Origin of the sequence: Vibrio rotiferianus (genome assembly GCF_002214395.1) — a bacterium.
Taxonomy (GTDB): Bacteria; Pseudomonadota; Gammaproteobacteria; order Enterobacterales; family Vibrionaceae; genus Vibrio; species Vibrio rotiferianus.
Genome location: NZ_CP018311.1, coordinates 400,985 through 456,932, shown reverse-complemented (window position 1 = coordinate 456,932; position 55,948 = coordinate 400,985). Strand labels below are relative to the sequence as shown.

At 44.5% G+C, this 55,948-nt stretch carries 61 protein-coding genes and 1 riboswitch (2 of these 62 cut by a window edge); of the genes, 28 read left to right on the top strand and 33 right to left on the bottom strand.

Going from position 1 to position 55,948, the window contains the following annotated elements; translation table 11 throughout:
* Nucleotides 1–306 carry the end of a mechanosensitive ion channel family protein gene (locus tag BSZ04_RS02245; RefSeq protein ID WP_038884694.1) on the top strand. It extends 543 nt beyond the left edge of the window, so the window shows 306 of its 849 coding nt (coding positions 544–849); the start codon falls outside the window, past its left edge; it ends in the stop codon at nt 304–306.
* Between the two features lie 322 nt (nt 307–628).
* Nucleotides 629–2,635 (top strand): EAL domain-containing protein, encoded by a 2,007-nt coding sequence (locus tag BSZ04_RS02240; protein WP_231896296.1) that lies wholly within the window; start codon nt 629–631, stop codon nt 2,633–2,635.
* A 42-nt stretch (nt 2,636–2,677) separates the two neighbouring features.
* On the opposite strand, the gene azu is transcribed toward BSZ04_RS02240, so the two are convergent.
* The gene (gene azu / locus BSZ04_RS02235) at nt 2,678–3,130 is read right to left on the bottom strand and encodes an azurin (RefSeq protein WP_088879380.1); all 453 of its coding nucleotides are present in this window, start codon (nt 3,128–3,130) and stop codon (nt 2,678–2,680) included.
* Between the two features lie 611 nt (nt 3,131–3,741).
* On the opposite strand from azu, the gene BSZ04_RS02230 reads away from it, so the two are divergent.
* The 3 genes from BSZ04_RS02230 to BSZ04_RS02220 all read left to right on the top strand — a co-directional run bounded on the left by BSZ04_RS02230 (nt 3,742) and on the right by BSZ04_RS02220 (nt 10,220).
* Nucleotides 3,742–7,365 carry an Ig-like domain-containing protein gene (locus BSZ04_RS02230; protein ID WP_088879379.1) on the top strand — a complete coding sequence of 1,208 codons (3,624 nt, stop codon included), beginning with the start codon at nt 3,742–3,744 and terminating at the stop codon, nt 7,363–7,365.
* Nucleotides 7,366–7,596: 231 nt separating this feature from the next.
* Nucleotides 7,597–8,826 (top strand): NAD(P)/FAD-dependent oxidoreductase, encoded by a 1,230-nt coding sequence (locus BSZ04_RS02225; RefSeq protein ID WP_088879378.1) that lies wholly within the window; start codon nt 7,597–7,599, stop codon nt 8,824–8,826.
* A gap of 83 nt (nt 8,827–8,909) precedes the next feature.
* Nucleotides 8,910–10,220, top strand: coding sequence for a dicarboxylate/amino acid:cation symporter (locus BSZ04_RS02220; protein ID WP_088879377.1), 1,311 nt, complete (start codon nt 8,910–8,912; stop codon nt 10,218–10,220).
* Nucleotides 10,221–10,312: 92 nt separating this feature from the next.
* Here the strand turns inward: BSZ04_RS02220 and BSZ04_RS02215 are convergent, their stop codons facing one another.
* On the bottom strand, nt 10,313–11,104 hold the full coding sequence (locus BSZ04_RS02215) for a PhzF family phenazine biosynthesis protein (RefSeq protein WP_088879376.1): 792 nt from the start codon (nt 11,102–11,104) through the stop codon (nt 10,313–10,315).
* A 189-nt stretch (nt 11,105–11,293) separates the two neighbouring features.
* Between BSZ04_RS02215 and BSZ04_RS02210 the strand changes: the two genes are divergently transcribed.
* Nucleotides 11,294–11,827, top strand: coding sequence for a YbhB/YbcL family Raf kinase inhibitor-like protein (locus BSZ04_RS02210; protein ID WP_088879375.1), 534 nt, complete (start codon nt 11,294–11,296; stop codon nt 11,825–11,827).
* 27 nt (nt 11,828–11,854) lie between these two features.
* On the top strand, nt 11,855–12,637 hold the full coding sequence (locus tag BSZ04_RS02205; protein ID WP_029561061.1) for a helix-turn-helix transcriptional regulator: 783 nt from the start codon (nt 11,855–11,857) through the stop codon (nt 12,635–12,637).
* Between the two features lie 48 nt (nt 12,638–12,685).
* Here the strand turns inward: BSZ04_RS02205 and arsB are convergent, their stop codons facing one another.
* Nucleotides 12,686–13,741: an ACR3 family arsenite efflux transporter gene (gene arsB, locus BSZ04_RS02200; protein WP_088879374.1), complete on the bottom strand. Its 1,056-nt coding sequence runs from the start codon at nt 13,739–13,741 to the stop codon at nt 12,686–12,688.
* An 85-nt stretch (nt 13,742–13,826) separates the two neighbouring features.
* On the bottom strand, nt 13,827–14,168 hold the full coding sequence (locus tag BSZ04_RS02195) for an ArsR/SmtB family transcription factor (protein ID WP_005425131.1): 342 nt from the start codon (nt 14,166–14,168) through the stop codon (nt 13,827–13,829).
* Nucleotides 14,169–14,438: 270 nt separating this feature from the next.
* On the opposite strand from BSZ04_RS02195, the gene BSZ04_RS02190 reads away from it, so the two are divergent.
* Both BSZ04_RS02190 and BSZ04_RS02185 read left to right on the top strand, forming a co-directional pair.
* Nucleotides 14,439–15,023 (top strand): NAD(P)H-dependent oxidoreductase, encoded by a 585-nt coding sequence (locus tag BSZ04_RS02190; protein ID WP_010451130.1) that lies wholly within the window; start codon nt 14,439–14,441, stop codon nt 15,021–15,023.
* A gap of 167 nt (nt 15,024–15,190) precedes the next feature.
* Nucleotides 15,191–15,559 carry a winged helix-turn-helix transcriptional regulator gene (locus tag BSZ04_RS02185; protein ID WP_010451131.1) on the top strand — a complete coding sequence of 123 codons (369 nt, stop codon included), beginning with the start codon at nt 15,191–15,193 and terminating at the stop codon, nt 15,557–15,559.
* A gap of 114 nt (nt 15,560–15,673) precedes the next feature.
* On the opposite strand, the gene BSZ04_RS02180 is transcribed toward BSZ04_RS02185, so the two are convergent.
* A complete protein-coding gene (locus tag BSZ04_RS02180; protein WP_088879373.1) occupies nt 15,674–16,213 on the bottom strand; it encodes a redoxin domain-containing protein in 540 nt (179 codons plus the stop codon).
* Nucleotides 16,214–16,448: 235 nt separating this feature from the next.
* A complete protein-coding gene (locus BSZ04_RS25335; RefSeq protein WP_009706196.1) occupies nt 16,449–16,580 on the bottom strand; it encodes a hypothetical protein in 132 nt (43 codons plus the stop codon).
* A gap of 227 nt (nt 16,581–16,807) precedes the next feature.
* Between BSZ04_RS25335 and BSZ04_RS02175 the strand changes: the two genes are divergently transcribed.
* The 7 genes from BSZ04_RS02175 to BSZ04_RS02145 all read left to right on the top strand — a co-directional run bounded on the left by BSZ04_RS02175 (nt 16,808) and on the right by BSZ04_RS02145 (nt 24,301).
* Nucleotides 16,808–18,556: an SgrR family transcriptional regulator gene (locus BSZ04_RS02175; RefSeq protein WP_088879372.1), complete on the top strand. Its 1,749-nt coding sequence runs from the start codon at nt 16,808–16,810 to the stop codon at nt 18,554–18,556.
* 453 nt (nt 18,557–19,009) lie between these two features.
* Nucleotides 19,010–19,453 (top strand): PTS sugar transporter subunit IIA, encoded by a 444-nt coding sequence (locus BSZ04_RS02170; RefSeq protein WP_005425097.1) that lies wholly within the window; start codon nt 19,010–19,012, stop codon nt 19,451–19,453.
* Nucleotides 19,454–19,465: 12 nt separating this feature from the next.
* On the top strand, nt 19,466–20,887 hold the full coding sequence (locus BSZ04_RS02165; RefSeq protein ID WP_088879371.1) for a PTS mannitol transporter subunit IIBC: 1,422 nt from the start codon (nt 19,466–19,468) through the stop codon (nt 20,885–20,887).
* A gap of 47 nt (nt 20,888–20,934) precedes the next feature.
* Nucleotides 20,935–22,206: a zinc-binding dehydrogenase gene (locus tag BSZ04_RS02160; protein ID WP_088879370.1), complete on the top strand. Its 1,272-nt coding sequence runs from the start codon at nt 20,935–20,937 to the stop codon at nt 22,204–22,206.
* A 59-nt stretch (nt 22,207–22,265) separates the two neighbouring features.
* Nucleotides 22,266–22,784 (top strand): MltR family transcriptional regulator, encoded by a 519-nt coding sequence (locus tag BSZ04_RS02155; protein WP_005435522.1) that lies wholly within the window; start codon nt 22,266–22,268, stop codon nt 22,782–22,784.
* Nucleotides 22,785–22,793: 9 nt separating this feature from the next.
* Entirely contained in the window at nt 22,794–23,528 is a 735-nt protein-coding gene (locus BSZ04_RS02150; RefSeq protein ID WP_088879369.1) for a nucleoside/nucleotide kinase family protein, read from the top strand.
* Nucleotides 23,529–23,554: 26 nt separating this feature from the next.
* Nucleotides 23,555–24,301 (top strand): phosphatase, encoded by a 747-nt coding sequence (locus BSZ04_RS02145; protein ID WP_088879368.1) that lies wholly within the window; start codon nt 23,555–23,557, stop codon nt 24,299–24,301.
* Between the two features lie 115 nt (nt 24,302–24,416).
* Here the strand turns inward: BSZ04_RS02145 and BSZ04_RS02140 are convergent, their stop codons facing one another.
* Complete coding sequence (locus tag BSZ04_RS02140; RefSeq protein ID WP_088879367.1) at nt 24,417–24,743, bottom strand: helix-turn-helix domain-containing protein; 327 nt, start codon at nt 24,741–24,743, stop codon at nt 24,417–24,419.
* A gap of 194 nt (nt 24,744–24,937) precedes the next feature.
* Between BSZ04_RS02140 and BSZ04_RS02135 the strand changes: the two genes are divergently transcribed.
* Nucleotides 24,938–25,195 carry a hypothetical protein gene (locus BSZ04_RS02135; protein ID WP_010451142.1) on the top strand — a complete coding sequence of 86 codons (258 nt, stop codon included), beginning with the start codon at nt 24,938–24,940 and terminating at the stop codon, nt 25,193–25,195.
* A gap of 44 nt (nt 25,196–25,239) precedes the next feature.
* Here BSZ04_RS02135 and BSZ04_RS02130 read toward each other — a convergent pair whose 3' ends face one another.
* Nucleotides 25,240–26,355: a linear amide C-N hydrolase gene (locus tag BSZ04_RS02130; RefSeq protein ID WP_088879366.1), complete on the bottom strand. Its 1,116-nt coding sequence runs from the start codon at nt 26,353–26,355 to the stop codon at nt 25,240–25,242.
* An 85-nt stretch (nt 26,356–26,440) separates the two neighbouring features.
* On the opposite strand from BSZ04_RS02130, the gene BSZ04_RS02125 reads away from it, so the two are divergent.
* Nucleotides 26,441–27,334 carry a LysR family transcriptional regulator gene (locus tag BSZ04_RS02125; RefSeq protein ID WP_088879365.1) on the top strand — a complete coding sequence of 298 codons (894 nt, stop codon included), beginning with the start codon at nt 26,441–26,443 and terminating at the stop codon, nt 27,332–27,334.
* 34 nt (nt 27,335–27,368) lie between these two features.
* Here BSZ04_RS02125 and BSZ04_RS02120 read toward each other — a convergent pair whose 3' ends face one another.
* The 3 genes from BSZ04_RS02120 to BSZ04_RS02110 all read right to left on the bottom strand — a co-directional run bounded on the left by BSZ04_RS02120 (nt 27,369) and on the right by BSZ04_RS02110 (nt 28,828).
* The gene (locus BSZ04_RS02120; RefSeq protein ID WP_088879364.1) at nt 27,369–27,812 is read right to left on the bottom strand and encodes a GNAT family N-acetyltransferase; all 444 of its coding nucleotides are present in this window, start codon (nt 27,810–27,812) and stop codon (nt 27,369–27,371) included.
* Between the two features lie 175 nt (nt 27,813–27,987).
* The gene (gene sigZ / locus BSZ04_RS02115; protein WP_088879363.1) at nt 27,988–28,548 is read right to left on the bottom strand and encodes an RNA polymerase sigma factor SigZ; all 561 of its coding nucleotides are present in this window, start codon (nt 28,546–28,548) and stop codon (nt 27,988–27,990) included.
* Entirely contained in the window at nt 28,535–28,828 is a 294-nt protein-coding gene (locus BSZ04_RS02110) for an ArsR/SmtB family transcription factor (RefSeq protein ID WP_088879362.1), read from the bottom strand. Before BSZ04_RS02110 ends, sigZ begins: the two co-directional genes overlap by 14 nt.
* A 251-nt stretch (nt 28,829–29,079) precedes the next feature.
* On the opposite strand from BSZ04_RS02110, the gene BSZ04_RS02105 reads away from it, so the two are divergent.
* Entirely contained in the window at nt 29,080–30,177 is a 1,098-nt protein-coding gene (locus BSZ04_RS02105) for a permease (protein WP_088879361.1), read from the top strand.
* 74 nt (nt 30,178–30,251) lie between these two features.
* Here the strand turns inward: BSZ04_RS02105 and BSZ04_RS02100 are convergent, their stop codons facing one another.
* Nucleotides 30,252–30,623 (bottom strand): YybH family protein, encoded by a 372-nt coding sequence (locus tag BSZ04_RS02100; protein WP_088879360.1) that lies wholly within the window; start codon nt 30,621–30,623, stop codon nt 30,252–30,254.
* Nucleotides 30,624–30,740: 117 nt separating this feature from the next.
* On the opposite strand from BSZ04_RS02100, the gene BSZ04_RS02095 reads away from it, so the two are divergent.
* The gene (locus BSZ04_RS02095; protein ID WP_088879359.1) at nt 30,741–31,607 is read left to right on the top strand and encodes a LysR family transcriptional regulator; all 867 of its coding nucleotides are present in this window, start codon (nt 30,741–30,743) and stop codon (nt 31,605–31,607) included.
* A gap of 148 nt (nt 31,608–31,755) precedes the next feature.
* A complete protein-coding gene (locus tag BSZ04_RS02090) occupies nt 31,756–32,049 on the top strand; it encodes a hypothetical protein (RefSeq protein ID WP_010451159.1) in 294 nt (97 codons plus the stop codon).
* 51 nt (nt 32,050–32,100) lie between these two features.
* On the opposite strand, the gene BSZ04_RS02085 is transcribed toward BSZ04_RS02090, so the two are convergent.
* Both BSZ04_RS02085 and BSZ04_RS02080 read right to left on the bottom strand, forming a co-directional pair.
* On the bottom strand, nt 32,101–34,059 hold the full coding sequence (locus BSZ04_RS02085; protein WP_010451161.1) for a monovalent cation:proton antiporter-2 (CPA2) family protein: 1,959 nt from the start codon (nt 34,057–34,059) through the stop codon (nt 32,101–32,103).
* Entirely contained in the window at nt 34,056–34,673 is a 618-nt protein-coding gene (locus BSZ04_RS02080; RefSeq protein ID WP_010451162.1) for an NAD(P)H-dependent oxidoreductase, read from the bottom strand. The genes BSZ04_RS02085 and BSZ04_RS02080 overlap by 4 nt, the downstream gene beginning before the upstream one ends.
* A 322-nt stretch (nt 34,674–34,995) precedes the next feature.
* On the opposite strand from BSZ04_RS02080, the gene BSZ04_RS02075 reads away from it, so the two are divergent.
* The 3 genes from BSZ04_RS02075 (at nt 34,996) to BSZ04_RS02065 (ending at nt 37,806) form a co-directional block, all read left to right on the top strand.
* On the top strand, nt 34,996–35,937 hold the full coding sequence (locus BSZ04_RS02075; protein WP_029561064.1) for a LysR family transcriptional regulator: 942 nt from the start codon (nt 34,996–34,998) through the stop codon (nt 35,935–35,937).
* A gap of 178 nt (nt 35,938–36,115) precedes the next feature.
* Nucleotides 36,116–37,069: a hypothetical protein gene (locus tag BSZ04_RS02070; protein ID WP_088879358.1), complete on the top strand. Its 954-nt coding sequence runs from the start codon at nt 36,116–36,118 to the stop codon at nt 37,067–37,069.
* A gap of 86 nt (nt 37,070–37,155) precedes the next feature.
* Complete coding sequence (locus BSZ04_RS02065; protein WP_088879357.1) at nt 37,156–37,806, top strand: hypothetical protein; 651 nt, start codon at nt 37,156–37,158, stop codon at nt 37,804–37,806.
* Between the two features lie 109 nt (nt 37,807–37,915).
* On the opposite strand, the gene BSZ04_RS02060 is transcribed toward BSZ04_RS02065, so the two are convergent.
* From BSZ04_RS02060 to BSZ04_RS02040, 5 genes are all read right to left on the bottom strand, one after another.
* Entirely contained in the window at nt 37,916–38,347 is a 432-nt protein-coding gene (locus tag BSZ04_RS02060) for a YccF domain-containing protein (protein WP_010451166.1), read from the bottom strand.
* A 187-nt stretch (nt 38,348–38,534) separates the two neighbouring features.
* Entirely contained in the window at nt 38,535–39,749 is a 1,215-nt protein-coding gene (locus BSZ04_RS02055; RefSeq protein WP_010451177.1) for an MFS transporter, read from the bottom strand.
* A gap of 12 nt (nt 39,750–39,761) precedes the next feature.
* Nucleotides 39,762–39,911 (bottom strand): hypothetical protein, encoded by a 150-nt coding sequence (locus tag BSZ04_RS24995; protein ID WP_167381297.1) that lies wholly within the window; start codon nt 39,909–39,911, stop codon nt 39,762–39,764.
* A 270-nt stretch (nt 39,912–40,181) separates the two neighbouring features.
* Nucleotides 40,182–40,715, bottom strand: a complete 534-nt coding sequence (locus BSZ04_RS02045) for a DUF3332 domain-containing protein (RefSeq protein ID WP_010451178.1) — start codon at nt 40,713–40,715, stop codon at nt 40,182–40,184.
* A 260-nt stretch (nt 40,716–40,975) separates the two neighbouring features.
* On the bottom strand, nt 40,976–41,494 hold the full coding sequence (locus BSZ04_RS02040; protein WP_088879356.1) for a cysteine hydrolase family protein: 519 nt from the start codon (nt 41,492–41,494) through the stop codon (nt 40,976–40,978).
* A 120-nt stretch (nt 41,495–41,614) separates the two neighbouring features.
* Here BSZ04_RS02040 and BSZ04_RS02035 point away from each other — a divergent pair, with 120 nt between their 5' ends.
* Nucleotides 41,615–42,538 carry a GlxA family transcriptional regulator gene (locus tag BSZ04_RS02035; RefSeq protein WP_088879355.1) on the top strand — a complete coding sequence of 308 codons (924 nt, stop codon included), beginning with the start codon at nt 41,615–41,617 and terminating at the stop codon, nt 42,536–42,538.
* Here the strand turns inward: BSZ04_RS02035 and BSZ04_RS02030 are convergent, their stop codons facing one another.
* The 6 genes from BSZ04_RS02030 to BSZ04_RS02005 form a co-directional block, all read right to left on the bottom strand.
* Entirely contained in the window at nt 42,539–43,471 is a 933-nt protein-coding gene (locus BSZ04_RS02030) for a Gfo/Idh/MocA family protein (protein WP_088879354.1), read from the bottom strand.
* A 259-nt stretch (nt 43,472–43,730) separates the two neighbouring features.
* Entirely contained in the window at nt 43,731–45,383 is a 1,653-nt protein-coding gene (locus BSZ04_RS02025) for a phosphoethanolamine transferase (RefSeq protein WP_071234224.1), read from the bottom strand.
* Nucleotides 45,384–45,405: 22 nt separating this feature from the next.
* A complete protein-coding gene (locus tag BSZ04_RS02020; protein WP_010451187.1) occupies nt 45,406–45,762 on the bottom strand; it encodes a diacylglycerol kinase in 357 nt (118 codons plus the stop codon).
* Nucleotides 45,763–45,923: 161 nt separating this feature from the next.
* Nucleotides 45,924–46,316, bottom strand: coding sequence for a glycine zipper family protein (locus BSZ04_RS02015; RefSeq protein ID WP_045391219.1), 393 nt, complete (start codon nt 46,314–46,316; stop codon nt 45,924–45,926).
* A gap of 133 nt (nt 46,317–46,449) precedes the next feature.
* A complete protein-coding gene (locus tag BSZ04_RS02010) occupies nt 46,450–47,736 on the bottom strand; it encodes an ATP-binding protein (RefSeq protein ID WP_088879353.1) in 1,287 nt (428 codons plus the stop codon).
* The gene (locus tag BSZ04_RS02005) at nt 47,736–48,449 is read right to left on the bottom strand and encodes a response regulator (RefSeq protein WP_071234228.1); all 714 of its coding nucleotides are present in this window, start codon (nt 48,447–48,449) and stop codon (nt 47,736–47,738) included. The genes BSZ04_RS02010 and BSZ04_RS02005 overlap by 1 nt, the downstream gene beginning before the upstream one ends.
* Before the next feature lie 248 nt (nt 48,450–48,697).
* Between BSZ04_RS02005 and BSZ04_RS02000 the strand changes: the two genes are divergently transcribed.
* On the top strand, nt 48,698–49,153 hold the full coding sequence (locus BSZ04_RS02000; RefSeq protein ID WP_038884635.1) for a prepilin-type N-terminal cleavage/methylation domain-containing protein: 456 nt from the start codon (nt 48,698–48,700) through the stop codon (nt 49,151–49,153).
* Nucleotides 49,154–49,218: 65 nt separating this feature from the next.
* On the opposite strand, the gene BSZ04_RS01995 is transcribed toward BSZ04_RS02000, so the two are convergent.
* Nucleotides 49,219–49,938 (bottom strand): SDR family oxidoreductase, encoded by a 720-nt coding sequence (locus BSZ04_RS01995; RefSeq protein WP_045391231.1) that lies wholly within the window; start codon nt 49,936–49,938, stop codon nt 49,219–49,221.
* Between the two features lie 213 nt (nt 49,939–50,151).
* A complete protein-coding gene (locus BSZ04_RS01990; RefSeq protein WP_010451201.1) occupies nt 50,152–50,457 on the bottom strand; it encodes an isoamylase early set domain-containing protein in 306 nt (101 codons plus the stop codon).
* 193 nt (nt 50,458–50,650) lie between these two features.
* Here BSZ04_RS01990 and BSZ04_RS01985 point away from each other — a divergent pair, with 193 nt between their 5' ends.
* On the top strand, nt 50,651–51,028 hold the full coding sequence (locus BSZ04_RS01985; RefSeq protein ID WP_010451202.1) for a hypothetical protein: 378 nt from the start codon (nt 50,651–50,653) through the stop codon (nt 51,026–51,028).
* Between the two features lie 85 nt (nt 51,029–51,113).
* Nucleotides 51,114–51,713: a thiol:disulfide interchange protein DsbA/DsbL gene (locus BSZ04_RS01980; protein WP_010451207.1), complete on the top strand. Its 600-nt coding sequence runs from the start codon at nt 51,114–51,116 to the stop codon at nt 51,711–51,713.
* Between the two features lie 39 nt (nt 51,714–51,752).
* Here BSZ04_RS01980 and BSZ04_RS01975 read toward each other — a convergent pair whose 3' ends face one another.
* From BSZ04_RS01975 to BSZ04_RS01950, 6 genes are all read right to left on the bottom strand, one after another.
* Nucleotides 51,753–51,998 carry a hypothetical protein gene (locus tag BSZ04_RS01975; RefSeq protein WP_010451208.1) on the bottom strand — a complete coding sequence of 82 codons (246 nt, stop codon included), beginning with the start codon at nt 51,996–51,998 and terminating at the stop codon, nt 51,753–51,755.
* A 153-nt stretch (nt 51,999–52,151) separates the two neighbouring features.
* Nucleotides 52,152–52,598, bottom strand: coding sequence for a DUF3429 domain-containing protein (locus BSZ04_RS01970; protein ID WP_010451210.1), 447 nt, complete (start codon nt 52,596–52,598; stop codon nt 52,152–52,154).
* Nucleotides 52,599–52,609: 11 nt separating this feature from the next.
* Complete coding sequence (locus BSZ04_RS01965) at nt 52,610–53,155, bottom strand: glutathione peroxidase (protein ID WP_010451212.1); 546 nt, start codon at nt 53,153–53,155, stop codon at nt 52,610–52,612.
* 108 nt (nt 53,156–53,263) lie between these two features.
* On the bottom strand, nt 53,264–53,920 hold the full coding sequence (ribB, locus tag BSZ04_RS01960) for a 3,4-dihydroxy-2-butanone-4-phosphate synthase (protein ID WP_038884631.1): 657 nt from the start codon (nt 53,918–53,920) through the stop codon (nt 53,264–53,266).
* A 175-nt stretch (nt 53,921–54,095) separates the two neighbouring features.
* Nucleotides 54,096–54,236: riboswitch (FMN riboswitch) on the bottom strand.
* A gap of 122 nt (nt 54,237–54,358) precedes the next feature.
* The gene (locus BSZ04_RS01955; protein WP_038884629.1) at nt 54,359–54,976 is read right to left on the bottom strand and encodes an esterase/lipase family protein; all 618 of its coding nucleotides are present in this window, start codon (nt 54,974–54,976) and stop codon (nt 54,359–54,361) included.
* A gap of 59 nt (nt 54,977–55,035) precedes the next feature.
* Nucleotides 55,036–55,948, bottom strand: the 3' end of a protein-coding gene (locus tag BSZ04_RS01950; RefSeq protein WP_088879352.1) for an MFS transporter. 944 nt of this gene lie beyond the right edge of the window; 913 of the gene's 1,857 nt are visible here — the last part of the coding sequence; its start codon lies beyond the right edge, outside the window — the gene reads right to left on this strand; its stop codon occupies nt 55,036–55,038.

The following is a 55,948-nucleotide window of genomic DNA, read 5'->3' as shown; positions in this document are numbered from 1 at the left end:
GTAGTGGTAAAAGACTTTGTTAACTTATACCCGATTTTACCGCTACTAACCGATAAAATTGATGAACATTGTAGCTACTTCGCTGACGTTGCGCACCGCTATAATGCGATGATAGAAAAGCATGCAGGTGTCGACTTGCCGGGATCAGAGCCACATGTTCATATCGCCAGCAATATTAATGGTGAGCAAATCGTACATATCATGATTTTCTGCCCTACAGATAAAGCAAACCATCTAGAGCACTTGATTCGTAAAGACTTTATGGAGCTATATGAGCAGCACTTCCCCGTCCCGCTCTCTGGCTAAATGTTGATACGGAATAACAGCAACCCCGCTATAAATGCGGGGTTTCTTTTTATTTGTCGTTACGACAAATAATCTTAATGGATCAAGGCGCATATTATCGCTAAATTACGCACGAGATTCGCTTTACTTATTAAGTCAATAATTACTAATTGATATTTTGATCTTAATCTCACTTTGGCTTTAGGTGGGAGCGATGCTTATCAGCTTAAGTAAATGCGCTTCAATTGGTCGAATCTTATTTTGACTTGTCATTTGGTCCTATCAGTAAAAGAACTCGTTAATGCTAAAAAGTACAAAGACGTGTACGCGATTAATTCAACGTATGTCGGTTATCTCTACCTCTTGGAGTTCCGAATTTAAGTCCTACTTAACGGACTTAGCTTCGATTGCGCTACTGCTTCTCCCTTTGATTTTGTCTAATGCATTGGCGATATTTCTAGGACACGCTTTCCGTCTTAGCGGATGGGGAGAACTGTCTCAACTACTTTTCCATGTCTCCGATATTCTGATAAATCTATATCCCAGTGCTTTTTGTGTTGTTGCCGGCTACTACCTTTCGCATAAAACCAATGTCTCTAGTGCGGTATTCATCATCTATTCGCTGATCATGTTTTACTTGATTTCGCTAGAAAACGGGAGCTTATCAGCAACATATATGTTGCCTAACAACCCATTACTCGCTCTGCTGAGTGCAACGATTACTTATCTATACTGCATTGCTTTTAAGATACGTTTGCTGGAGCCGCAAGCGCTAGATTTTTCGTCTCGTTTGCTCAAGCACGTAGTACATTTCTTCCTATTTGTATTGATTGCGTTAGTTGTGTCCAACTTGACGGCAATCGTTATGTCAATGTTTGGTAGTGCTATTCGTGAGATTGGAGTCGATCCGCTGACGTTACAAGGCGGCCTGATTTATCAAACTGTTTTGGGGTTACTGGGTTCCATTGGCATTAATGGGCACAATCTATTGTTCGCCATTAAGCAGCAGATATTTGCAGCGACTGAAGCGAATATGATTGCTTGGAAAGGTGGAGAGGCGTCACTAAATGTGATTAGCCAAGGTTTCTACGACGCGTTTATGTCTATGGGTGGTTCGGGTAACAGCATTAGCCTACTTATATGTGTATTGATGTTTGCCAGAGAGCGCAATCATCTGATGCTCGCACTAGCTGCAACGCCTTTGGTTATATTTAATATCAACGAAGTGTTGCTATTTGGGTTACCTATTATTTTTAACCCGCTGCTGATCATCCCTTTTGTAACGGTTCCATTGGTGAGCTTTGTCATCACATATTCATGTATAGCCTCTGGCATTGTGCCTCCAGTTGAGAACATCGTAAACTGGATGACGCCTCCTCTGTTCAGCGGTTATATGGCGATGGGAAATCAACTTGAAGGGTCGATTCTGCAGGCGGTTGTCATTCTTGTTGGCGTCTTCATTTATCGGCCATTTTACTTGGCGTATGCAGGAAAGTATTCAGCTCAGTTTCGCGCAAATGCGACGTATACTGGTATTGAACGCTCGATTTTTAAAACGCTGCTAAACAATGTCAAGGATTCCAATAAGACAAGTATCAGTAAATCTACCGCTCAGAAGCGTTTAACAACCATTTTACGTGAAGGCGAACTGGTCATGTTTTACCAGAAACTGCAGTCTACAAAAGATGTGAACGTATTCTCTTATGAAGCGCTACTACGTTATATCGATAAAGATGGGAAGTTGTGCCCACCAACGTTTGTTAGTGATTTTCAAATGCTTAATTCTATGCCATTGCTCGACAAGTTAGTGATAGAGAGAGTACTGGCTGACATGCAGAAAATGTCATTATCAAAAGAACGTCGCATCGCGATAAATATCGCAGTGGCGACTATTGAACAAGAAGAGTTTGTACCACATCTACTCTCTCGCTTAACTCACTATGAAATCGAACCAGAATGGCTAGAAATTGAGATTACTGAAGAAGCGATTTTGAGTAATAAAGTATTCCTAATTAGAACGATGGAAGCGCTGCAGGCAAAAGGTATTAGGATTGCTATGGATGACTTTGGCACTGGTTACGCATCGTTTCCTCATTTGCTGAAGTATCCTTTCGACAAGATTAAACTTGATCGCTCATTATTGTTAGATGCAACTGACCAAAAAGGTCGAGATCTTTATGAGTTAGTTGCCAAGCTTGGACGCATTACTCATTGTGAGGTGGTCGCTGAGGGGGTAGAAACCCAGCAAGAGTACGATTTTGTCAAGGGATGTGGAGTGGACAAGGTCCAAGGTTATTTTTTTGCTCGCCCTGCGCCGTTGAAAGATATTATTGCTGAACAATCTATTTAAAATAAAAGGAAGCGTATTGCTTCCTTTTTGCATTTTGTACTGTTATTTGAACTCAAACTTACCCTGCATGATTGCCCAGTGACCAGGGAAAGAACAGAAGAATGAGTAATCACCTCCCGGAGTCATCTTCTCTGTGCTGAATGTGATAGAAGTGCTTTCGCCACCACCAATCACCTTGGTAAACGCGTAAACACGGTCATCGTTAGGTTTTACGTAGCTGTTCTCAAGACCTGCAGACATACCTTCCGTACCTATTGCCTGAAGGTTTGCTGTATCAGCTATCACCACGTTATGACCCATTGATTGTGCTGGCATTTTACCAGTGTGGTTCAGCGTCAGTTTCACTTCTTTACACGTCGCTGGCACGCTCAGTGTTTTGGTTGAAAACTGCATCATATCGTTAGCATCGATGGACACTTCACACTCTGCGCTTGCTTGCGCGCCAAAGCTTAATCCAACTAGTGCAAAGGTTGCTGCTACTAAACGTAAAGACATATAACACTCTCCATATTTTATTTTTGGGCTGACTTGGATTCAAACCGATCCAATGCATCTCATTATCATCGAATATTCCAATTGAAACCGTGCTTCAATCCGGATATTGACGTTTTGTTGCAAAGTTATACTTATCGTTTTTATGGTGTGATCATTCATGTGCCGTATTTTCCTCTCTCGATTTCATAAATGTGAAGGGGATCTTTTGGGCCAAGAACTACCAATCTTTTCGGGTATGAGGTCAGCTTTTATTGGCGCTTTTTTCGCTAACATGTAACTAAGTGTTTCAAGTGTTTTTATTCTGTAACTTATTGATTTTCAGATGCATAAAAGCAAAGTAAAGACAAATTCTTATCTCGATTGTCACCAGAAAATAGATTTGTTTTATCCTGTGCACACTTTCTGAATTTTGAACTAGAGTCCCAGTTTTTTGTTTGCTTACCGATTGCGTACGAAATGTCGTCAAATTGACGCGAAAAGACGCTTTATTTTTGGCACTTTTACATCTGTAAGTTGGGTTACATTTAGTTACATCTGTCCGCTGCGACGCGAAAAAAGTCCCCCTCTATAATGCCTTTCCTTTTTATTGTTGTTTGTATAAGTCCTTAATTATGAAAAAGAATACGCTAGCGATCATGCCAAGTGTTTTAGCACTGGCGATCGGTATGGGGTTGCCTGCTGCACACGCAGGAGTGATCACAGACGCAACTATCGTCGGCTCAGAAAGCCAGTGGTGGAACACTTACAAAGTGATCCTAACGAACGACGGTTCAAAGCCAGTTGAACTTCGTGATGCGAAAGTGACGTTTGATTCAAACCTATCAATGTCGACACCCTCTTGGTCTGCGACTGGCATCAGCTACCCGGGCATGAAGTTCACCAGCGACGCACAAGGCAACGTCTTCAAGAACACGCTCGCGTTGGCTTTTGATAGCGGTAGCTGGGTGAAATCACAACTTCCGGCAGGTGAGCGTATTGAGCTAACTCTGGGTGTGAGTGGTGTATTGGATCTGACTCTTCTTCAAAATACCATTCGTCTGATCGCTGATGACGAAGGTGAAGTAGGTGAACCAGAAATTTCTCTTCAATTAGCTTCGCCAGTGAACGGTGCTGAGTTTGAAGAAGGTCAAGCGGTTGCCATGCTAGCGAACGTTACGGCAACCAACACCAGCGTTAAAGCTGTGACTTTCTTTGTCGACAACAAACAAGTGGCTCGTGTAACGCAAGCCCCATTCCAAGCAACTTGGACTTCTGTTGGCGCAGGCACTCACACGATCAAAGCTGTAGTAGAAGACACCTCTGGTTTAACCCAGCAACAAGCGGTCAGCATTTCGGTAAAAGAGAAGCCAGTTGAGCCACCAGTGGTACCTGAAGTGCATGAGCTGACATTCGTCGCGCCTACACAGGGTCAAGCATTGATGGTGGGTCAGGCAACGACGATCAAAGCCCGTGTTGATGGTGAATTGATCTCTAAACTGGAGTTTTGGGCGAATGACCGCAAGTTAGGTCAACGTAACATCGCTGCAGGTCAAACGACGTATTCTCAATCTTGGACGCCAAATGAAGTGGGCAATGCGACACTTAAAGTGGTGGTTCTCGATCAGAACAACCAAATGGTTGAACAACGCAGCATCGCAGTTGCAGTTGAATCAGCCCCAAGCTTTGTTGAGCCAGAAGTGAGCTTCTCTTCACCTGCAAACGGTTCTAAGTTTGAAAAAGGCGAGGCGGTGTCGATTTCTGTTCGTGCAACGGATGCTGATGACGATTTGTCTCGCATTATCGTGAAAGCAAACAACAAGCAAATCTGTGATTTCAACGCATCAGCAACCAACCAGTTCTCTTGTAACTGGACGGCGTCAGAAGTAGGTGCAGTTGAACTAGAAGCGGTTGCGACAGATGCTGAGAACCTAACGGCGACAGCACGTGTGAGCATCACAGTTGAAAAAGTAGAAACACCGACACCTCCGCCAACAGGTGGACTGTGCGCTGACTTTAATGTGTACCCAGATTGGACTCGTGGTGATCACGCGACAGGCGGTGACATTATGGTTCACAAGAACATTGCTTACTCAGCGGTGTACTGGACTCAATCTGTTCCTGGCAGCGATAGCTCATGGTCATTACATCTAAACTGTGATGGTACTGAGCCGGGTACAGCGCCAGCGCTATCATTGCGCAACCCAATGGACCCTGTGCGTCTAGAAGTGGCAGGTTGGCCAAATACATTCGTAGTCGCTAGCCCATCCACTCAAGCACCAAGCACGCTAACTATTGCAGCAAGCAGCAGTGATGCGCTAACAGACCTAGAGCAACTGACACGTTCGTTTGTGTCGGCTATCGAACAAGCAGAGAACGCGGGTACAGCATCAATCGTGATTCAATCGGATGTTCTGGATCTGGCTACGCAAGACAAAGGTGCATCGTTTGGTACCGTTGCGGTTAAACAAGCACTGACGAATGCTATTGATATCACGGGTAGCCGTATTGATATTGATACGATCAACGCACTGAGCGATGACGTGAAAGGCTGGGCACATGCTTACAACTTGATCTTCACAACCCTTGCGCCACAAGCGACATTTGGTTGGTCATTAAGCATTGGCGAGTTTGCTTACGATACCCACTCTGGTCGTCAGTCTGTATGGGATGAAGCGTCCGTTTTCACGGCCGATCTACTTGATAGCTTCCAGCTTTACAAAGCAGATGCTTCGAACAAAGCTGACTTTGTGGCGTTTACTAAATCGAATGCAACAACTGCACTAACCAGCGAGCAGTGGCACCACGCACTTGAGTACGTAAAACAGGTAACAGATTACGTTGATGCGCCTGCGATGCTAGCGAACATGCCGACAGAGCAAACTGCAAACTACTTCATGGGCAACACGCAAACTGATCAGCAAATCCGTAAAGCGGCGTACAGCAACGTATTTGCATTGATGTTTGATCAAGACTCTCAAGCCCTAACCAGCAAAATTGAGCTTTACCAAACGGCGAAAGTGCCACTGTACTACGTAGGTGAAGAGTTAGAGAAAGGTTCATTGACTCGCATTGAAGCGCTAAACCAAGAGTTAGCAAATGCTGAAAGCGTGATGGATAACGAAGCCTTCCTATACGAAACACCACAATCTCAGTGGGTTCCGTCAACGGTTTACAAGTGGAACGACTTCCTAGATGGCTTGAACGCAATGCACAACATTGGTGTAGCGGGCAACAAGTTCTGGTTGATGAACGATGAAGTTGATGACGCAACCAACATCAAATACGCGAAGGTCGCGATTGCTGCGTTCCTTGCGCAAAGTATGCAAGAGACCATCCGCTACAACGCGTGTGATGAAAACAACTGGTCTGAAGTGAAATACGGCGCGCCTGCGGATTACCCAATGACAGCAAGTTGTGGTCAACTGGGTCAGAAATACGCAGATTACGGCGTAAACCCAGTTTCAGGTTTGGACCATGCGTACTCTTGTCCTCGTGATGACAAAATGGAAGTTAGTGCTCTGACTCATGCGAAATGGTATGGCGCTCCAGCTCCAGTCTTTGCAGCACCAGATGCAGTGCTTGAAGAGCGTGGTCTACTGGTGAATGGTGCGGCAGGTCGTTGGACAAACAACGGTCACTGTAACGATGTTCCAGAAAGCGTAGATACATCTAAGCAAGTATGGGAACGCGACGAATGTAAGACTTATGTGGGTCAGAAAGCAGGTAAGTTCATATGGGACGGCAGCAGCCAAGAAAGCGTTGAAGGCTGTGGCTGGTGGGGTCGTGGTGTTATCCAAACCACAGGTCGTCAGAACTTCGGTACGCTTAACCACTACCTAGGTCGCTCGCACGTTGATCCATCAACCATTGGTAAGACAATTGATGGCGTAACGGTAGAAGCGCCACCGGCGAACCCACTTTATGCTGAGCTAGACTTCTGCTCTAACCCAGGTCTGATTTGTAGCTCGGAAGAGAACAAAGAGATCAAGTGGATCGCAGGTCTGTTCTACTGGGTAACCTCAGTTCAGGCATACAATGATGAAGGCGGCCAGTACGCGGATTGGAACTACCACAACGAGCTGAAGAAGTATGTAGATAGTGGTCTGCAAGGTTCTCAATTTATCGATGACGTTTCAGGCATCGTTAACCGTGGCTGTCCGGATCTGACGTGTTCGACAGGTGATGTTCACAACGTAAAAGAGCGCCGCGAGAACTTCAAACTGGTACTACAAAAGCTAGGTCTTGATCCTCGCTAATCAAGACAAAGAAAAATCGATGAAGCAAAGCCATCACTGAAAAGTGGTGGCTTTTTTGTTTTTAGCATTTGGCTCAGATGCTTAGTTTTCATTATTACAAATCCGTAATAGTTATTTTCTTTTTCAGCTTATTATCATTTATTTGCAACTCAATATAATGCCCGCCATTCCAAACGTATTTGCTGCGTTTTTGATTTTTATCTTTCGATGGATGGTTTCCGGGAGGGGAGTATGTCGAATTTTGTTGTTGTCGGTGGTGGTGCTGCGGGTCTAGAAATGGTCACGCGTTTAGCGAGCAGTTTTGCAGGCAAATCTGACCATACCGTTACTTTGGTTGAGCCATCTTCTCATCACTTATGGAAACCAAGACTGCATGAAATTGCGGCGGGCACGTTTGATAATGAGCTCGATTCGGTTGCGTTTCGTCTTCATGCTGCTTGTCACGGCTACCAATATGTTCAAGCGCGCATGTCAGGCTTAGACCGAGCAAATAAAACGATTACGGTGAGCGCAGAGTTATCTCCCGAGCAAACATTGAAATACGATTACCTCGTGATTGCCGTTGGCGCGATCAGTAACGATTTCAAAATTCCGGGCGTAAGCGATCATTGCTTGTTCTTAGATTCGGCCTCTCAAGCAGAAAAAGCATGGGAACAGATGAAGCAAATGCTGGCGAACGGCGGTTCACATCGTGTTTCTATTGTGGGTGCAGGCGCGACTGGTGTTGAGCTGGCGGCCGAATGGGCGAAAGTCAGCAAGCAATTAAACCGCTATCAAGATGATACTCAGCTTTCGATTACACTTATCGAAGCGGCGGATCGTGTTTTACCTGCAAGTGCTGAGTGTATGTCTGCCAAGGTACTGAAGAAACTACAAAAGCAGGGTGTTAATGTTCGCTTAAACACTAAAGTTCAGCGTGCAGAAGCAGACCGTATCGTGACGGAAAATGAAGTCATTCCTGCCGATCTACAAATTTGGGCAGCAGGGATTCGATGCCCGGATTGGTTAGCGAATCTCGATGGTCTAGAAAGCAACCGCATTAACCAACTTAAAGTGCTGCCAACACTGCAAACCACTCTTGATGAAAACGTGTTTGTTATTGGTGATAGTGCTGAATGCCCACAAGAAGATGGAAGCATCGTGCCACCACGAGCGCAAGCCGCCAACCAAGCCGCTTCACATTTGGCGAAGCAATTTAAACGCTTGATGAAAGGCAAAGAGCTAAAACCGTTTGTATTCAAAGACGGTGGGATGGTCGTTGCACTCGGGCATGACTACGCGGTTGGCGCATTGATGAATGACAAACTCGTATTGCGTGGACGCTACGTTCGCCGCTTGTACGACTCGATCTTTAGGCTGCATCAGCGCGTTATTTTCGGTTGGTTCCGCGTGTCGGCTTTGGTAGTGCTTAAACGCGTAAAAGGTTTATTGAACCCATATTACAAAGGCTCTTGGTCTTAATCCAAGCCGTGACTCTTTACTTCCATTTTTTCATTTTTATCGAGCGCCCAAATCATCAGGATTTGTGGCGCTAGGTGTTTTTTATGCGTCATTTGCAACTCTCTTTGCCCGTTCAACTTCTTATTTCTGCCCTACTTGCGTGGGGTGGGGCTCAAGCCATCCTTCTTTTAATCGACCATGGGTTGGCAGACAAATCGCTTTTACTGTCGAGTGATTACTACCAAATTTTAATGTTGGGCAAAACGGTCTATCTCGGCTTACTGAAAATGGTGGTGGGCTTGATGGTGCTGTTTTCTCTTGTCGAAGGCATCACCAATATTGGCTCAACCGTTCGTCTTAAAGCTCTGGGTGGGCGCACACTGCTCTTCTACAGTTTCACCACCTTAATTGCCATCAGTTTAGGGCTTGGTGCGTCGTTAGCATTGCCTGCATGGGAGCCACTTAGCCAAAGCGTTTCTGTGGGTAGTGATGTCCATTTAATTGACGAGCAAGGCGCTGGTGGTGCCGCGATACTCACTAATCTCGTTAAGATGGCGATGGTGAACCCGTTTGCTGCACTGGCGAATGGCAACTTACTGGCGATCGTGGTTTTCTCCTTTATGGCAGGCGTTGCGATTTTGCTTTCTGTTCCGTCAGGTCATCCGTTGCTAGCGGTGATTTCGGGGCTGAACAAAAGCGTCAACACCATGATTCGAGGCATCGTTAAACTGTCTCCGATTGCCATTTTCGCGATCGTGTTTGATATCACGCTGACCTCAAGTGGGAATCTGATTCAGCAACTCGCGTTGTTTGCGTTGCTGGTGTTTGTGCTTACTATGGTGCACGGGCTAGTGGTGCTACCGACGATTGCCAAGGTAATGACGGGGATCTCTCCAGTTGCGCTGTTCAAAGCGATTTCGGCACCATTAGCCATGGCGTTCGCAACGTCTTCAAGTGCGGCAGCTCTACCTCTTGCAAAGCAAAGTGCGGAAGACAATTTGGATGTCTCGCCAGAAGTCAGCAGCATGGTATTGCCACTCGGCTCTGTAATGAATATGGATGGCACCGCGCTATTTGAAGGTGTCGCTGCGATTTTCCTAGCACAGTTGTTTGGGGTGGATTTGAGCACTACAGGGTTGGTGATGATCTTCATTATGGCAATGGTTTCTTCCGTTGGTGCGCCAGGCATGCCTTCGGGCTCCATGTCGGGTATGCAGTTAGTACTACTAGCTGCGGGCATTCCATTGGAAGCGATAGCCATTTTATTAGTGATAGAGAGACCGTTGGATACGTTCCGCACCGCAGTCAACGTTGAGGGGGATTTGGTTGCGACATTGGTGATAGACCGTTGGCAGAAGAAGCAAGAGGGTGAAAGCAGTATTTATTACCAAAAACCAGAGCCTTTAGTCAGCTAAACTTCGAGGTAAATACGCACCCTGCTGGGTGCGTATTGGACGAAAAGAAGTGCGGCATCAGCTAAGATGAAAATAAGATCATTTCTTGTGCACTAAACGAAAATTCTCCCTTTCATATAAAGCACGCCATCGCCTGATACCTTCACTTGTTCGCCATGAATATCACAGTGCAAAATCCCTCCGCGTTGAGAAGCCTGATAAGCAACCAGTGATGTTTTGCCCAACTTTTCAGCCCAGAAAGGCACTAGTCCAGCGTGAATCGAGCCAGTCACCGGATCTTCATCGCCGCCATTCGCTGGCCAAAAGTAACGTGATACGAAGTCCTGCTGTTCGCCTTTCGCGGTGACGACCACATCGTAAGGTGCGAGTGTCTTGAGATGTTCTGAACGGTATTGAACATCAAGTACCTCTTGTTGGCTGTCCACAATCACAAAGTATGCTTGAGGGCTTAGCAGAACATGTTCTACTTTGCAGCTTAAGCCTTCAACCAAAGCCAAAGGAATGTCAGAAACGGCTTTTGGTGGGCGAGAAGGGAAGGTCATCTCGATTTTTCCGTGCACATTCTTCTCTACGGTGAGTGTCCCTACTTCAAGGGTGTGGAATTCAATCGCACCTTCAATGCCCAATTCGTCAAATAGAACTAACGAAGAGGCTAACGTTGCATGCCCACAGAAATCGATTTCGGTAATAGGAGAGAACCAACGAATCTCATATCGGTTTGTGCCAATAGGTTTTAGAAAGGCCGTTTCCGATAAGTTGTTTTCTGTCGCGATACTTTGCATCAACTCTGGGGCTAGCCATTCCTCTAGCGGTACGACAGCGGCGGAGTTGCCTTTGAATTGCGTATCGGTGAAGGCGTCCACCACGTAGATATCCAGTTCCATTTGCGCTTCCTTGTTTGCTTTTTGGCTAATGAGCGTACACCAAATAAGTCGTCGATAAGCACAAATTTGAAAATGTTACGTAAAGTATCACAATTTGGCTTAAAATAGTTTTGATTGATACTTAATGAAAGGTTGTGGTTTCTTTTGGGGCATACACTTATCCCGAACTTAAGAAATAGGAGCATCATCATGAAAGCAATCACTACATCGGTTTTGGCATTAAGCTTATTGGCAGTGGGGGCAGCTCAAGCATTCGAGTTAACCAGTAACGATATTCAAGAAGGCCACCCAATGGCAAAAACGTTTGAGTACAACAGTTGGGGCTGTGATGGTGGTAACCAGTCTCCACAGCTGATGTGGAAAGATGTGCCTGCAGGCACAAAGAGCTTTGCAATTACCGCGTACGATCCGGATGCGCCAACAGGCAGTGGTTTCTGGCACTGGGTTGCGTTTAATATTCCTGCTAATGTGAATGAACTTCCACGCGGTGTGAACATTGAGAAATTGGGTGGTAAAGAGTCTCGTATTGATTACGGTACTGTAGGCTTTGGTGGTGTTTGTCCTCCAAAAGCGGACGGTATGCACCGTTACCAGTTCACAGTATGGGCGTTGCCTACCGATAAGTTAAACCTAGATGAAAATACGCCAGCGGCAGTGGTCGGTTTTACACTAAATAGCATGGCGTTAGACAAAGCAAAACTGACGGCGACGTACACACGTTAAACGTCATTTAGAGAAGAGAGGGAGTCGATGAGTCACCAATATCAAATTACGATATTTCGAGCTGAACAGTTGCAGAAACTACGCAATGTGAGGATTCACTCCCCAAGTATTATTCAGATCATCACCGGGAGTAAGCGCCTTTTCTGGAAGGAGTCGGCGTTAGATCTTTCTCATTCTAAGCTGCTGCTTTGTGAAGCTTCTGCATCGCTAAGTTTTGAGAATTTGCCCCAGAAAGGGAAGTTTCTCTCGAGAATGTTCAGCTTTCATTGTTTGCCGACAGAGGTGATGCTTGAATTGAGCGTAAGCGTTGGAGAAGAGCAAGAAGCGCCAACATTAGAAGCAGATAAAGCATTGGAAGAAACCCTCAATGCGTTGTTTTCGTTTGATCAACAAACTATGAGCAAAGAGACACAAACCTTCTGGGTAATGGGCTTATACCAGCAACTCGCCGAGCGTGGTGTGTTGCATCACTTATTTACGAGTGCGAACACAACATTCAGTCAGAAGCTAAGCCGCTATTTGTCGCATTCTCCAGGTGAAGAGCACTCATTAGAAGGAGTGGCAGAGCGCTTTGCTATGAGTCGCGCAACTATGATTCGTAAGCTCAAGCAAGAGGGGACTCAGTATCGAGAGGTGTTGGCAGAAGTGCGCTTAAATCACGCATTGTATTTAATGCAAAATGGTCACTACAACGTTGCGATGTTGGCTCACCTTTGTGGTTATCAATCTGAGGGGCGTTTTAGTCAACGGTTCAAAGGTAAATTTGGACTAACTCCGAGTGACTATATCAAAACTGTCGTGGTCAGTTAGCGCCCTTCGCGTTACCGATGGGCGCTTCTAAATCATTACAGCCTTTGGTTATCTATAGTATTTCTGCTTCATTTTGAGTGCTACGTTCACTAAAGCAATCAATACAGGTACTTCGATCAGTGGGCCAATGACACCAGCAAAAGCTTGGTCTGAGTTTAGGCCAAACACCGCGATGGAAACCGCAATTGCCAGTTCAAAGTTGTTGCCTGTTGCCGTGAAAGCAATCGACGCATTTTTGTCGTAGTCGATGCCCATTTTCTTACCAACGAAGAAGCTGACAAAAAACATCAATACGAAGTAGATAGCCAGTGGAATTGCTACACGGAATACATCCATTGGCAGTTCAAGAATCATTTCACCTTTCAAGCTGAACATCAGTACTATGGTCGCAAGTAGGGCGATAAGCGTAATTGGTGAAATGCGAGGGATGAATACTTCGTTGTACCATTGTTCACCTTTCGCAGCCACTAACCATTTACGACTTAGGAAGCCCGCTAGGAATGGGATACCAAGGTAAATCAGAACGCTCTCAGCGATGTCCATCATCGAGATATCTACCACGAAACCTTCGTAACCAAAGACCGGTGGCAACACAGTGATGAACAACCATGCCATCACACTGTAAGTCACGATTTGGAAAGCACTGTTTAGTGCAACTAGAGCAGCGCCATATTCTTTGTTACCGCCACCGATATCGTTCCATACAAGCACCATCGCAATACAACGAGCAAGACCGATCAGAATGATACCGACCATGTACCCCGGATGATCACCTAGGAAAGTCAATGCAAGGATGAACATCAAAATAGGGCCGACAATCCAGTTCATGACCAAAGACAGTGTGATCGCTTTTCTGTCTTTCGTCACTGTACCTAGCAGGTTGTAGTTCACCTTAGCTAATGGCGGGTACATCATCAAAATCAAACCAATCGCGAGCGGTACGTTCGTGCTGCCGACTGACATTGACTCATTCCACTCAGCAACTTGAGGGAATGCTGCGCCAATACCTACACCGATTGCCATTGCGACAAAAATCCACACCGTTAGGTAACGGTCCAAAAAGCTCATTTTGTCGCTGGCACTATTTAAAACTTGAGTAGTCATAGTGTTCTCTTATTCGTTTATCGTCGAAAGGCGATAGTTAAAGATATAGTTTATCTCTGCACGCCTGACCAGCGTGCAAAGGGAATTAATCAAATAACTTGGAAAATCCTAGATTGAACTGATCAAACGCGTCGCGTTGAATGCGGTAACACACCTTAGGTGGGTTTGGCTCGGCGCTGATAAAGCCTGCTTGCTTAAGAATACGCAAGTGTTCAGAAACAGTAGATTGCGCAAGACCCAATTCAGAAACCAAATCACTGTTCAAACAACCGCCCATGGTATCGAGAGTGTGTAGGATATGCAGAATGCGCAAACGTGCTGGATGGGATAAAGCTTTCGCTTGTGCCGCCAGAGTTTGTTCTTTCTCGAGCTGTTGTTGCGTTGTCTGAAAAGCAACTTCGCACTTGTCGTTGCATTTATCACTCATTCGCTGGCCTTAATAGTTAATCGTCGAATTGCGATAAAGTGTACGCCTGCTCTGTGGAAGATGCAACAATTCGATGAAAAAACTAATCGGGAAATAACGATGAAGAAAAAATTGAAAAAATATCTCTTTTAAAAACAGTGGTATAATTAAAAGTCTGGTAGGTTACTAAAAGTTAACTAATTGCATTATATTTCTAGGTTACCATAATAAACCACATCCGACGCACAACGGTTATCGCGTCATCTTGTGAACTTATTTAAGGGTAATCCTATGAGCAACGTACTGATCATCAATGCACACGAACCATCACCATATTCAGAAGGTCGTCTAAATGCTTCTCTTGTTGATAAAGCACAGACGCTTCTACAAGCAAAAGACCATGACGTTCGCATTGTGACAATGCAAGATGAGATCAACGTAGATGAGCAACTCGCACACTTTGAATGGGCTGATCGCGTGATTATCCAAAGCCCAATCAACTGGATGTCTGTGCCTTGGTCATTCAAAAAATACATGGACGATGTTTTCACTGCGGGTATGGGCGGCGCTCTGTGTGCTTTCGACGGCCGTAGCGCAGAAGAACCAAAGAAAAACTATGGTACAGGTGGTACGCGAACCAACACTAAGTACATGCTTTCACTGACATTCAACGCACCAGAAGAATCGTTTGATGATGAGAACGAATACCTGTTCCAAGGTAAAGGTGTCGATGATTTGATGTTCCACATGCACGCTAACTTCCGTTTCTTTGGTATGTCAGCACTGCCGACATTCGCTAGCTATGATGTGATGAAGAATGCGGATATCGAAAATGATTTTGCACGTTTCGAAGCGCACATTAACGAAAACTTCTAATCCTTTTAGAAACATAGTGTGAACTGAATGATGAATTGAGATGGACTGCTGTATGCGGTCCATTTTTATTTGTTTGCAGCGAGGTGACGTTTTTATTACTCTAAAACACTAAATGTATCTAGCTTACTTTTCGTTACCTAGATTAGGTACGTATCTTGAGGTGTATTGTGGAAAGCAGAATCAGTGTAGATAGCAAAGGTCGTAAGTCAGTGGCGAACGTATGTGCTGAGCCCTGTGCTATCGAGAAAGGGATGCGTCTAATTGGTGGTAAATGGAAAGGTTCGCTGATTTATCACTTGAAAGACGGCCCTGTTCGCTTCAACGATTTAGCACGCATGCTAGGCGGCGCAAGCAAAAAGATGATCGACCAGCGTCTGAAAGAGCTTGAAGCGGAAGGCATGGTAGTGCGCAAAGTGATTAGCGACCGTCCAATTGCAGTAAGCTATGAGCTAACAGAGTTCGGCCGTACCGCACTTAAAATTCTTGATGATTTGAGAATTTGGTCTGAGACTCACCAGATTGAGTTGCGTAAATAACGTGGCCTGTTGTATCTCATCATCGCTTAACGGTTTAAGCCAATAAAAATGCCAGCATATCGCTGGCATTTTTTATGTTTGATTGTTGTCTGGAACTGATTAGGCGTAATCCGTTTAGTAGTCCAACGTACCACGGATAGGGTAGTTGTTGTCTGGATTACGAATCCAAGCCAAACCACGTGATAGCGCGCCAAGCTCAGGGCGAACAAACGGGTTGTTTGAAATATCCACCACGTGCAAGTTGCCGTGTTCATTTACTACAAACAGACCTGGTTCTGAGAAGTTATGGTCAGTCTCTTGCTCTGAACGAGGCAGTGAAATGTACAGACCCAATGTTTTCATTTGTTCTTCGGTTAGGCCGTAAGCAATCGGGAAGCTGATTTCGAGTTTCTCTAGATGTCCCTCAAGCTGCTCTTTTGAATCGCCTGAAACCGCAAGAATATCAACGCCTGCTTCTGCGAAAGCTTGCTTGTAGCCCTCTAACTCATTGAGGTATTTGGTACAAAGAGGACAGTGTTTACCACGATAAACGAATACGGCTTGCCAAGTCGCATCACCTTGCGGCTGACCTAACGTCACGCTTGAACCATCTAGCAAGGTTGCTTGAAGAGAAGGGAAGCTGTCGCCCGCTTTAAGTTTCACTGAAGTTGCCATAATGACTCCCGAATTGGTGGTAGATATCCATGGATGCCCCTTCTCAATAAAAGCGATTGTGTAGGGGGTGAGACTTCAATGTAGACCCAGTTTTACGGCATTTCAACTAGTTAACTTTTGGTAACCTAGATAATGAATGGCAAGAAAAAGAAACAGTTAGAAGAGGAAAGCAGAACTTAAAGATACAACGAGGTGGGGGTGTAGTATCAGGAGCTAAGTTCTGCTTAAGGTTCGTTTACCAGTTGAAGAAATCGTTCATTGTTACCAGAGCCATAACTTCAAGCTTGTTGTCTGAATGCGCGACGCGCTCTCGGAAATAGGTTGCCATCGTAGGCATGTCTTTTGCTGATCGAATTTGGAATCGCATAGTGTTTCCTCCTTTGTTGCTGACAGGGTCAGTATGCGAAGAAAAGGGGAGCTGAAAAAGAGAGTAGATTTCTGTGGTTTATTCCTAATAAGCTCGAAAGGGGAGCTAAATCTTCGATTTTTGGCTTTGCGTAGGCAAAAAGGGGAACAAAGTGAACGGAAGTTTTCTTATTTTCTCTTGGATAAGTTGAGTAAAATAAACCTATCTCCACTTTTTGAGGATGCGCAGTGTCTGATCTCAACTTGTTCCGCTACTACCAACGACTGACACCATTAGGTGTTGGTAGTGAAGTCAAAACCACGTTGCAGGAAGTTGCTGATTTGCTGTTCACTTCTCCTCGTCATGCGCGCAGCTTGTTGTCACAAATGCAGACGCTCATGTGGTTAAGTTGGCAGCCAAAAGCGGGCCGCAATCAGCGTTCGACATTGCTCCTAAACATAGAGTTAAGCGCGCTAAAAGAGAGCCTAGCTCTGGAGCGCATTAAGCTGGGTAAGTACGAAAAAGCACTGGCGATTCTCGATGAAGACGAAACTGCATTTGGACGTTTGCTCAAAACCACTTCAGGTGCATCGGTTCAAGAAGGTCGACTCAATATCCAGCTGACTTATAAGCGTATGTTTGAACGTATCGTCCCTCACCAACTTCACCGCAGCAGTGAGCGCTTCTTTCTGCGTCAAATCTATTGTTGCTTGGTATCGAGTGACTACAACGGTGTGGTAAAGCCAGAACTAGCTCATCATTGGCGCTACGATGAGAAGAGCTTTGAGTGGACATTTTACCTTCGCCCCGGTCTAACGTTTCATAATGGGGCGCCGATTGATGCTGATACCGTAGTAAGCCTGTTTGCCAAACTGAGTTCGTTGGAGTATTACCAGAAAGAGCTGGCTCACGTTACCGACATCACCGCACCAAACCCTCTCAAAGTAGTGTTTACCCTGAGCAAGCCAGATTTGGGTTTTGCAGGGCTTATATCTGGGGTGAAATACGGCATTCAACCCGTTAGCCAAGTAAACGTAGCCAACAACAACTTGGTGATTGGTAGTGGCCCGTTTTCGGTGATTGAGCACAATGCGAATCGACTAAAGCTGAAAGCTTTCGATGCTTATTACGCCTGCCGTGTACTTACCGACATAGTGACGATTTGGATCGTCAACGATGAGAGAATGGAGAACCCTTCACTCACTGGTAGTGTGCCTATCAACGTTAGTGAGACTTTATGTGGTCATTATGTTTCGACTCAAGATGACAAAGCCCCTCATGATGGTCAACACACTCGAACTGAAGATGGTTGCTTGTTTGCTCTGTTCAACCATCATGCTAAACAGCCTTTGTCTCGTGCTCAGCGCCGTTATATTGCAGAGTTGATTCAACCTGAGCGTTTGGCAGAAGCGATGCGAAAAGAAAATACAGTGTTTCGCAGCGTTCCTGCTTCTAACTTACTACCTAGTTGGAAGCCTGTTTTACGTCCTTTTGGGGACAGAACCAAGTTACCGAAGACCATCACTATCGCGGGTTACAACTACACTGCGCTTCGTCGCTGCGCTCGTGCTATCTCTTCTCTGCTGGCATTGGAAGGCTGTAAAGTTGAGACGATCATGTATTCCTACAGAGAGCTAAATGAAAAAGCGGAAAATGGAACGCTAGACGAGACGCTGGTGGTGACTAACACCACTTCTGATGACAGCCGTCATGTCTCCGCTTTTACTAACTTCTTTAGCAATGATGTTTTGTACCATACATTAGGTGAAGAAAATGCGCAGTGGCTTGATGAACAGCTGGAAAAGGTGAGGTCGTTGGTTCCCCTTGAAGATTACTTAGTTGCGCTTGAGCCTATTGCTTCCACACTCGTCAGCGAATACTGGATTGCACCTATGTTCCACCATACGCAGACACTGCGTTTCCAAGGTGTTTTAGAAGACGTCGCTCTCACTAACTGGGGTTGGCCAGATATTCGATCAGTGTGGTCAGCAGATTAATCAAACCCGCCACTCGGCGGGTTTTTTGTGTCTTTTCTCTTCCGACCTTCTGCTCGCTATATGTTGAAACTAAGCAACGTTTCGATTTCTTTTAGCAAACAAGTGTGATGATTATCCCTGTTTGAAACTCACTAGCGCCGAATTAGTGAAAAATGAAGTTTGAATTTAATCACGATAAATAGCGAGTCAAGAGTCGTAATGTGATCGAGGTAAATTATTGCGAATTTCTAGAAATGTTTGGATAGGTGCGGAGGTTCAAATTATGCCTATTGACATGTTGCTGAAAGAAAATTTGTTGCTAACTTTCTTTGTCTATTTTTGAGCTACGTTCATTAAAACAAATTGACAGCCATTTAATTGTGATTTGTTGCACAAAAGAGGCGTGCTTGCGCGGTTCTACGACTCTTATTGATAATTAACCCATCGAAACCGAACTGTTGATAGGGTTTAAAAATGCTGTATGAATTAATCGACCACGAACTAGTAGATGTTATTAATGACCGCGCTTACCAATGGCAAGACGCAGTTAAAAAGACAACGCAATACCTAGAAGACAAAGGTTACGTTTCTCAGCAATACGCGGATGCCATCATCCAATCGACCGAAGAAAATGGTCCTTACTATGTGTTGTGCCCTGGACTGGCGATGCCACATGCTCGCCCAGAAACCGGTGTCCTAAAAACGGGCTTGGGCATTCATATTTTCCCTTCACCAGTTGATTTTGGTTCGGACCTTGGTCCTGCCAACATTCTTATTACCCTAGCTGCAAAAGACTCTGATACCCACATTGAGGTGATTCAAGCGCTGAGCGAGATGTTTGTGGACGAAGAGAACATTGCAAAACTGGCACAAGCTTCATCTAAGGAACAAGTGCTAGACATAATAAAAGCATACTAAAAGGAACATAACGTGAAAGCAAACATGCGAGCCAATGTGCAAGCCTTCGGGGGTCATTTGACCGCCATGGTGCTGCCAAATATCGGAGCCTTCATCGCTTGGGGCTTTATTACTGCACTCTTTATCCCAACAGGTTGGATGCCAAACGAAGCGTTTGGAGAACTCGTTGGCCCAATGATCACTTACTTATTACCACTGTTGATCGGTTATACCGGTGGTCAGATTGTTGGTGATAAACGCGGCGCGGTAGCCGGTGCCATTGGTACTATGGGTGTTATCGTTGGTGCGGACATCCCAATGTTCGTCGGCGCGATGATCATGGGCCCACTCAGCGCTTGGGTTGTGGTGCAAATGGATAAGCGAATCCAACACCGTATTCCTTCTGGTTTTGAGATGGTGGTGAACAACTTCTCACTGGGTATTGTGGGCATGATTCTGTGTCTGTTCGCCTACGAGATTGTTGGCCCGGCGGTAACGGCGGCAAACTTGTTTGTGAAATCAGACATCGAAGCCTTGGTGGCAACGGGATTCCTCCCTCTACTAGCAATCATCAACGAGCCTGCGAAAGTGCTGTTCCTTAACAACGCTATCGACCAAGGTATTTATTACCCATTGGGTCTGCAGGCGGCCGCTGAAACAGGTAAGTCTATCTTCTTTATGGTGGCATCTAACCCAGGTCCGGGCCTTGGTATGTTGCTGGCGTACGCGAAGTTTGGTCAAGGTCTGTCGAAACGCTCTGCGCCAAGTGCCATCATTATTCACTTCTTCGGCGGTATTCATGAGCTGTACTTCCCGTACGTGTTAATGAAGCCAATCATGATCTTGGCGATGATTGCGGGTGCAGCGACAGGTATCGCAACCTTCAACCTACTTGATGCAGGTTTGGTAGCAGGTCCAAGTCCAGGCTCAATCTTCTCTTACCTAGCATTGACTCCGAAAGGCAGCTTCTTAGCGACCATCGCAGGTGTCACAACAGCAACAATTGTTTCCTTCCTTGTCGCAAGTGCGATTCTGAAGATGAGCAAGGCAGAAGACAAAGAAGATGAGTTTGAACAGTCAGTCTCTGAGATGAAAGACATGAAAGCGGAAGGCGCAATCAAACCAGTTGCCGCTGCAACACAAGAAGTAAACAAACCAATTGCATTTGTCGCATTCGCTTGTGATGCGGGTATGGGCTCAAGCGCGATGGGAGCTTCAACCTTCAAGCGCAAGTTAGTTCAAGCTGGGATTGATATTGAAGTGAAGAACTTCGCCATCGAAAAAGTCCCAAGTGACGCTGACATCGTCGTGACGCACGAAAGCTTAGAAAGCCGAGCGATTAAAGCAACAGGCTTGCCAGTAATAACGATTAAGAACTTCCTCAATGATCCAGCGCTCGATGAGCTGATGGACAAGATTAAGCAACAAACGGTCGCAACTGAGCAACCAGCCTAACAATGCAGTATGGGGCGGAACCTACCGCCCCATTTAGGAGAGAAATCATGGTACAAACAACGGCAGCGGTTATCTGTGGCGAGAAAGACGTTCAACTAAGAACCTTTGATTTGCCAAGCATTTCAGCCGATGAACTTCTGGTTAAAAACATTTCAAACAGCATCTGCTTGTCCACTTACAAAGCGGCATTGTTAGGTAGCAAACACAAACGCGTACCTGAGAACATCGATGAAGTGCCAGTGATGACGGGCCACGAATACGCAGGTGTGATTGTTGAAGTCGGTGAGAACCTAAAAGACCAATACAAAGCAGGCGATTACTTTGTACTGCAACCAGCAATGGGGTTGCCTACTGGTTACTCGGCGGGTTACAGCTACGAAACCTTTGGTGGCAACGCAACGTATTCCATCATTCCGAAAATCGCTATCGATTTAGGTTGTGTGCTGCCTTACCACGGTGATTACTTTGCAGATGCGTCTTTGGCTGAACCAATGTCATGCATCATTGGTGCTTATCACGCGAGTTACCACACTACGCAATACGTGTATGAGCACGATATGGGCATCAAAGAGGGTGGAGCGTTAGCGCTACTTGCGTGTGCTGGCCCTATGGGCATTGGCGCGATTGATTACGCGATTAACGGACCTGTGAAGCCAAAACTGATTGTGGTAACAGACATCGACGCTGCACGCTTAGATCGAGCAGAGTGCTTAATTCCGGTAGTGAAAGCAAAAGAGCAAGGCGTTGAGCTGCATTACGTGAACACAGCTCAAGTCGATGACCCTGTGACTTATCTGAAAGCGCTGAACGATGGCAAAGGTTACGACGATGTGATGGTGTATGCGGCGGTATCGCAAGTGCTAGAACAAGCCGATGAGCTGTTGGGTAACGATGGCTGCTTGAACTTTTTCGCAGGCCCTACCGATAAAAAATTCAAAGTACCGTTTAACTTCTACAACGTGCATTACGAATCAACGCACATTGTGGGCACGTCTGGTGGCTCGACCGGCGACATGGTGGAATCTATCGAGTTGTCTTCACAAGGTAAGATCAATCCATCGTTCATGATCACCCACGTTGGTGGCTTGCAAGCTGCACCGCATACGATTTTGAATCAGTTGGATATCCCGGGTGGTAAGAAGTTGATTTACCCGCATATTGACCTGCCATTGACCGCGATTGATGATTTCTTATCGTTGGCAGACCAAGACCCGTTCTTCGCCGAATTAGACGCAATTTTGAACGCTAACAACTATGTGTGGAACGCACATGCAGAAAAAGCGTTACTTGAGTTTTATGACGTGAGCTTAACGGTTTAGTTGCAACGAATTTGTGTGGTAGCCTTTGCGCTGCCACATAATGGAGAGGTCATAATACGTTGTCACGTGAAGACGAATTACTGGAGAAACTGGACGAGTGCGAAAATGCGACTGCGTTTCTTCAGGTTTCTAACAAAATAATTAACCTCAAGTTAAAAGCATTACTTCCGAGCGTGTTCGTCCAAGACGATCTGGTGAAGGAGTATGCTGTGGATCCTTTATTGAAAGAAGATGGTCCGTTGGTGACGACCGATGTGGTATCGAAGCTGATGTTTGCGATGGGCAAAATCTCTTTGGAAACTTACGCCGATATCGGATTGTACGATCAGGTCTTGGAGTACGTGGTTAGCCAACCGGAGAAAGTCGAATTTGCGGATGACGTGATTTACGACTTCATCAAAAACCAAGCGGTACTCTCTTCTCAGCAAGACAGCTTTTATCTTGAGTCGATCAATCAGCTTAAGTTCTCTTCGTTTGAGTCCTTTTCGCAAATGAGATACGAATCTCTCATCAAAACAGTGTTGAAGCTGTCGTGTGAAATGTTGATAGAAAGAATCGAAGGGGAGATCAATCAATAAGGGTTCACCATGAAAGTGAATTTAAACGTCAGTGGTTTTGAAACCGAAGCTACCTTTCCTGATGCCGACGTAAAGCGAATCCATCAACCTCTTATCGAAAAGTTTACCCGTCTTTATCACGAGAAGCAGGAACGCATTGTCGTGTTTTTGTGTGCCCCTCCGGGCAGCGGTAAGTCAACCCTAGCTGCGTTCTGGGAACACCTTTCTGAACAAGATGAAAACCAAGAGCCACTTCAGGTTCTGCCTTTTGATGGTTTTCACTATCCGAACGAAATCCTCGACAGCAACACCATTGAGCGTAATGGCGAAGTTGTTCCGCTGCGCAGCATTAAAGGTTCTTACGAAACGTTCAATCTCACTGAGCTTATCGACAAGCTGAAACAGCTTAAAGTGAAAGACAGCAAATGGCCTTACTATGACCGTAACCTGCATGATCCGGTTGATGATGCCATTCAAGTTAACCGTAATATTGTCGTTGTCGAGGGCAACTGGTTGTTGCTTGATGAACCGGTATGGAAAGAACTGCATCGCTTGGCCGATTTTACGGTGTTTATTGATACTCAAGCGGAGTTTCTAAAAGAGCGTTTGGTTAATCGAAAAATCCGTGGCGGTACAGATCCAGATGCCGCATTGGCGTTCTACTTACGTTCTGATGCGGTCAACGTTGATAAAGTGCTGAATCACTCGATTCCTGCTGACTTATCGTTGTTTCTTAATCAAAACGGTTCGTTCGACATTCGATAGTTCGTCCACAATCTCAGGAGGTCACCATGGATATCGTGATTGATAGCCACACCCATACTATTGCCAGTGGACACGCTTACAGCACGATTTTAGAGAACGCATTGTCTGCTAAGAATAAGGGGCTAAAACTTCTTTGTACCACCGATCATGCTCCCGAGATGCCTGGAGCCCCTCACTACTGGCATTTCAACAATCAAAGAATTTTGCCCCGCTTTTTACATGAGATCGGCATTCTCCGTGGCGTCGAAGCCAACACGCTGAATGTGAAAGGGGAGATAGACTTACCACCGTCCTCTGACCAACATCTTGACTGGGTGATTGCGAGTTTCCATGAACCCGTATTCAAGCCAGCAACGGAAGCTGAGCATACCGCCGCCCTGATAAATGCGATTCAAAGCGGCAGAGTGGATGTTCTTGGTCATTTAGGTAACCCAAATTACCCATTCGATATGGAACAGGTGCTGCGCTGCGCGAAAGAGCACAATGTTGCGGTTGAAATTAACAATACATCTTTGACTGGCAAAAGCCGTAAGGGCAGTGATTCTCGTTGTGATCGCATTGTCGAATTGGGCAAAGAGATTGGCGTTTACTTCAGTACAGGGTCGGATGCCCATTTCAGTGAAGAGATTTCCAAGTTAGATTTGGCAATTGCGTTGCTGGAAAAACACGGTGTGGATGAAGAGAAGATACTCACTACATCGACGAGTCGATTCTTGAACTTCTTATTGCTGAGAGGTAAGAAGAGAATTCCCGAGTTTGAATGCCTGTACTGAGAAATCGACTATGCTAAGGCTCAGTGGATTTAGCTTAGTTATTGACAAATAAGGTTATACGTAAGCCGAAGAATAAGCCCGGCACGTTCGGGTTTATTCTCCGTAGCCACTTTTCTCATGAACAGGTAGAGTTTTTGTGGACAAGGAAAATCAACTTCGTCAGCAACGTTTGAGCATCCGGGCTGAGCAAGCGAGCGGCAGTTAGGACATCTTCCGCGACCACATGATCAATATCTCGAATATCTAAAGCTACGTCTAGATCTGTCAGTTGCAGAGCACGCAAAATTGCTCTGTACTGGGAGAGCTTCATGTCAGATTCCCCCCTTTCAATGCGTTGATATGTCTTTAAGCTCATTCCTGCTGCTTGAGCCATTTTTTCTCTGGAAACGCCTTGTTCTTTCCTTCTTTGAATAAGAACTTCAACGATTGGGTCAATATGCATAAGCGCTCCATTTGGACAGATTTGACCTAAACGACGCAAATTGTGGACCAAGTTAACTAGCACGTATTTACCCGCAAATGAATTTTTTATAAAAATGCTGTTCTAATAAAAACGTAGATTATTCAGTCAGTTTGCGGCAAATGAAAATACATAACAGAAAATTATCAGACAAATGGCGATTAAAAGATCGCAAAATGCAACGCATTTTAGATGATCTAGTAGATGAGTTAAGAGTGCATTGCAAAGAAAGCAATCTAGATATGGGGTGGTTGGTAAAAGAATCCCAAAAAAGGTTGATGGTGTATAAAGAACTATATATGCATCGAGCACTTATTGATGAGCGTGAAATACAGGACGCTTTTGAAAGGCTTAGTGAGCAGGAAAAGCAAATTGTCGCTTTGGGTGAAGATAATTTGACGGCGGTAATCGACTCACTAAATCGAGAAATATAATGTTCAAGTTGAGAAGGTTGCTAAAGGCAACCTTCTCAAAGCTATTACTTAATCAAGTGCTGCCCCATTACACCATCGCCTTTTTCTAAGCGAGATGAAATGTCACCAAATAGATCCGATAAGTCGGCTTTAATGGTGTAGTTATGTCCGTCATTCAACTTGTTAAAGTCCACTGAGTACTGCGTGTAACTGTCATCATACTGGTAACGCACGTTCATTACTTTTTGGTCTAGGTTGTACACCAAACCATAGATGGTTGCGTAGCCACGCATTTCGCCATTCACCGGGCGGTTTGCCGCATCCAATGGGATTTTATAGGTCACACTATCCAGTTTCGCAATGCCATTGGTGTAGCTGCTAGGCTCTTTAAGCTGATCCTTCATGTAGCTGTTCCAGATAAAGCGTTGAGCAGAATTAATGTTACCCGGGATCGGGAACTCACCATTCACATCACTCTTCGCTTTTGGTTGCGCTTCTTGCCAGTTTTTCAAGTGTTGCGCGTACTCTGGGCTGTTAGTCATCACGTCATATTGTTTGCCGTGATGAACTTGCCAAGCGCCGTCGATGTATTCCAACACAGCAGAGTCACCACTTGCGTCTTCTAATGAGTAATGTCCCTTCATTTCAATGCCATTGTGGCTGAACTGTTGGATTTGGATTGAATCTAGATTCTTCAACGCTTCATCAACGGACGCGAAGCTATCAATCAAATAGGCGACAAAGCGCGAGTTTTCGATTTGTTGTTTGCCAGCTTGTGGTACGCCTGGGTTTTCCTCATCTAAAAACAATGCATTAGCCGCAAAGCCTTTCTCGTTGAAGCCATCAATAATGCCCACGCCGTAAATACTCACACCAATGGAAGCGTATTTCGATGTCCACGTAAGCGCATCGCCTTTATCGTAGCCACGGTAGGTTTGACCAGCGTGACGTACATCGATGGTTGGCTGGTTGGCTTCCATCCAGTCCATAGTACGAGAAACAAATACCCCGTGGTCTTGAGTCTCCCAAACCAAACGTGAACACGCATTGGCGGCGGTAGATATGCTGCCGATTGCCGTTGCGACAGATGCTATTAGAAGTACCTTTTTGCTAAAACCTTTCATTGAATTGCCCTCGTAACGTTTCAATATGTGCTCATTATTACGCTTTGTATTCATCATGTAATCTCAGTTTTGTTGCAAATATTGCAACATTCAGGATCGGATTGAATTAAGATAAACGAGTCCATTGTTTGAGGAGCTTCTTATGCCTAGAGCCAGTTTAGACCAACTTACTGCATTTGTTGCTGTCGCTGAGCATGGTTCATTCAGCCAAGCCGCGAGGGTTGTTGGGAAAGACCGAGCGACGCTTCACCATCAAGTCAGCGATCTAGAAATTGATTGGGATGTAACCTTATTTGAACGCAAAGGAAGAACGCCAGTCTTGACGGAAGTAGGGGCGACGTTACTTACTCAAGCCAAGCACATTCTTTACCAAATGCAGTCTTTAGAGCTTTCTTGTGACAGCTACTCTCAAGGGGATATCCCGGAGATAACGATTTGCCATGATATGTCGGTGCCGTGTGATGCCATAGCGGATATCGACCTGTCTCTGCGCAAGCAATACAAGAACACTGCGATTCATTGGTTGCATCGAAGCCGTGATGAAGCGTTAGAGATGCTAATGGCGAAACAAGCGGACTTTGCAGTGGTACTTAACCGAGGACAAGCATTTCCAACCGAAGGAATGTCGTTTATTAACTTGGGCTATCCTAAGTTTACCTTCTACGCCCATAGGCAAAGCCTGATAGTTCAGAAAGCCGTTGTGACTTTGCAAGATCTTGCGTCACACCATCAATACATCGCTGAGAATTTCAGCACGAGTGCACTAGGCAACCAGCAGGTGATGTCGCCCAACATATCTCGCATCAGCAACATCGATGTATTGATGCGATTATTGAAAAATGAGGGCTTTGCCTTGCTTCCACATCACTTAGTGCAAGCTCACGATGAAAAAGGTGAATTTGTTCCATTAAACATCGATTTTATGGCGAATGAAGGTCGTGCAGGGTATGTGTTACTTAAACGAGGCAACACGCTAAGCCCTGTGCATCAAAAGCTGGTGGCATTGGTGACCGAGTGGTTTGATAAGCAGGCTTAATACCTGAAAGCTTATCTAGCGGGGCCGTACTGGATTAATTAAGCCCCAACCTTAATGAAATATCGCCATCATCAAGCACGCCATCTTCATGAAACCCGAACGCACGATATAGCTTTCCCGCTTGCTTATTGGTTGGTTTGTGCATTGTGAGTAGGGTTTTACCGCCAAGTTGCTGCACCTCTTCTACAAGTAAGCTTAGTACTTGCTTTCCATAGCCTTTGTTTTGATGATCTTTATCGATCATAAAACGAAATAGCCAGTAAATGGAGTAATCGAGTGGTTCGTCTTCATGGCAAAACGCAAGTAAACCGATCACAGTCTCTTGCTCATAAATCGCTTTCAACCGGTAGTCGGTCTCAAAGCGTGATTGAGCAATCGTAATCGCGTTGGAGGCAAGATTTTCTTCCTGGTCAGGATGCAGATTGAGACGAATACAGTCTAGGTAGTTTTCTTTGGTGAGCTCTCTTAGTGAGATCATAAATACGGGATTCCTTCTTCCTTAAAGCAAAAGAAGTAAAGCTTACTATTCAGTAAGATAGCAAATGAGATAACTAACGGCGGGGTAAAGCTGTGAGGGAGTTCATAGACGGGCGGCGCCAAAGAAAGCCGCCAGACTATTGGTATTTATTACGAGATGGGTGTTTGCCGCGAGGCTAGCACTTATCGCATGAAGAACCGTTTTGGTTGCAATCTGTCATACGACCTTGCTTGTCGAATGAGAAGCTACAACATTTTTCAAACAGCTTTTTCAATTCTACACGTCCTTTCTGAACACGTGATTTGAGAGTCGAGTAACTGATGCCTTGTTGTTCTGCTAGCTTCTTCTGACTCATGCCTTCGAGCTCAATAGAAGCGAGCAGTTGCGATTGCTCTTCTGGTAGCGCCTGCACAAACGGCGCAATGCACTTCGAGAGTTCTTGTTTAAGGCTCGCTTCTTGTTCTTCAAACCAAAGATCGTCAGCGACGAGATCATTATCACGCTGATTTCGCGCACGTTTACGGTAGAAATCGATGATGGCGTTATTGGCGATTTGGAATAGCCATGATTTCACGCTTGATACGTCGCGAATGTCCCCAAGATTATGATACGTCTTGAGTAAGATCTCTTGTTTTAAGTCGTCTACGTCGTCTTCATTACTGACTTTAGAGCGTAAGAAAGCATGAATAGCGTGTTCGTATTCGCTCCAGATCGATTCAAGGTTAGCAGTTTTCATTGATGCAACACTCGTCACGCAAGAAGCCAATCACCGTATCTAAGCATTCATACTCAGCGACACAATACAAAGTGCGACCGTCACGGCGCTGACTGATTAAGCCGGCTGAGGCAAGGCTCGAGATGTGATGAGAAAGCGTAGAAGCTGGAATGCCGAGTTTATCTTGTACGCCACCAACTGCGATACCTTCGTAGCCCGCTTTAACCACCTCTTTATAGATACATAAACGAGTAGGGTGTCCTAACTCTTTGAGCGCTTTTGCTACAGCTTCGAGTTCCATACTGACCTCTTGGAATGACAGACGATAAATACATTTCGATGATAGTGAAAGTGTGGATGAATAGCAAACAAGAAAGTTTCAATAGTTAATTTGTTGATAAATAAGAACTAAAATTATATTTCGATATTTATCGAAATATAATGGTTGACGCATTGTTTTTTAATTCTATAATTCGAGAAAAATAGAAATGAAGAATTCAGCTTCATTAGGAAATTTACAGTTACTGATGTGACATCAGTAGGAGAATCAATATGAATCCAGAAATCATGACTATGGCTAAGGAAGCGCTTGATATGTTTGCGTTTCTAGCAACCGAACTTATCATCCTATTCCTAGCGATTAGCTACATTGTGGGTGTGTTGCAAGATTTTCTAACGCCAGAAAAAATTCAATCGATCCTGAGCTCGAAAAAGGGTAAAGGCTACTTCATTGCTGCGCTATTAGGTTCGATTACGCCTTTCTGTTCGTGTTCGACGATTCCTCTCTTGAAAGGTCTATTGCGTGCAAGAGCAGGTTTCGGACCTATGATGGTGTTCTTATTTGCAAGTCCACTGCTTAACCCAGTGATCATTGGCTTGTTTGTGGTGACCTTTGGTTGGAAAGTCGCGGTATTCTACTTTGTTATCGCAATGACGGTGTCTGTGGTTGCGGGCTATGTACTAGAAAAGCTGGGCTTTGAACGTTACGTAAAACCAGAAGCGTACGAAGCAGCAGGCACCTCTTCATGTGGTACATCTTGCGGTGATTCAAGCAAGAAAAAAGAACAAGCGAAACCAGTATCAAGCTGCACTACCAGCGGTTGTGGCGAATCTGCACCAGTTGCAGCAAAAACATCTTGTTGTGGTGATAGCGAACCAAAAGCAGAGCCTAAAGTGGAAGTGTCTTGCTGTTCATCAGACGGTACTGCAACAGCAACAATCGTGGAAGAAAAAGAACCTAGCCGCTGGGTACGTATTTGGCACTCAACTTGGAAAGACTTTAAACAGGTGTTCCCTTACCTGATGATGGGTATTGCGATTGGTTCATTCATTTACGGCTTCATCCCAACGGATCTTATTGCGGAGTACGCAGGTGAAGCGAAGTGGTACGCGATTCCAGTAGCAGCAATTATTGGTATTCCATTGTACATCCGTGCAGAGGCCGTAATTCCACTAAGTGCAGCACTAGTACAAAAAGGTATGGCACTGGGTTCAGTAATGGCTCTTATCATTGGTAGCGCAGGTGCAAGTCTTACAGAAGTGATTTTGTTGAAATCAATCTTTAAGAACCAAATGATTGCAGCCTTCCTATTCGTTATCTTAACGATGGCAATGGGTGCAGGTTACCTATACACCTTCATCTTTGCTTAATGTAATTAAGTAAACTGAAAAACAAAAATCCCCAAGTTTCGGCTTGGGGATTTTTATTCTGAAAGACTTAAAGCTTATCGCTCGCCAAGCACTTCAAATTCATCGTAAGTGAGGCGAGATAGGCCATCTTCTTGAATTTCCCACAATTCTTTGTGCACGACACCAAACGCCTTGTTCATCGTCCAATCTGACGTAAGAATGTAGCCATTTTCGCTGTCTTTTTCCCACTTAGTGTTGGTGTAGTCCACGCTGTTAAAACCTTGGTCCATGATGTTTTGCCAGAATGCTTGGATCGCTCCACGTCCCTCAAAGGTGCCAAATGGTTTTGCAATCATAACCGCATCTTCAGCGTATTGTGCTGCACAGCCCGCAGCGTCTTGATTGTTGAAAGCGATTTGCCATGCTGAAATGCCTGCTTGAGCGCGTTCTAAAACTGATTGAGTCATCCTGAATATCCTTTAATTGGTGTTTGTTTATGTAGCAATCATAGGGTTAGAATTGAGATAGAAAAACAAAGTAATAAGAATTGAATGTTCTGTAAAAAAGAACAATAAGGAAGGGCGATGAATAAGCTGCGTTTAATGTCTCTATTCGTTCATATTGTTGAATGTGGGTCGATCTCCAAAGCTGCAGAAAAGTTGGAGCTTTCTAAGTCGGTATTGAGCTCTGCATTGAAGCAGCTAGAGCAAGAGCTAGATACGTGTTTGCTCAAACGCACAACGAGAAAGCAAGCATTAACCTCCGCTGGTGAACGTTTTTATCAGCAGTGTGCGCAAATGACAAAGCAAGCTGAAGCGGCATGGTTAGAAGCGGCAGAGTTGAAGCAAGTGCCTACGGGAAAACTAACCGTCACTGCGCCACATGCATTAATGCGTCCGATAGTGCTCCCTGCTTTAACGAGCGTTTTTTCTGATTACCCAGATGTGCATTTAAATCTAGTCAGTGATGATAAGCATGTGGATATTGTTCAGCAGGATATCGACCTCGCGGTGCGAGTAGGGGCATCTGGTGATTCGAACATAAAACAGCGTAAAGTGGGGCAGTTTTGTGATGTATTATGTCGGGCTAAAGAGACTCATGCTGACATTGAAGCCACTTCCTATATCGCTCAACACTGGCAGGTGGAGCCCATTGTTCATGCATTCTCTTTGGATGAGAAAGAGCACCAAGTTCAATACTTAGTAAAGCATCGTGCAAATACTGTGTTTGATGTAGAGAGCCTTTTAGAAATGGGATTAGGTTTTGGGATCTTGCCTGACTTTATGTTGGCCTCGAACTCGCTTCTTGAACCTGTACCTCAAGCTAAAGCGTCAAAGGTGAATCCGATTTATGTGTTGCATCCATATCAAGCTCACGTGCCGATGGCGGTAACATTAGCGATAAAGGCAATTGAAGAGCGTATCGAAGAAGTGATTTTATGTAGAAACTAGGGGCAGAGCGGAACAATAGGAGGAGTCCGAAATTAAAGTTGCTGCATTTTTATTCAGGATCAATCTTCATCATTTTTTCACCCCGCGTTCAAACTCCCTCGTCTACACTGTTTGATGAGTTGGCAGTTGGCACACCAAGGAGGCAGCCATGATTGCAGTTCATCGAGAGTATTGTTTATCGAATAGCCCAGATTTACACGCCCATATTGAAGTCAATCCTGTAGGCAAATTGGAAGTAGAAATTGTCGAGCTTCAAGAGCACCATAGCACCGAATTTGATGACCTTTCTTTTGAAAGCAGTGGGGCTCAAACACGCATTTGTGGGAAGGAAGACACAGTTCCATGGCAGTTTACTCTTGCCAAAACCGATGCATTGGAGCTTTCTCATCTTGTGGATGAAGCAAATGAGGAATACGAGATGCTCATGAGTGATCTTATGTAGTTTCCCATTTTCTTGGGTGATAAAAAACCTCCCAGAGAGAGGTTTCAGAATTTATTTAGGCACTTCTTTGCAAGGTTGCAGCTCTTGGACGTTGTCTTCGTTGAAGTCGTCTGCGTATCCCTTCGGTGGCGGTGTCCAACCGCGTTCTGAACGGGACAGTTTATCGTGACGATCTTTCTGCATCTCTTCAGCCATCCTCTCCTCAAGGTGAATAAATAGTTGACGGAAGTTGTTATCGTAACGTTCGCCCTCAGAGTCATCGGCCCACGCTTCGTAAAGCATGTCTGATTTACGATCCTCTACCCGCTTATACGTTGTTTTTTGCTGCTCAACATAAAATGGGTGAATTCCAAGAGATTTCATTACGTGTCCACCCATTTCTAATGCAGAGTGGTACGTCTCGGATTCGATAATATCGGCTCCGGCTTGGCGGAGCAGGTAGCCATGGCCACGGTCGAACGCGCGAGCGATTACTTTCACTTTTGGATAGGTGTGCTTAACGTATTTGACCAGTTCGACACTGGCTTCTTGGTTATCAATGGCAACCACAAGTGCGGCAGCGTGTTCAATTCCTGCGGTATGTAACATGTCTGGGCGCATGGCATCACCAAAGTAAGCACGTGTACCTATTTGACGCATGTTATCTACTTGACTGGCTTGGTGATCTAGCACAACCGTCTGAACGCCATTAGACACTAATAGGCGATTGACGATCTGACCAAATCGGCCAATACCTGCGATGATGACCGTACCTTGTTCTTCAATCGTGTCGCTTTCGCGCTCGTTAGATTCACTCTCAAAGCGAGGAAGAATGACTTTGTCGAACAGGATGAATAATCCTGGCGTCAAGAACATTGAGATCGCAACAACCAATGCCAGTGTTTGTGAAAGCTCGAATGGAATCACGTGGTTTTGCACTGAGAAGCTCAGAAGTACAAAGCCAAACTCACCCGCTTGCGCTAAGCTCAACGTAAACAACCATCGGTTGCTGCCTTTGATGCGGAAAATGAAAGCAAGAATAAACAGAATCGCCGCTTTCAGGATCATCACACCTAGCGTAAGAGCGATGATCAAACCAAAATCGCTGAACAGTACTGAGAAGTCGATGCCTGCGCCAACCGTGATAAAGAACAGACCCAGCAGCAAACCTTTGAATGGTTCAATGTTTGACTCCAATTCATGGCGGAATTCACTGTTCGCTAATACTACGCCTGCTAAGAAAGTACCTAGAGCAGGAGATAAACCCACTAGGCTCATCAAAGCAGCAATGCCGATCACCAGCATCAGTGCCGTTGCGGTAAAGATTTCACGCAGGCCAGAGCTTGCTACGTAGCGGAATAGTGGACGACTTAAGAAATGTCCGCCAACAACGACAATAGCAATAGAAGCCGTAATCACTATGCCGTAAGCCCAGCCAGGAAGTCCAGCAACCAAGCTGAGTTCTTCATGATGTTCTGCGGCTGCTTGAGCTGCCGATTGTGCTTGTTCTACCAACTCTGGCAGTGCCAACAGTGGAATAAACGCCAGCATTGGAATAACTGCGATATCTTGGAAAAGAAGTACCGAGAACGCGTTTTGACCACCTTCGGTTTTGGTTAATCCTTTTTCACTAAAGGTTTGCAGAACAATCGCAGTGGATGACAGCGCAAAAATTAAGCCGATTGCCAGTGCAATGGTCCATGGCTGACCAAAGTAAATTGCGATTGCCATAATTAGCGCAGTAGTACCACCAACTTGGAGACCACCTAAGCCCATTAAGCGGTTACGCATCGCCCAAAGCATTTTGGGCTCAAGCTCTAAACCAACAAGAAATAACATCATCACGACGCCAAATTCGGCGAAGTGTTGAATAGTCGTGGTCTCTTCACCGACTAATCCAATGATTGGCCCAATAACCACACCAGCGATCAGGTACCCCAGTACCGAACCTAAACCTAAACGCTTTGCTAGAGGGACGGCTATAACGGCGGCAATAAGATAAACGAAGGCTTGTAAGAATATCCCTGTCATGACGCTTCCTTAATCAGTTGTGGGAGTGCGCTGTTGAGTTTGATGAGTGAAGCGGCAGCTTTGAGATCCAGCGTATCATTGACTAACGCACTAAGTAGCGTTTTGTAACGCTCTATATGCTGATCAATTCGGTTTTCTTCTTGCGCGGTACGAGAACCAAACAGCGCCAATGGTGCAATGTAATGCATCCCGGTGAGCGCAGACATCTGCTCGATAGGAGCAAGCAATTCTCGAATAGTGAAATGGTTGTAACCTTCAGCTTTATACGCTTCTTCTTTACCGCCTGCAGAGAGCACACAGAGTAGTGTTTTTCCTTGTAGTTCAGTTCCTTCAGAGCCATAAGCAAAACCGTACTCTAACACCAAATCTTGCCACTCTTTTAAGATGGCGGGTGTCGAGTACCAATATAATGGAAACTGAAAAATCACCACATCATGATCACGCAAACGCTGCTGTTCGCGGTCTATGTTGATATTGAAGTGCGGGTATTCAGCGTAGAGATCTACGCAAGTGACGCCTTCAACAGTGTTCGCAGCTTTAAAAAGAGGAGCGTTAACTTCTGAGCGATGCTGGGAAGGATGCGCAAAGAGAATGAGGACTTTTTTATTTATCATAGGAATCCTTGCTATGCGTCTAAACCATTTTTGGTATAGGAATGAAAGGCTTTTGATTGCTGTAACAAACTGTAACTCATAAATGATGCCCTATCTACTTTAGTGATTGAACAAACGAAAGGTAAGCTCATTTTCAATAATAAGCGCTATGCATGGGGTGGTATCATCCTTTGGGGGAGCAGGGTTCGAGCATGAACTGCTTTTGTTATTTTTACGTCATGAAGACGTATCGATCGCAAATAATTGGTGTTTGCTGGTTGGAAAGTCGTCAAATCTGTTCGTATGCTGAATAATAACCCAAAGTTATCAACGACGTAATTTTATGGCAAAAGACCTCTTCTCTAATCTCGACCTCAATTTACTGAGGACGTTTATCATCCTTCATCAAGAACGAAACATGCGACGTGCGGCTGAGCGATTATTTGTTTCTCAACCAGCAGTGAGTAAGGCATTGCAGAGGCTGCGGGATCATTTTGACGATGAGCTATTTGTTAAAACTCATCACGGTTTGAGAGCGACTGAATATGCTAACGAATTGGCTGAAAGCCTTGCACCGTTACTCGATGAAATATCCATTACACTCAATGGCTCTAAAGATTTTAATCCATTGGAGATGAATGGGACGATTAAGCTCGCTTTAGCGCCATTTATTCTTAGCTCGTATGCAAGCGAAATCTTCCAAGCAATCAGACAAGCGGCACCTAACGTTCAAGTACATTTGCTTAACTGGTCTCGCTCTACCATGGATGAGATCATTAAGGACGAAGTACTCCTTGGTGTAAATTATGAAATCAACCATGCCCCCAAAGAGCTCTTGACGAAAGAGATCGTTAAAGATGCATTTTGTGCTTACGTTCGAAAAGACCATCCTCTGAAAGGTAACTGCCTGAGAGTTTCTGATTGCCAACATCTTGAGTTTGCGACGGTTATCGCTGCAGACTGGAACTCCAATATTTCTTTTTCAGAGAAAATTTTGAAGATCAAAGGGATAGAGCCTAAAATCGCGTTTCGTTCAGAGCTGCCGTCAGCAATTATTGATGTGGTAGCGAATTCAGATATGGTGTTTCCAGCATCAAAAACCGTGAATGTCGATAAGCTGTATAAACTCCGTAGGCTTGATATTGAGCTGGAAGGCATGGTGGTCGAGCCATCATTACTTGCTTATTACCATCATAAGAATCGACGCAATGAAATGGTGCATTGGTTGAGGAACCTAGTGACGAACATTATTGTCGGGCACCTTGACCTTGAAACCGAACAATAATAACCATCAGTTATCAAGCTAACTACCATCGTTTATTAATAACCCGCCGTTAAGTGCGGGTTTCTTTTAAGCGATTAGAGAAAAAAACGCTGTTCAATATACTTCTCTTCATCGGGCAGGGAGTCCACTGAATCTGCAAGAGGCAGCCCTGAATTTCGACAAATTAAGAGAGTAAATCATGAAAGTTAAATTACTAAGTGCCGTTATCGCAGCATCTTTTCTAGCCGGCTGTTCATCATCAGGTTCTTCGGACTCCCCAAGTGAGCCAGCAGGTGTTGCTTCTGTTCAAACCTTTGAAGGTGAGCATTTCGATGGTATGGCAATTCAAGGTGACAACGGCGAGTACAACACAGTAGCTATTCGCGGTGTAGAAGGTAATACCGTATTTAATGTTGGCGGAGAGCTTTACTTTACAGATGGTGATGTAGTTAAAGACGCTTCAGGTAACGTGGTTGGTAATATCGAAGTACGTAATAACGAATTGGTGTTTGTGAATGACAAAGGCTTCGTACACTTGAGCGTAGAAAATGGACGACTGGTTGTGGAAGAGTTTAAACCAACTATTAGCCACCCTATTGAAGATGATGTTGATCCTGGGTTTGGAACGACACCTCCGACTTATGGTGATATTTTTGAGCTCGAAGGCGCTATTGTTGTGATAGGTGATAATGGTAACCACGTGTTCATTAACAAAGATGAGAGTGGTGAAGTTGGAATCCTTGTTGGAGACTCTGGTGCTTACTATACGGTAAATGATGGAGAGATCCGAAATGTTGAAGGTGACGTGGTTGGTCATACTTCGAAAGAAGGTGATAACTACATTGTCCGTCTAGAAGATGGTACTGAAGTGGTATTCCGCAATGAAGATGGACGCTTATTTGCAGGCGTGACCAATCGCCCAGACATCAGTCATCCAATTGAGGGTATACCAACGCATCCAATAGAAGTTCCGTTGCCTGTAAACCCGATTGAAGTAAATCCAGAGAACCCAATCGATGTTCCTGTAAATCTTCCTGAAAATGGCCTAACTCAAGAGCAACGTGCCGAGTTGAAGCAAAAAGTACAGTCTCTGTCACAAGAGCAGCGTCAGCAAATAAAAAGAGCGATTCGTGACCGCGCTGAGCGTTCATAAGTCAATCGCATAAGGGTAATGAGCAAGGAGCCGCTTGAGTAAAGTGGCTCCTTTTTTGTTTCATACTTTTTTAATAGGTTTCCCCAATGAACAAATCTTTGACACTGCTTTGCATGCTATTTGCTGCCCCGTGTTTTTCTGCTGACCATAAAATGCCAGAGTTTGGATTGGATGTATCAAATACAGGCGATGAATGGATTGTCACGGCCAGCGGTTATTTACAAGCTACCGAAGAGTGGAATATCTCCGCTGAAATTGACTCTACCGGCTACCTAGAACTGGGGACTGGCTACGGTGTCATGCTCGGACAGTTCTATACCGAAGCTTTTGTGAGTTATGGACGTGCTGATTTGTTCGATGTTTATGACGTCGGGGTGTTTACTGGAACGGCGTTAGGCAATGATTGGATGGTTTATGCCAATAGCTCTCATGAATGGAGAGAAAGTGCTATTGGTAAGTCATTCCCTGCATTCGAAAATACCGCAAGAGAGTGGAAAAACACGGTTGGAACGAGCTATACACCAATTGATTTTCTCAGTCTTGGCTATGCTTATAACTACGATAAAAAGTTGACAGAGGGAGGTCATCGTACAAACCACGAGGTGCGAATCACGTTAAAACCGAAGTGGCTAGAACCCTACGTGAAGTATACGTTTGGTGAGCACAGGGTTTCGCCAGGTTCGACCAAAGTAAGTGAAGAAAATAGCGTTGAGCTAGGGATTAACTTTAACTTTTAAGGTGAAGGTATGAACATACAATCAACCATTATTGAATATGCAGTGGCGATAATAGGGTTACTTTTGACAGGAATAACCCTCTAAGCAGGGTGCTCAGAGGGTTAACACATTAACGATTGATGTTGTAGCGAGCCATAGTGGCTTCTTCAGTCGTTACGACTGTTTTACCTATCGGAGCAAGAGAGATAACCGCAAGCTTCAGGTGTTGAAGGGCGAACGGAATGCCGATGATGGTGACAAAGCATGCTACAGCGGAAAGCACATGACCGATTGCCAACCAGAGACCAGCAAACACAAACCAAATCACATTACCAATGACGCCAAGTGGACTGGTACCGATGTCCATTTCATTGGTTAGTTCATCTCGTGAAACGGCTTCTTTTCCGAATGGGAAGAACGAGAAATTACCCATTACAAAACAAGCACGTCCCCATGGAATACCGATGATGCTGATGAATGCCAATAGTCCGAAGAACCACCATAGCAAACCCATAAATACGCCACCGAATACAAACCAGATGATGTTGCCGAGTGTTCTCATTTAAAACCCTTTTTGATTTATAGCGTTGTGTTAAGTATGTCACACGAATCTTAACAGAGGATGAATGGGCACACTTTATCTTAAATACGCAATCATTGATGAGAACGCGGATTTAATAGAGGTACTAGTTCACATGAGATTGAATAAACAAAAGGCTCTCAACGAGAATTGTCGAGAGCCTTTCAGGTTAGGCGGTAGCTAAGTTCAAGCGAGGAACTGGCTTGTCATTGATCGGCAGGTGAATCAGCGCTGCAACAAATGCTAATACAACGGTTGACCACCAGATTGGATCGTACGAACCGTAGTAATCGTAAATACGACCACCAACCCAAGCTCCTAAGAAGCTACCTACTTGGTGCGTAAAGAACACCAAACCATACAAGGTGGAAAGGTAACGAGCTCCAAAGATTTGACGAACTAAGCCGGAAGTCAGTGGCACGGTACCTAACCAACAGAAGCCAATTGCACCACCAAAGATAGCAGCGGTGTGTTCGGTGACAGGTAGCGTCACAAAAGCACCGATTACGACTGTGCGCATCAAATACAGTGCAGACATAACATGACGCTTGTTAAAGCGGTCTGCCATTACACCCCAGAAGTACGAGCCAAAGATGTTGAAAATACCGACGTACGCTAGCGCCATCGCCGCCGTTGATGCGGGTAAATCTTTATCGGCTAAGTAACTCGGCAGGTGAGTCGCGATGAACATTACGTGGAAACCACAAACAAAGAAGCCAGCATGGATTAGCCAATAGCCTTTATGTGAAAAGGCTTCTTTCAATGCTTCTTTTAGAGTTTGTGTGTCTTCTTGTGTGTTTGCAGTGTCACTCGTTTGTGGTTTCGCGGTTCTCATGAACAACGCAAACATCACCATAAAGCTACACAGCACAGCGAACGCTTGAAGAGCCCCTTGCCAGCCAAAATCACTCAGTAGCGCTTGGGCCCCAGGGATCATGGCGAACATACCGAATGATCCTGCTGCTGTCGTCAAACCAAATGCTTTTGCTGCGTGTTGTGCAGGAACAACTTTCGCCACTGCACCGAGAACGATCACATAACTGGTCGCGCTTAAGCCAAAACCGACCAAAACGCCAAGTGATAGATACATCATGGTTGGCTCAACAGCGATGGAAGTCAGATATAGACCTAAAGCGTAAGAAATGGCACCTAAAATAATGATACGCTTTGCACCCCAACGGTCTGAAGCCATACCAACAAACGGCTGAAATACGCCAAACAACAAGTTTTGCAATGCAATAGCAAAGCTGAAGAACTCGCGACCAGTATGGAAGTAGTCAGAAATTGGCATCATGAAAATGCCGAATGATTGTCTGATCCCTAGACAAATAATCAAAATCCCTATTCCAAGCCAAACAAGAATTGGAAATCGGAAAATACTCATAGTTTGCTCTTATTAATGATGGTGATGATGAGAATGATCATGATGCGCGCCGTCACCTGTGGTTTGGTGACAGCCGCTATTAATGGCTTGCTCTGCCAATATCTCCAATAACCTAGGAGAGTTATGGACGATGATTAAAGACAGCCCTAACATGACGGACATTCTCAGCATCTGAGCGAAAATGGATTGAGAAAAAAGCATGCATTGTGCGCTCAAGTAGAAAAATGAGCGCGAAGTGTAGAGATAAGTCTTAAATGACACAAATGATAAAAAGTGAAGTAATGTATGCGTTTCATGCATGCGTCTGACTGTTAAACAGAACAACATAAAAAGTGGTTAAACTTTGTTCTGAGTTCGAGTCAAGAAACAACAAAAGCTCATGCTATACGGCTGGCATGAGCTAGGTTTCTCTTATTGAGTTTGATGCGTGCTTTAGCTGCTTTGAAAAGACTCTAAAGCAGAAATCGAGGTTTCAGATACTAATTCACCATCCATGTAATAGCGGACTTGCTCACCATCTTTAATGCCAGTTAGAGTCGCCGTCGTACCATTGTTGTAAACAATGTGCATTTGAACGGTGTTCTCGTCGACTTGATACATTTCACCAGACTCTATCTCACGGTTGTTTGTGAGCGGATCGATAGGAGCTTCTTTAAACTCAGGGCTAAGGTCGTCGTTCACATTAATATGTGTTTTGGTTTTGCTATCAAAAATATGCGGAGTTCCAGTAATTGGATTTTTTCCGGTCCAAAATTCTAGCGAGTTAAAGACCACATAATCAGCAGCCGTTGTGATGCCGTATACAGGAGCAAGCAAAAAGTTGACGCCAGCTCGCGCATAGCGGTTATCAACGACTTCAACGTTAAACTTCATCAACTTTCCGGTAACGGCGTTGCTACCCACACACCCAGTCAGTGATGCAGCTAAAAGAGAAAGACCAATTACCTTAACAGTGAGTTTTTTCATTTTATTTCCAGAGTTGTGTAAGAGAAGAAGCGCAGATTCTGGAGGAAAATAGAGTGTAAAAGTTACCATTTTACGCCACTGTTCAATTTAGCTGATACAAAATTGCCTTTCGCTTTGTTATTGATTTTATTGGTGATTGTTACTCATTGAATGATAAGTATGGCTATGTGTGTTTGTGATTATGTTGCGGCGTAAGGCTATTTGAACTTTTAGGCGACACGATGAAAATACCGTGTCGTCATGATGTGCCATAAAGCGGTTTATAGCTTTTGCTCAGCTGTGACTAAAGGGACGCGATTAGATACAGCGTGCAGTGCGATGTTGTGGATCATTTCATCGACCGTTGTACAGCAGTCCATAAGAATTGATACATCGTATTTTTCTGCCGCTTTAGAAATAGCAGTATGAGTGACACAGTTTTGCGTCATCATGCCACTTACTAATAGCTCTGTTACCCCATGTTTCTGTAGTACTTCTTCAAGGTTTGTTTGTTCAAAGCTGTCCGCAAAGTGTTTAATAACCACATCAGCATTTGGCGCTAGCGCTAAGATCTCAGGGTGGATGTCTGCGCCTTCAGAACCTTCATTAAAGAAAGGCGCAATGCCCATTGCTGGATCGGCGATGTGCTGAATATGAATGACAGGAATATTTTTCTCATTCGCTTTAGCAATTGCGCTCTTGATGTTGTTTAGTGTTGCTTCTGTATTCCATAGCGGAAATTTACCGTTAGGGAAGTAGTCGTTTTGTAGATCGATAACAAGAAGTGCTGCTTGGCTCATGGTGTTTTCCTTTTGTTTTCAGTGAATGTGTTGCTTTGGTATGGGAGCTATTATGCGTGCTTTCTTTTGTCCTGCTTAGTGTCTAAAATGACAAAAAATAGGTCAAAAGCGACATTTGGAATGAACAGGATAAACATTGCTATTGTGAACTACCCGGGGGCTTCAAGAGCGTCAGTCTATGGTTTGCAGGAGTTGTTTGAGATGGCAAACCGTGCTTCGATTGAGCTGGATGTTGAATACCGCTTTCATGCGGACATCATTGATTGGAAAGAAGGCGTTATTCGAGCCGATGATTTCACGGTCGTCATACTGCCGCCAAGCGGTGCGCAGCAATATTACCTTTCGCCAAGTGAGGCGTTAACGTCTTGGTTGTTTGAGCAGCACAAAGCCGGTGCGGTGGTTGCATCGGCATGTGCAGGGGCGTTTGTTCTCGCGCAAGCTGATTTGTTGAATAACAAAGCGTGCACGACACACTGGGGGCTGGCAGGGTTATTCCGAGATAGGTTTCCTAAAGTGACGCTTAAGCCTGAATCCATCCTTATCAACGAGGGCAGTGTCATCACAGCTGGTGGCATGATGTCTTGGCTCGATTTGGGGTTGGAGCTGGTATCTCAGCTAAGCACACCTGCAGTGATGCGTTTGTTGGGAAAGATGCTGGTGGTTGATACTGGTGCCAGAGAGCAACGTTTTTATCAGCAATTCACGCCTAATTTTCAACACGGTGATAGTGCCGTTCTTAGTGCTCAGCACTACATGGCCGATCATTTCTCACATGTGATTTCAAACCAAGCTCTATCGGAGATCAGTTGTTTAACTGAGCGCACGCTTCAGAGACGTTTCCAAAAAGCGACAGGTTTGAATTTGAATCAGTATCTACAGCATCTTCGTGTGCAAAAGGCGTGTGATTTATTAGAGTCGAGCAACTTAGCTTTTGAAGTCATCGCTTATCAAGTTGGGTATCGAGACGCGAGCGCGTTTCGCAAAGTGTTCATTAAAACCATGGGATTGGCTCCCAAAGCGTTCCGCGCTCGTTTTAGTGCTTAATTATCGACGCACTGATTGTTCAATATGCTGACAAATTGCTTCGGCAAGTTGGTGGCTAGCGATATTACGCGCTACGATTTCAGAGGCGATTTTGCCTGACTGGATGACTTCAAACCAATCCAGCAACATAGAGTGGAAACCTTTACTAGTTAGCATTGGCGTCCAATCCTTCAAGCTCAACTTCTGCTCCTGATTGTCTTGCCACAGTTTCCCTTCAACAAACGAGTCAAACTCCATTGCTTTGTTTGAATAGCATGCTTGGACACGCTCTGTGGTGATCCCGAAATGGCGATTCATGGATGCGTGAAGCAGTGTATCACCATGCTGCCATTGAATATCCAAACGAGCCAGTTGGTCACCATCCATTTGATTAGTAATGTAAGCGTCTTTCAGATCTGCTCTGGCCGTGATGTTCACGCTATCAAGAGGGTGGATAAAATCATCAAAAATGAAGGTTCGGATATCCCCTGGTAATTGATGACGGTTTTTCTCCCAACGCAGTGATTTCAAGCCCGAGAGTTCACCTTTCTGGATGCTCGGCATATGTTGATTGTAGAGCGGAATATGACGGCGATTGAAACCAACATACAGAGGCTGTTTCACGCGCTCAGCAATACCGTAGAGTTTCTCTACTTCAGCAGCGCAGTCCGCTAAAGGCTTGTCGACAAAAGTAGGGATGCCTTGTTCCAAAAAGAACGCGGCAATTTGAGGGTGAACGCTGGTAGCGGCGTGAATCATGACCGCATCTACGCCCATTCCAACCAGTTGCTGATAGTCTTGGCAGGTTTCTGATATTCGATACTGTTGAGCAAGTGCGTTGAGTGCGTTTGCATTGCGGGTACAAAATACCAGCTCAACATTTGGAATTTGAGTGATAACAGGAAGGTAAGCTTTTTGAGCAATGTCGCCCAAGCCAATGATGCCAATTTTCATTTGGTTCTTCTTCGTTTGTTAGCGGGCTAAACATTATATACCCAAGTGACCTTAAAATGCGGGACTTAGAATGAGCCACTGATTCAAGTTTGAGGAATACGATGTCTTGGAATAGGGGCTGTTTCCAAGGTGTTTTCGCTGGACCAAACATATCTAGGTAACTTAGGTATAGCTGAACCCGCTAAGAATTTTCGGTGTAAAGTGTCACAAAAAAGCCTGACTCATTGAATGGGTCAGGCTTTTACTGTCTTATCTTGAATTAAGAGTTTCGACAGGTTTTAAAAATATCCAATTTACCATCGTACGCATTGGTTTCGATATCCATAATGCCTAACAGCGAGTGGAAGACATTATCGTGTGAATGCGTTGCGGTTTGCTGCGCTTCTTGTTGCAAGCAATCGCTATTGATGTGTTTGGCTTGCTTAAAGCCTGGAGACATCCAAAGCATCATAGGAACGCGCTTTTGAAAATCAGGTGCCAGTCCATAAGGCATACCATGCAAGAACAAGCCATTTTCACCCAGAGATTCACCGTGATCAGAAACATAAATCATGGCGGTGTTGTATTTGTCTTCCAATGTTTTTAACTTTGCAATGGTTTGATCTAATACGAAGTCAGTGTAACGAATAGTGTTGTCATAGGTATTGACGATTTGTTCTACACTACAGTTTTCGATATCTGCACGCGGGCAATCAGGTTGGAAAAATGCTTTGTCTTTAGGGTAGCGCTGGAAGTATGTTGGTCCGTGACTTCCAATAAGATGCATCGCAATAACTCGGTTACCTTTCATGCTAGATATTTGAGTATCTAAATTGTTTAGTAGCGCCATATCATAGCAAGTGCTTCCATTGCATAACTCGTTTTTCTGGCTTCTATCGACCTCAATTTTAGTGATGTTGTGGGCAACACCTTTGTCACCACCATCATTTTCTTTCCATAGCAAATCGACACCAGCACGTTGCATAATATCCAACGCATTATCTTGGTTATCTGCGCGGCTGCGGTCAAAATCGCTTCGAGTTAACTGAGAGAACATGCAAGGTACAGAAACCGCGGTTGCAGTACCACATGAGGAAACGTCTTTGAATGACACCACATCCAGCTTGCTGGTATATGGATTAGTTTCGCGCTCATAACCATTCAGTTGATAGTTCTGTGTACGAGCGGTTTCACCAACAACAAAGACGAGTAAAGTTGGTTTCCCGTTTGCTTGTTGTAGAGCCGTTGATGATTGTTTAGCATCCAGTCCAATTTCACGGTAAGGCTCTGGAGTTGTAAGGTATTTTGCTTTTACGTAGCTCGAAATACTGTAAACGTATTGGGTCGGGATAATGACTTTTTTTAAATAGCTATTGTTCCGGCCTACTGAAGCATAGTCTTGGTAATACAGACCGGCGATCATCGCGATCACCGCTAAAGATGCTAGCATCGATACGACTTTAGTTAAGACAAAACGAAGCCACTGCCCATTTAGCGGTTGTAGCTTTACTTTGAATACTAAAGCAGCCGGAATCATGCCCATTAGCAAAGTCCAGATGACAGAATATGCGCTGAGGTATGAGCTCGCTTCACTGGTGTCTGTCTCGACGATGTTTGTGATCATGTCTGTATCGAACAAAGTACCGTAGTTATAACTCGCATAGCTAACCATGCTAGAAACCACCAACAGTACGATGAAAAACGGTTTACTCAGCCAAGGCCAACTGAATAAATTGAACAAAAAGTTCAACGCGGCGAAGAAGAAAATGGGAATAGTAATGATGAAACCAATTTTTACTTCATCCAAATTCGAGAGGATATGAGAAAGCTCTTTGTAAATGGGGATGTTCACGACAAGAGCAAAGTACAATGCGAGAAATAATGTAAAGGTAACGTAAGAGATACCTTTGTATGGGAATGTAATATTCTTCATAATTTATGGTACTAATCTGGTACTACAGCAAGATCGAAGCCCAAACAAAGAGGGCTAGAAAAAGCGCAACAAAGACTGCTGCAGAGCCAATGTCTTTGGCTCGACCACTAAGTTCATGCCAATCATCGCTGACACGATCGACTACCGCTTCTATGGCGGAGTTTATGAGTTCGACAATCACAACCAGTAACAGGCTGGATATCATCATAATGCGTTCTAAGTTCGTCACGGGAAGCAAAAGTGTGCAGATAGAAAGTACTAGCGTTAACACGAGTTCTTGTCTGAAAGCGGCTTCGTGAATCCACGCGGCTTTCAATCCTTGAAGTGAGTAACCGGTTGCGTCCACAACTCGGCGTATACCTGTTTTACCTGGTTTCAAATTATTGCCTATTATTGCGTTCAAAAAGAGAGTGAGGGAAAACATCCCTCAGAATAAAAGGCATCAAATTGCAATTTAGAGGATAAATGATTGAGCGTGAAATATTTGTGAAATTCTCGGCTGCAATCCAGAGTTGGCTGCAATTGATGCTTATTTATAAATTAAGACTCTAGGTCGTAAACGGTGTAGCCTTTATTGGCTAAGCATTTACGCAGTACTAGAGATTGGGTTTTTGTTGAGTCGTTTGCTCCGCCCAATGCACCAGCACCAGCACCCACAGCGCCACCGGCTGCAGCTCCGACAACAGCGCCGCCCACTCCATCTTCAAGTACGCCTGCAACTGCACCAATTAATGCACCCGTTACGGCACCATTTTGAGCTTCCGTCTTTGCAGCTTCGCCTTTGTCTACTTTTTCCGCGTAGCCTTGGCAGTAATTAAAGTCTTGTTCGTATTGAGCTTGATCGACATTGGTCATATCTACAACAGGTTGTTGATTGTATGCACAAGCCACAAGGCTTGATGAAAGGGTGATGAGAAGAAGTGGTCTATACATTTTCACGAACCATTATTACGATGAATTAATGGGTTAAATGTACACTGTTTTATTTTCTGGCTCTGTCTTGTGATTGTATAGAAGTGTCGCCTTTTGTAATGAAGAGCAGCGGTTTGTTGATAAATTTATGAGTTTATTTTGGGAAGCAAATGGTAAAGCATGCACCGCCTAGGGGGCTATGAGACACGGAGACTTCCCCTCGCTGTAACTCGACGATCTGTTTTACTATCGCAAGCCCCAGTCCAAAACCACTGGTGTTCTTATTACGTGATTTGTCGGCACTATAAAAAGCATCAAACAGGTGTGGCCAATCTTTCTCTTCGATTCCGCAACCATCGTCATGGATTTGTATACAATGGTGATCTGATGTCTCAATAATATTCAAGACGATAAGGCTATTAGCGTAACGCATTGCGTTTCGAAGTAGGTTGTCTAACGCGCGCGATAGAAGTTTTGGGTCAGCTGAGATAACGATGTCTTGGGCTTCGGTATCATCGATTTCAATAGATACGCTTGTATCCCGTTGCCACTTTGGTAACAGTGATTGAATAAAACTGGCGAGCATTACTGACGAAGTTTGAATCTCTGCATTAGGCCTTTCCATCTTTGCGTAGTAGAGGAGCTCTTCGACCATGTCTTCCATGTCATCGATGTCTTCAACGATGCTGTTGACGTATTTTTTCTGCTGTTCGTTGAGCGAGGAGTCTGAAAGAAGGTCTGCTTGCCATTGGAGTCGAAAGATTGGCGTTCGGAGTTCGTGCGCAACGGCGTTGGTCAACATTTTGTTGCTTGTAATTAGGCGAGATACTTTCTCTGCCATGTCGTTAAAGCTTTGGTTAAGCGTTCCTACCGACTTCGCGCTGGAAGTATCAGCCCGAGCATTGAAATCCCCTGATGCGAATTCAACGGTGACTTTTTCTAGAGCACGAACACGGCGACTTAAAAACCAAATTAGAAGCACGCAATAGAGGGCAAAACCTGCAAGAAAGAACAGCCAGACGATATTATCATCGAAGTTTATTGCTTGAATTATCGGGCTGCTTGGGTTTTCACTGAACTTGAACACTGGGGAGCCGGGTTCAAATCGAAACCACAAGTCTCGCTCATCATCGAACGCGGTATTAACCGATGGATTGTGATCAAACGCTTGCTGAATTTCTTGAGGAAGATGAGTTTTTTCTTCGGCAATCAACAGCATGTGGCTTGATTTAGCAAGTTTCTCCAGTTGCTGTACTGTGTACGCCTCTCCCTTTTCTTGATAGACAGGATAAATAAACTCATGGAAAGCTTGTGCCTGATGCTCTTCTAGCAAGTAATCGTAATCGGTATTGAGTTGATAAACGATGACCTCATAACCCACTAAACTAGCAAAAAATAGAACAATAAGACCAATGAAGCTCTCTAAGTAAATTCGTTTCATTATACGTTCCACGCATCAGGCATGAATAGGTAGCCTTTTCCTCGAACGGTAATGATTTTTTGTGGTGGGGTTGTACTATCCCCCAATTTTTTGCGCAAAGTTACGATTCGGTTATCGATAGTACGATCGGTACCGTCGTATTCAATACCACGTAGTGTTTTAGTGAGCCACTCGCGAGAAAGAGTTTGTTCAGGACGGGTTGCGAGTACCCAAAGAAGATCAAATTCACCATCGGTAAGTGCTATTGGCTCTTTGTTAAGAGCACATGCCTTGCGCAAGCGATTCAAACACAAAACACCGACTTCAACACAGATATCGGATTCAATTGCAGAAACTTCTTTGCGGCGCAACAGCATACGAATACGAGCAAGCAATACACGTGGCTTTATTGGTTTGGTAACAAAATCGTCTGCGCCGATCTCCAACGCGGCTACATGGTCAAAGTCATCATCGCTTGCAGTAAGCATCAATATTTTACCTTTGTAGCAATCTCGAACCTGTCGGCAAACACTCAAACCATCTTGTCCTGGAAGCATTAAGTCGAGCAGCACGAGATCTGGCTGGTTCTCGATAATGGCCTCTGGCGCATCTGTACCGTTGTCTATACAGCTTACTTCAAATCCTTGCTGACTAAAGTACTCACTGAGCATGGCTTGTAGTTTTGGGTCATCTTCCACGATGATGAGAGACGGCTTTGAATCTTGTGTGTTCATAGTTGTGATGCTGTAGGTAAGAGTTATTTCTGAAACTTAAACAAATTTGTCAGGGATTTCAATAAACGTAAAGAGTCAGAGGGCATTTATAGACCAGAGTGATTGAATTGAAGGTATGAGATCAAGAGCTATCACTTCTCTAGCTTTACTCTGTTCATCTTACAAATGCTTACATGGCGAGCATGGGGTTGTGGGATAATTTTCTTCACTACTTTGGTGGCTTGCTTGGATTTGTAGAGAGGTAAATTGTGATAAGGAGTAAAGGCTTTACTTTGTTAGAGCTCGTTATTGTCGTTGTGGCATTAGCGCTTGTATCTATTACCGCTGCACCTCGAATTTTAGGCTTCTTTAGTGATGGACGAGCGGTGAAACTAAGAGAGATCGAAGCAGTGATGAAAACTGGCTCGGATATTGTGTTCACCAAGGCGCTGACCCAAGGCATTGAAAATCAGTGTTATACCTACATCGATGACATTTATACCTGTAACGGATACCCCACTGCACATAGAGACAATATATTGCGAAGCTTTAACATCGATGCTGAGCATGTTTACATTACAAATAAAGGCAGCGATGCGGCGGGTAGGGAAGCATTTATTGGCTTTACTAAAGATAAGGTGTGGTACAAGAAGTGCTATGTTTATTACAAAGATGCGGTCTCGGGCGGTAGCGTGACGATCGATTCATTTACTGAAGAGTGTTGATTTTATAAAGAAAAAGCGGCTATGTGAGCCGCTTTTTCTATTTGATCGTTCTAAAATTTTAGAGATTAAGGTTGTTGCTTAGTCGGTGCTAGTGCAATTTCACGGATACAAACGTTTTGTGGTTGTTGGTAAGCAAACACGACTGCACGAGCGATGTCATCAGCAGCAAGAACGCCACCCATGTCTTCTTTCCACGCTCCGTAACCATCTTTGATTTCTTGTGATGTTGTGTGAGAAAGCAGTTCAGTTTCTACCGCGCCCGGTGCAATCGTTGTTACACGAACGTTTGATGCTGCAACTTCTTCACGAACGTTTTCAGAAATAGCGTGAACCGCAAACTTAGTACCACAGTACGCAGCGTGATCTGGGAAAGTTTTCTTACCTGCGATCGAACTGATGTTAATGATAGTACCGCTGTTGCGAGCTTTCATTGGTGCTAACACAGACTGCATGCCGTTTAGAAGACCAAGTACGTTAACATCAAACATGCGTTTCCATTCAGATGCATCTTGAGTATCGATTTGACCAAGTAGCATCACACCAGCGTTGTTTACTAGAGCATCTGCTGGGCCAAATTGTTCTTCCGCTTTAGCGATTGCTGCTTCAAATGAAGCTTTGTCTGTTACGTCTACTTTTTCACATAGTGTGTTCGGCAGGTTTAGCGCTTCCAAACGTTCTACACGGCGAGCAAGAAGAAGAAGTGGGTGGCCTTCATCGCTTAAACGACGTGCGATAGCTTCACCAATACCAGAACTTGCACCTGTGATTACAATCAGTTTTTTCATCTTTTGTTTCCTCAGTATTTTTATTTGAGAGCAGCTTTTTGCTTGAGTGCACTTGTCTCGCTGCGATGTGGTTATATTAAGGAAATGACTTTTGTTGATATATATTGCTTTAGGTAAAACACTGTTGTTATATGGAAACAATAAGTGATAAGTCTAGGAAAATCAGGTAATAAAAAGGCGCACTGAGTGCGCCTTTGTCATTTTTTTGCGTTATTAAGCCGACTGCTCTTGGGTGCAAACAACACTATTGTCGCTACCAAAGCCATTTGGCACGTATGCGTCAGCATGTGGGTCGTTTTCCCACTCAGCTTCGTTAAATAGGTAACGGAACTGGATATTTTGTTCCTTCGGCAAGCGCGTTTTAAATTTAAATTGTCCACTTTTCTTCACGAGCTTCATTGGTTCTGGTTGCCAGTTATTAAAATCGCCCGCAATTTGAATCGATTCCCACTGATTCTTGTCTAGCTCGAACGTGACTTCGACTTCGTCTTTTGTTTTAAAGAATCTTTTTTTAAGCATTAATCTTTCCTTGTTTGTACAAAAACTGATCTAACTATTACTCGGGTTTCATAGTGATTTCAAGTTTTATTAGGATTGCAGTCGGTATAGGATGTCGGAATTATCTGGTTTGTGAACTAGTTAGTCAGCTTCACGCTTGTGTGAATAAGTGGATTCTGTATGATGAAGATTCACCATATTTTGAAGAAGTTATATGCTGAGTTTCAATCGCACATTCATCACGACAATGTTCTGTCTATTAGCCATGCTGCTAACGGGCTTAGCATCGGGTGTGCGTGCAGCAACAGCGCCAATAGAAGTGAGCTCAAGCAAAGATAGAACGGCTGAACTTCATCAACAAATGGGCGTTGACAATACGGACTGTATTGAATCACACCATGGTGGTCATTTGATGGAGAAAGGACAGCAGGTGCACACGAGTTGTAGCTCTTCTTGTATCGTCAAAATACCAACTAATCTCTTGCAAGATGATGTCATCTTACTACCGCATAGTCTTGCACTGATCGATAAATCATCCACACCAAAAGCAGTAACGGTGGTTTACAGGCCGTACCGCCCTCCGATTGTTTGAACCTCTTATTTATCAAACCAGCCTTGCTGGGTTTTCTAATTGTTAATTAATGAATACGGCACATTTGTGCCTGAAGGAATCAAACATGAAAAAGCTTTTTGCACTTTGCAGCACTCTATTATTGGCATTCACAGCTCACGCTGCGCAATTTGAAGAAGGTAAACACTACAAAGTTTTGGACGTAGAGAAAGCGACGAAACCAACGGTAACCGAGTTCTTTTCTTTCTATTGCCCGCACTGTTTCAAATTTGAAGCGGTCATCGATAACCTAAAACCATCACTACCAAAAGACGCAAGCTTTGAGAAAGTGCATGTTGCTTTTATGGGAAGCGATATGGCGGTACCAATGGCGAAGTCATACGCGACAATGGTGTCATTAGGCGTCGAGAAAACTATGGTGCCAGCAATGTTTGCTCAGATTCACCAAAAGCGTCAAGCGCCTAAGGATGAAGCGGAACTAAAGCAGATCTTTGTTGAGAATGGCGTAGATGGTAAGAAGTTTGATGCGGCATACAACAGCTTTGCCGTGAACTCGATGCAAAAAACATTTGATAAGCAGTTCAAACAAAGCACACTAACAGGTGTTCCTGGTGTGTTAGTGAACAACAAATACATTGTGCTGCCAAATGAAATCCGCAGTTACGATGAGTATAACGATCTAGTAAAGTATTTGTTGACTCTGTAACGAACAAATAAAAAGGCGACCTAAATGGTCGCCTTAATTTTAACGTACAGCACTAGAGCACACAGTTGTTGGCACGCTAGTCATGAAAATTGCGTGGGGATAGAACAAACTCGCAGCTGTTACAACGGCACTGCATGGTTGAGTCACCGTGGTTTTTACCACGTTTGTCAGTACCTTGCTCGTTACGCCTACGGTATTTACTGCAGCCTGTTGTGCTTGATAGGAAACACAGCCAGAAGTCATATTAATAAGAGCTGCACCAAATAGAAACTTACGGAAAAACATATTCATTCCCTTTGTGAATGCTTTTGAGTACTTATATGCCCATCCATTCATAATTAAAACAAAACGGTGTTCAAAACAGCTATCACTTCACGAAATGAACATTGTTTTATATAACGAGTTGAATTTTGTGATCTGGTAGGTGGACAGACCAGCTCATGCGATCAAAACCAGCCCGTGCATGAGTACAACGCCAGTAGTGAGTTTGCCTCTCATCATTTGGTAGCCTTTCGGCTCTGCCTCTTTTTCTACTCTTCGTATCAATTTTTCTGCATACCACACGGCGATGTAACCAGCGGCCAATAATAAAGTCGCTATGACATAGTGTTTGTTGCCTTGCAATAATGCGCCCCACGCGAGCAATACGAATAAGTTACTCAGTACCAAGGCATTGCGACTTAAACGATGATAGAAATGGTCAATGGCATTTCCCCAGAGCACGCCTGACAGGAAGCTCAAAATCACTGCGCTGTAAGCAATAAAAAACTGCTGACCAGATAAGTTGAATAGAGTTCTCTCGGTAGAGATAAGAACCAAGCTAAACAAAAATGGAAGCAGTCCCAAATATCCTAATTGCAGCATTGTAGTACGCGTTGTTGTCATGGCCGCCTTCCTTATAGTTGCTGTTCAATTATATTAGTAAGCGTAGTACTTGTTGGAGAAGTTGAACTTGGGAAGGTGGCAATGACTTTACCTTCTTTGTTGATTAAGAACTTGTAAAAGTTCCATTTGGGAGTAATACCCGCTTGCGCACTTATCTCTGCAAAGACAGGATTTGCGTCCTGGCCAAGCACAGAGCTTCGAGCCATCATTGGGAAGGTGACACCGTAGTCTAAATAGCAAATTTTGGCGGTTTTTTCTTCACTGCCACGATCTTGGCGAAAGTCGTTACTTGGAAAGCCAACAACAGCAAAGTTCTGATCTTTGTATGTTTGATGTAGTTGTTCCAATTGCTCGAATTGAGGGGTAAAGCCGCACTGACTTGCGGTGTTCACTACCAGCAGAGTTTTACCTTTGAAGGTATCGCACAGCTCTATCTCTTCCGTAGAGTTAAGTAGCCTTTGCTTGCCTTGCAAGATGTCGGGACAACTCGATGCAAAAGCGAAAGAGCCAGCGAAGAGCGTCGCGATGAGAAGTGTGCTGCGAGTGATTCCTTTCATAATGTTGATTCCTTTTGTTTTTCCTAAGTATAACTACTAGTTAAGGAATCAAATCGATCAAAAAAGCCGCTGAATTCAGCGGCTTTTACTAGAGTAAGTACGTGTTGATTACGCCAGCTTCAAATCAAACTGATTGCGGTAAGCGACCATATCTTCGATGGTTAGTACCGGCATATTGTGTAGGCGACCAAATGCGACGATCTCTGGTGCTTTTGCCATGGTGCCATCTGGGTTTGTTACCTCACACAGCACGCCAGCAGGCTGCAAACCTGCCATTTGCATCAGATCGATAGTACCTTCCGTGTGACCACGGCGAGTCATTACACCACCTGGACGAGCACGCAGCGGGAATACGTGACCAGGACGAGCCAAGTCGTCTGGTTTTGCATTTGGGTTTGCAGCTGTTTTGATGGTTGTTACGCGATCAGCAGCAGAAACGCCAGTTGTCACACCCTGCTTCGCTTCAATAGAAACCGTGAAAGCGGTTTGGTTTGCACTGTTGTTGTTCACAACCATTGGTGGCAGTTCAAGTTTATCTGCTTGAGCATCGGTTAGGCAAAGACAAACAATGCCGCTACATTCACGGATCATTAGTGCCATTTGTTCGTTAGTTAAGTGCTCAACGGAATAAATAATGTCGCCTTCATTTTCACGATCTTCATCGTCAAGAAGAAGTACGCCGCGACCTTCTTTTAGCGCGATAAGTGCGTTTTCAACGCGAGAAATTGGGTCGCCAAATTCGGCAAGTAGTGATGACTGATTCATGGTTAACTCCTAAATATCACCAGAATCAGGGCGGTATGAGAGATCGCTGCATTTAATTGCACAATGAGTTATCTGCCTGAGAATGGCATAAACTCGCGCAGTAGAAAACGCGATCTAAAAAGAAGCGCATCAGAGTTCATCAACAAAAAAATGTTGAGGACACACGCTGATGTATTCTTATTCTCTTTCATCCGGACTATAACCGTCGGCTCTGGCATCTCACCAGATCTGCTGACCTCGACGAATCGAGCGCTCGCGGGCTCACTCAAAAGAGTATACCGCCGGTGGGGAATTTCGCCCCGCCCTGAGAACATTGAATCCAACCTATATGGTCAGAAGTAAAAAACTCCGACACTCAAATGAGTGGTCGGAGTAGAGATAGTACTGTGAACTATCTAGCTTGAAAAGCAGATTGCAACTACTTGATTGAAAAGTGCGCTATCGGTTGAAGCGATCAGTTTTAATAAAGTGATCGATCTGCGCTGGAACATAGGTGTTGTAGATAAGACTTGTATGAGTTTGTTTAGTCTCAATATGGTCTTGCATGCCTTCTAAGCGAGTCTCATCGACGGTAACGGTGCCGTCAGACATGGTGTTGTCTCTGTGCATCAGAATAGGGCGTGCGCCAATTGCCATCGTGCCCGCGATGCTGCCGAGCTTCTGTGGAAAGCTCCAGACATCGTCGTGTTGGTTCAAACCATGGTACGGTGAATTGCCAAGTATTGCGCCTAAGCCGAGGTCTTGAATACGAGAAACGATGGATGCCCCTTTAAGCGGTGAACCAATCGCTATGACGTGAGAGATAAGGCTAGAAGCTGGTTCTCTACTCGCAAGATAACGTTTAATCATCAAACCACCTAGACTATGACCAACCAGCACATTGGTCGTATTAAGGTTCAGGCCTTTATCTATCGAATCAAACAGTGTTTCTTCGTTAATAGAGACAGTGTTGTAACTCAGTACTTGGGTTTCATAACCCAGCTTTCGCAGTTTTTGGCTAAGAGGCTGCATGACCAGCCCATGCATATAAAGACCATGTAAGATGATGATTTTCATAATACCTCCCAGATTTATGACGTTGATTTCATTCTACTAAACTCTGTACTCAACTACTGTCAGCGAATTAGCAAATCTTGCACTTCTTTTTGTAACAAATGGCGATCCAGTTTCATTGGTTGTAATAACTCACCGATATTGACTTCGATGCGAGACCAAAAACGAGTAGGGCGCTTCGTTAACGCATGTCCGTCTTTATGGCTGAAGAAAGAACCCCATAAGCCTTTTAGTGCCATCGGGATTACAGGAACCGGTGTACGCTTCAAAATCTTTTCGACCCCGGGTCTGAACTCGCCTAGTTCGCCATTTGAGGTCAAACGACCTTCAGGGAAGATACAAACTACTTCATCGTTATTAAGCGCCTGCTCAATCTGTTCGAAAGCTTTTTTATAAGTCTCTGCGCATTTGCGTGGAGAGCAGATTGGGATCACGCCCGCATGGCGGAAAACATACTTAAGAACAGGCAGCTCACTAATTGATTTGTCCATAACGAATCGAACAGGGCGGGTTGATGTGCCCATTAAAATCAGAGCGTCTACATAGCTTACATGGTTCGCCACCATCAAAGCAGCGCCTTGCTCCGGGATATGCTGACGACCTGTTACGGAAACTCTGTACAAACAGTGGCTTAGCAAGTAACTAACAAAGCGTTGGGTAAACTCAGGAACTTGGCGGTAAACGTAGATTGCCACCATGAAGTTACCTATCGCTAAAATGGCAAACAGTTCAACAATAGAGAAATCTAAAACACTCAAAACCAGTATGGAAACAGCAGCAGAAGCGACCATAAACAGTGCGTTCATGATGTTGTTGGCTGCAATTGATTGAGCACACTCACCTTCATCTGAGCGTGATTGGATGAAAGCGTAAAGAGGTACAATAAACACACCACCGCTTACGCCAACTAAGAACAAGTCGATCATTACTCGAATATGAGAAGACTGAGCTACAAAGCTTTGTACATCGTAGTAA

Excerpts from the sequence above, each read along its gene's own strand:
- BSZ04_RS02240 (WP_231896296.1), top strand. The coding sequence starts at position 629 with ATGTCGGTTATCTCTACCTCTTGGAGTTCCGAATTTAAGTCCTACTTA.
- azu (WP_088879380.1), bottom strand. The coding sequence starts at position 3,130 with ATGTCTTTACGTTTAGTAGCAGCAACCTTTGCACTAGTTGGATTAAGC.
- BSZ04_RS02230 (WP_088879379.1), top strand. The coding sequence starts at position 3,742 with ATGAAAAAGAATACGCTAGCGATCATGCCAAGTGTTTTAGCACTGGCG.
- BSZ04_RS02225 (WP_088879378.1), top strand. The coding sequence starts at position 7,597 with ATGTCGAATTTTGTTGTTGTCGGTGGTGGTGCTGCGGGTCTAGAAATG.
- BSZ04_RS02220 (WP_088879377.1), top strand. The coding sequence starts at position 8,910 with ATGCGTCATTTGCAACTCTCTTTGCCCGTTCAACTTCTTATTTCTGCC.
- BSZ04_RS02215 (WP_088879376.1), bottom strand. The coding sequence starts at position 11,104 with ATGGAACTGGATATCTACGTGGTGGACGCCTTCACCGATACGCAATTC.
- BSZ04_RS02210 (WP_088879375.1), top strand. The coding sequence starts at position 11,294 with ATGAAAGCAATCACTACATCGGTTTTGGCATTAAGCTTATTGGCAGTG.
- BSZ04_RS02205 (WP_029561061.1), top strand. The coding sequence starts at position 11,855 with ATGAGTCACCAATATCAAATTACGATATTTCGAGCTGAACAGTTGCAG.
- arsB (WP_088879374.1), bottom strand. The coding sequence starts at position 13,741 with ATGACTACTCAAGTTTTAAATAGTGCCAGCGACAAAATGAGCTTTTTG.
- BSZ04_RS02195 (WP_005425131.1), bottom strand. The coding sequence starts at position 14,168 with ATGAGTGATAAATGCAACGACAAGTGCGAAGTTGCTTTTCAGACAACG.
- BSZ04_RS02190 (WP_010451130.1), top strand. The coding sequence starts at position 14,439 with ATGAGCAACGTACTGATCATCAATGCACACGAACCATCACCATATTCA.
- BSZ04_RS02180 (WP_088879373.1), bottom strand. The coding sequence starts at position 16,213 with ATGGCAACTTCAGTGAAACTTAAAGCGGGCGACAGCTTCCCTTCTCTT.
- BSZ04_RS25335 (WP_009706196.1), bottom strand. The coding sequence starts at position 16,580 with ATGCGATTCCAAATTCGATCAGCAAAAGACATGCCTACGATGGCAACC.
- BSZ04_RS02170 (WP_005425097.1), top strand. The coding sequence starts at position 19,010 with ATGCTGTATGAATTAATCGACCACGAACTAGTAGATGTTATTAATGAC.
- BSZ04_RS02160 (WP_088879370.1), top strand. The coding sequence starts at position 20,935 with ATGGTACAAACAACGGCAGCGGTTATCTGTGGCGAGAAAGACGTTCAA.
- BSZ04_RS02150 (WP_088879369.1), top strand. The coding sequence starts at position 22,794 with ATGAAAGTGAATTTAAACGTCAGTGGTTTTGAAACCGAAGCTACCTTT.
- BSZ04_RS02145 (WP_088879368.1), top strand. The coding sequence starts at position 23,555 with ATGGATATCGTGATTGATAGCCACACCCATACTATTGCCAGTGGACAC.
- BSZ04_RS02140 (WP_088879367.1), bottom strand. The coding sequence starts at position 24,743 with ATGCATATTGACCCAATCGTTGAAGTTCTTATTCAAAGAAGGAAAGAA.
- BSZ04_RS02135 (WP_010451142.1), top strand. The coding sequence starts at position 24,938 with ATGCAACGCATTTTAGATGATCTAGTAGATGAGTTAAGAGTGCATTGC.
- BSZ04_RS02130 (WP_088879366.1), bottom strand. The coding sequence starts at position 26,355 with ATGATGAATACAAAGCGTAATAATGAGCACATATTGAAACGTTACGAG.
- BSZ04_RS02125 (WP_088879365.1), top strand. The coding sequence starts at position 26,441 with ATGCCTAGAGCCAGTTTAGACCAACTTACTGCATTTGTTGCTGTCGCT.
- BSZ04_RS02120 (WP_088879364.1), bottom strand. The coding sequence starts at position 27,812 with ATGATCTCACTAAGAGAGCTCACCAAAGAAAACTACCTAGACTGTATT.
- sigZ (WP_088879363.1), bottom strand. The coding sequence starts at position 28,548 with ATGAAAACTGCTAACCTTGAATCGATCTGGAGCGAATACGAACACGCT.
- BSZ04_RS02110 (WP_088879362.1), bottom strand. The coding sequence starts at position 28,828 with ATGGAACTCGAAGCTGTAGCAAAAGCGCTCAAAGAGTTAGGACACCCT.
- BSZ04_RS02105 (WP_088879361.1), top strand. The coding sequence starts at position 29,080 with ATGAATCCAGAAATCATGACTATGGCTAAGGAAGCGCTTGATATGTTT.
- BSZ04_RS02100 (WP_088879360.1), bottom strand. The coding sequence starts at position 30,623 with ATGACTCAATCAGTTTTAGAACGCGCTCAAGCAGGCATTTCAGCATGG.
- BSZ04_RS02095 (WP_088879359.1), top strand. The coding sequence starts at position 30,741 with ATGAATAAGCTGCGTTTAATGTCTCTATTCGTTCATATTGTTGAATGT.
- BSZ04_RS02090 (WP_010451159.1), top strand. The coding sequence starts at position 31,756 with ATGATTGCAGTTCATCGAGAGTATTGTTTATCGAATAGCCCAGATTTA.
- BSZ04_RS02085 (WP_010451161.1), bottom strand. The coding sequence starts at position 34,059 with ATGACAGGGATATTCTTACAAGCCTTCGTTTATCTTATTGCCGCCGTT.
- BSZ04_RS02080 (WP_010451162.1), bottom strand. The coding sequence starts at position 34,673 with ATGATAAATAAAAAAGTCCTCATTCTCTTTGCGCATCCTTCCCAGCAT.
- BSZ04_RS02075 (WP_029561064.1), top strand. The coding sequence starts at position 34,996 with ATGGCAAAAGACCTCTTCTCTAATCTCGACCTCAATTTACTGAGGACG.
- BSZ04_RS02070 (WP_088879358.1), top strand. The coding sequence starts at position 36,116 with ATGAAAGTTAAATTACTAAGTGCCGTTATCGCAGCATCTTTTCTAGCC.
- BSZ04_RS02065 (WP_088879357.1), top strand. The coding sequence starts at position 37,156 with ATGAACAAATCTTTGACACTGCTTTGCATGCTATTTGCTGCCCCGTGT.
- BSZ04_RS02060 (WP_010451166.1), bottom strand. The coding sequence starts at position 38,347 with ATGAGAACACTCGGCAACATCATCTGGTTTGTATTCGGTGGCGTATTT.
- BSZ04_RS02055 (WP_010451177.1), bottom strand. The coding sequence starts at position 39,749 with ATGAGTATTTTCCGATTTCCAATTCTTGTTTGGCTTGGAATAGGGATT.
- BSZ04_RS24995 (WP_167381297.1), bottom strand. The coding sequence starts at position 39,911 with ATGTCCGTCATGTTAGGGCTGTCTTTAATCATCGTCCATAACTCTCCT.
- BSZ04_RS02045 (WP_010451178.1), bottom strand. The coding sequence starts at position 40,715 with ATGAAAAAACTCACTGTTAAGGTAATTGGTCTTTCTCTTTTAGCTGCA.
- BSZ04_RS02040 (WP_088879356.1), bottom strand. The coding sequence starts at position 41,494 with ATGAGCCAAGCAGCACTTCTTGTTATCGATCTACAAAACGACTACTTC.
- BSZ04_RS02035 (WP_088879355.1), top strand. The coding sequence starts at position 41,615 with ATGAACAGGATAAACATTGCTATTGTGAACTACCCGGGGGCTTCAAGA.
- BSZ04_RS02030 (WP_088879354.1), bottom strand. The coding sequence starts at position 43,471 with ATGAAAATTGGCATCATTGGCTTGGGCGACATTGCTCAAAAAGCTTAC.
- BSZ04_RS02025 (WP_071234224.1), bottom strand. The coding sequence starts at position 45,383 with ATGAAGAATATTACATTCCCATACAAAGGTATCTCTTACGTTACCTTT.
- BSZ04_RS02015 (WP_045391219.1), bottom strand. The coding sequence starts at position 46,316 with ATGTATAGACCACTTCTTCTCATCACCCTTTCATCAAGCCTTGTGGCT.
- BSZ04_RS02010 (WP_088879353.1), bottom strand. The coding sequence starts at position 47,736 with ATGAAACGAATTTACTTAGAGAGCTTCATTGGTCTTATTGTTCTATTT.
- BSZ04_RS02005 (WP_071234228.1), bottom strand. The coding sequence starts at position 48,449 with ATGAACACACAAGATTCAAAGCCGTCTCTCATCATCGTGGAAGATGAC.
- BSZ04_RS01995 (WP_045391231.1), bottom strand. The coding sequence starts at position 49,938 with ATGAAAAAACTGATTGTAATCACAGGTGCAAGTTCTGGTATTGGTGAA.
- BSZ04_RS01990 (WP_010451201.1), bottom strand. The coding sequence starts at position 50,457 with ATGCTTAAAAAAAGATTCTTTAAAACAAAAGACGAAGTCGAAGTCACG.
- BSZ04_RS01985 (WP_010451202.1), top strand. The coding sequence starts at position 50,651 with ATGCTGAGTTTCAATCGCACATTCATCACGACAATGTTCTGTCTATTA.
- BSZ04_RS01980 (WP_010451207.1), top strand. The coding sequence starts at position 51,114 with ATGAAAAAGCTTTTTGCACTTTGCAGCACTCTATTATTGGCATTCACA.
- BSZ04_RS01975 (WP_010451208.1), bottom strand. The coding sequence starts at position 51,998 with ATGTTTTTCCGTAAGTTTCTATTTGGTGCAGCTCTTATTAATATGACT.
- BSZ04_RS01970 (WP_010451210.1), bottom strand. The coding sequence starts at position 52,598 with ATGACAACAACGCGTACTACAATGCTGCAATTAGGATATTTGGGACTG.
- BSZ04_RS01965 (WP_010451212.1), bottom strand. The coding sequence starts at position 53,155 with ATGAAAGGAATCACTCGCAGCACACTTCTCATCGCGACGCTCTTCGCT.
- ribB (WP_038884631.1), bottom strand. The coding sequence starts at position 53,920 with ATGAATCAGTCATCACTACTTGCCGAATTTGGCGACCCAATTTCTCGC.
- BSZ04_RS01955 (WP_038884629.1), bottom strand. The coding sequence starts at position 54,976 with ATGAAAATCATCATCTTACATGGTCTTTATATGCATGGGCTGGTCATG.